The 55,371-nt window shown below is 72.2% G+C and carries 54 protein-coding genes; 19 read left to right on the forward strand and 35 right to left on the reverse strand.

Features of this window, described 5'->3' with window-relative positions; all coding sequences use genetic code 11:
* From ACWEN0_RS42800 to ACWEN0_RS42810, 3 genes are all read right to left on the reverse strand, one after another.
* Positions 1–649: GNAT family N-acetyltransferase (locus ACWEN0_RS42800; RefSeq protein WP_451986566.1), on the reverse strand; the 649-nt coding region annotated here is incomplete at its 3' end.
* Between the two features lie 40 nt (positions 650–689).
* Positions 690–947: a hypothetical protein gene (locus ACWEN0_RS42805; protein ID WP_451986568.1), complete on the reverse strand. Its 258-nt coding sequence runs from the start codon at positions 945–947 to the stop codon at positions 690–692.
* Positions 948–1,084: 137 nt separating this feature from the next.
* Entirely contained in the window at positions 1,085–1,540 is a 456-nt protein-coding gene (locus ACWEN0_RS42810; protein WP_451986736.1) for an Lrp/AsnC family transcriptional regulator, read from the reverse strand.
* 80 nt (positions 1,541–1,620) lie between these two features.
* Here ACWEN0_RS42810 and ACWEN0_RS42815 point away from each other — a divergent pair, with 80 nt between their 5' ends.
* A complete protein-coding gene (locus tag ACWEN0_RS42815) occupies positions 1,621–2,655 on the forward strand; it encodes a Glu/Leu/Phe/Val dehydrogenase dimerization domain-containing protein (protein WP_451986570.1) in 1,035 nt (344 codons plus the stop codon).
* Here ACWEN0_RS42815 and ACWEN0_RS42820 read toward each other — a convergent pair.
* From ACWEN0_RS42820 to ACWEN0_RS42855, 8 genes are all read right to left on the reverse strand, one after another.
* Entirely contained in the window at positions 2,624–3,874 is a 1,251-nt protein-coding gene (locus tag ACWEN0_RS42820; protein WP_451986572.1) for an ABC transporter substrate-binding protein, read from the reverse strand. The genes ACWEN0_RS42815 and ACWEN0_RS42820 overlap by 32 nt on opposite strands.
* Positions 3,871–4,956, reverse strand: a complete 1,086-nt coding sequence (locus tag ACWEN0_RS42825; protein WP_451986738.1) for a branched-chain amino acid ABC transporter permease — start codon at positions 4,954–4,956, stop codon at positions 3,871–3,873. The genes ACWEN0_RS42820 and ACWEN0_RS42825 overlap by 4 nt, the downstream gene beginning before the upstream one ends.
* Before the next feature lie 64 nt (positions 4,957–5,020).
* A complete protein-coding gene (locus ACWEN0_RS42830; protein ID WP_451986574.1) occupies positions 5,021–5,899 on the reverse strand; it encodes a branched-chain amino acid ABC transporter permease in 879 nt (292 codons plus the stop codon).
* Entirely contained in the window at positions 5,896–6,669 is a 774-nt protein-coding gene (locus ACWEN0_RS42835; RefSeq protein WP_451986576.1) for an ABC transporter ATP-binding protein, read from the reverse strand. The genes ACWEN0_RS42830 and ACWEN0_RS42835 overlap by 4 nt, the downstream gene beginning before the upstream one ends.
* Positions 6,666–7,475, reverse strand: coding sequence for an ABC transporter ATP-binding protein (locus ACWEN0_RS42840; RefSeq protein WP_451986578.1), 810 nt, complete (start codon positions 7,473–7,475; stop codon positions 6,666–6,668). The genes ACWEN0_RS42835 and ACWEN0_RS42840 overlap by 4 nt, the downstream gene beginning before the upstream one ends.
* 118 nt (positions 7,476–7,593) lie before the next feature.
* Positions 7,594–8,409, reverse strand: a complete 816-nt coding sequence (locus tag ACWEN0_RS42845; RefSeq protein ID WP_451986580.1) for a PHP domain-containing protein — start codon at positions 8,407–8,409, stop codon at positions 7,594–7,596.
* A 13-nt stretch (positions 8,410–8,422) separates the two neighbouring features.
* The gene (locus ACWEN0_RS42850) at positions 8,423–9,046 is read right to left on the reverse strand and encodes a response regulator (RefSeq protein ID WP_451986582.1); all 624 of its coding nucleotides are present in this window, start codon (positions 9,044–9,046) and stop codon (positions 8,423–8,425) included.
* Entirely contained in the window at positions 9,043–10,182 is a 1,140-nt protein-coding gene (locus ACWEN0_RS42855) for a GAF domain-containing protein (protein WP_451986584.1), read from the reverse strand. Before ACWEN0_RS42855 ends, ACWEN0_RS42850 begins: the two co-directional genes overlap by 4 nt.
* An 84-nt stretch (positions 10,183–10,266) precedes the next feature.
* Between ACWEN0_RS42855 and ACWEN0_RS42860 the strand changes: the two genes are divergently transcribed.
* Positions 10,267–13,002, forward strand: a complete 2,736-nt coding sequence (locus ACWEN0_RS42860) for an FAD-binding and (Fe-S)-binding domain-containing protein (RefSeq protein ID WP_451986586.1) — start codon at positions 10,267–10,269, stop codon at positions 13,000–13,002.
* Here ACWEN0_RS42860 and ACWEN0_RS42865 read toward each other — a convergent pair.
* From ACWEN0_RS42865 to ACWEN0_RS42885, 5 genes are read right to left on the reverse strand one after another with little or no spacing between them, the layout of a single operon-like run.
* Entirely contained in the window at positions 12,979–13,881 is a 903-nt protein-coding gene (locus tag ACWEN0_RS42865; protein ID WP_451986588.1) for a phosphotransferase family protein, read from the reverse strand. The two genes, ACWEN0_RS42860 and ACWEN0_RS42865, sit on opposite strands and share 24 nt — an antisense overlap.
* A 29-nt stretch (positions 13,882–13,910) precedes the next feature.
* A complete protein-coding gene (locus tag ACWEN0_RS42870) occupies positions 13,911–14,477 on the reverse strand; it encodes a TetR/AcrR family transcriptional regulator (protein ID WP_451986590.1) in 567 nt (188 codons plus the stop codon).
* Positions 14,478–14,517: 40 nt separating this feature from the next.
* Positions 14,518–14,715, reverse strand: coding sequence for a ferredoxin (locus ACWEN0_RS42875; protein ID WP_451986592.1), 198 nt, complete (start codon positions 14,713–14,715; stop codon positions 14,518–14,520).
* 5 nt (positions 14,716–14,720) lie between these two features.
* The gene (locus ACWEN0_RS42880; RefSeq protein WP_451986594.1) at positions 14,721–15,935 is read right to left on the reverse strand and encodes a cytochrome P450; all 1,215 of its coding nucleotides are present in this window, start codon (positions 15,933–15,935) and stop codon (positions 14,721–14,723) included.
* Positions 15,932–16,441, reverse strand: coding sequence for a PadR family transcriptional regulator (locus tag ACWEN0_RS42885; RefSeq protein WP_451986596.1), 510 nt, complete (start codon positions 16,439–16,441; stop codon positions 15,932–15,934). Before ACWEN0_RS42885 ends, ACWEN0_RS42880 begins: the two co-directional genes overlap by 4 nt.
* A 114-nt stretch (positions 16,442–16,555) precedes the next feature.
* On the opposite strand from ACWEN0_RS42885, the gene ACWEN0_RS42890 reads away from it, so the two are divergent.
* Both ACWEN0_RS42890 and ACWEN0_RS42895 read left to right on the forward strand, forming a co-directional pair.
* Entirely contained in the window at positions 16,556–17,746 is a 1,191-nt protein-coding gene (locus tag ACWEN0_RS42890; RefSeq protein WP_451986598.1) for a cytochrome P450, read from the forward strand.
* 2 nt (positions 17,747–17,748) lie between these two features.
* The gene (locus ACWEN0_RS42895; RefSeq protein WP_451986600.1) at positions 17,749–17,964 is read left to right on the forward strand and encodes a ferredoxin; all 216 of its coding nucleotides are present in this window, start codon (positions 17,749–17,751) and stop codon (positions 17,962–17,964) included.
* On the opposite strand, the gene mtnA is transcribed toward ACWEN0_RS42895, so the two are convergent.
* Positions 17,961–18,926: an S-methyl-5-thioribose-1-phosphate isomerase gene (gene mtnA / locus ACWEN0_RS42900; protein WP_451986602.1), complete on the reverse strand. Its 966-nt coding sequence runs from the start codon at positions 18,924–18,926 to the stop codon at positions 17,961–17,963. The two genes, ACWEN0_RS42895 and mtnA, sit on opposite strands and share 4 nt — an antisense overlap.
* Before the next feature lie 31 nt (positions 18,927–18,957).
* Here mtnA and ACWEN0_RS42905 point away from each other — a divergent pair, with 31 nt between their 5' ends.
* Positions 18,958–19,392 (forward strand): RidA family protein, encoded by a 435-nt coding sequence (locus ACWEN0_RS42905; RefSeq protein ID WP_451986604.1) that lies wholly within the window; start codon positions 18,958–18,960, stop codon positions 19,390–19,392.
* Here ACWEN0_RS42905 and ACWEN0_RS42910 read toward each other — a convergent pair.
* The 4 genes from ACWEN0_RS42910 to ACWEN0_RS42925 all read right to left on the reverse strand — a co-directional run bounded on the left by ACWEN0_RS42910 (position 19,361) and on the right by ACWEN0_RS42925 (position 22,805).
* The gene (locus ACWEN0_RS42910; protein ID WP_451986606.1) at positions 19,361–20,155 is read right to left on the reverse strand and encodes a PIG-L family deacetylase; all 795 of its coding nucleotides are present in this window, start codon (positions 20,153–20,155) and stop codon (positions 19,361–19,363) included. The genes ACWEN0_RS42905 and ACWEN0_RS42910 overlap by 32 nt on opposite strands.
* 75 nt (positions 20,156–20,230) lie before the next feature.
* Complete coding sequence (locus ACWEN0_RS42915) at positions 20,231–21,028, reverse strand: Fpg/Nei family DNA glycosylase (protein ID WP_451986608.1); 798 nt, start codon at positions 21,026–21,028, stop codon at positions 20,231–20,233.
* Positions 21,029–21,064: 36 nt separating this feature from the next.
* Entirely contained in the window at positions 21,065–21,691 is a 627-nt protein-coding gene (locus ACWEN0_RS42920) for a glyoxalase (protein ID WP_451986610.1), read from the reverse strand.
* A 175-nt stretch (positions 21,692–21,866) separates the two neighbouring features.
* Complete coding sequence (locus ACWEN0_RS42925; RefSeq protein WP_451986612.1) at positions 21,867–22,805, reverse strand: AraC family transcriptional regulator; 939 nt, start codon at positions 22,803–22,805, stop codon at positions 21,867–21,869.
* A 104-nt stretch (positions 22,806–22,909) separates the two neighbouring features.
* Here ACWEN0_RS42925 and ACWEN0_RS42930 point away from each other — a divergent pair, with 104 nt between their 5' ends.
* The gene (locus ACWEN0_RS42930; RefSeq protein WP_451986614.1) at positions 22,910–23,830 is read left to right on the forward strand and encodes an NADP-dependent oxidoreductase; all 921 of its coding nucleotides are present in this window, start codon (positions 22,910–22,912) and stop codon (positions 23,828–23,830) included.
* A 1-nt stretch (position 23,831) separates the two neighbouring features.
* On the opposite strand, the gene ACWEN0_RS42935 is transcribed toward ACWEN0_RS42930, so the two are convergent.
* Genes ACWEN0_RS42935 through ACWEN0_RS42945 form a run of 3 tightly spaced genes read right to left on the reverse strand, consistent with a single transcriptional unit; the run spans position 23,832 to position 26,256 of the window.
* Positions 23,832–24,293, reverse strand: coding sequence for a phage tail protein (locus tag ACWEN0_RS42935; protein WP_451986616.1), 462 nt, complete (start codon positions 24,291–24,293; stop codon positions 23,832–23,834).
* Between the two features lie 56 nt (positions 24,294–24,349).
* The gene (locus tag ACWEN0_RS42940; protein WP_451986618.1) at positions 24,350–25,345 is read right to left on the reverse strand and encodes an aldo/keto reductase; all 996 of its coding nucleotides are present in this window, start codon (positions 25,343–25,345) and stop codon (positions 24,350–24,352) included.
* Positions 25,346–25,356: 11 nt separating this feature from the next.
* The gene (locus ACWEN0_RS42945; RefSeq protein ID WP_451986620.1) at positions 25,357–26,256 is read right to left on the reverse strand and encodes a helix-turn-helix domain-containing protein; all 900 of its coding nucleotides are present in this window, start codon (positions 26,254–26,256) and stop codon (positions 25,357–25,359) included.
* A gap of 137 nt (positions 26,257–26,393) precedes the next feature.
* Here ACWEN0_RS42945 and ACWEN0_RS42950 point away from each other — a divergent pair, with 137 nt between their 5' ends.
* Positions 26,394–29,171 (forward strand): ATP-binding protein, encoded by a 2,778-nt coding sequence (locus ACWEN0_RS42950; protein ID WP_451986622.1) that lies wholly within the window; start codon positions 26,394–26,396, stop codon positions 29,169–29,171.
* Here the strand turns inward: ACWEN0_RS42950 and ACWEN0_RS42955 are convergent.
* Both ACWEN0_RS42955 and ACWEN0_RS42960 read right to left on the reverse strand, forming a co-directional pair.
* The gene (locus tag ACWEN0_RS42955) at positions 29,156–29,842 is read right to left on the reverse strand and encodes a dienelactone hydrolase family protein (RefSeq protein ID WP_451986624.1); all 687 of its coding nucleotides are present in this window, start codon (positions 29,840–29,842) and stop codon (positions 29,156–29,158) included. The two genes, ACWEN0_RS42950 and ACWEN0_RS42955, sit on opposite strands and share 16 nt — an antisense overlap.
* Positions 29,839–30,693, reverse strand: coding sequence for an arginase family protein (locus ACWEN0_RS42960; RefSeq protein WP_451986626.1), 855 nt, complete (start codon positions 30,691–30,693; stop codon positions 29,839–29,841). The genes ACWEN0_RS42955 and ACWEN0_RS42960 overlap by 4 nt, the downstream gene beginning before the upstream one ends.
* A 65-nt stretch (positions 30,694–30,758) precedes the next feature.
* On the opposite strand from ACWEN0_RS42960, the gene ACWEN0_RS42965 reads away from it, so the two are divergent.
* Positions 30,759–32,111, forward strand: a complete 1,353-nt coding sequence (locus ACWEN0_RS42965; protein WP_451986628.1) for a TrpB-like pyridoxal phosphate-dependent enzyme — start codon at positions 30,759–30,761, stop codon at positions 32,109–32,111.
* 19 nt (positions 32,112–32,130) lie between these two features.
* Here the strand turns inward: ACWEN0_RS42965 and ACWEN0_RS42970 are convergent, their stop codons facing one another.
* Entirely contained in the window at positions 32,131–33,405 is a 1,275-nt protein-coding gene (locus ACWEN0_RS42970; protein ID WP_451986630.1) for a diguanylate cyclase, read from the reverse strand.
* A gap of 208 nt (positions 33,406–33,613) precedes the next feature.
* Here ACWEN0_RS42970 and ACWEN0_RS42975 point away from each other — a divergent pair, with 208 nt between their 5' ends.
* Positions 33,614–33,871, forward strand: coding sequence for a hypothetical protein (locus ACWEN0_RS42975; protein WP_451986632.1), 258 nt, complete (start codon positions 33,614–33,616; stop codon positions 33,869–33,871).
* A 116-nt stretch (positions 33,872–33,987) separates the two neighbouring features.
* Here the strand turns inward: ACWEN0_RS42975 and ACWEN0_RS42980 are convergent, their stop codons facing one another.
* From ACWEN0_RS42980 to araD, 3 genes are all read right to left on the reverse strand, one after another.
* A complete protein-coding gene (locus tag ACWEN0_RS42980) occupies positions 33,988–35,187 on the reverse strand; it encodes an MFS transporter (protein WP_451986634.1) in 1,200 nt (399 codons plus the stop codon).
* A gap of 43 nt (positions 35,188–35,230) precedes the next feature.
* Positions 35,231–37,015, reverse strand: a complete 1,785-nt coding sequence (locus ACWEN0_RS42985) for a VanW family protein (RefSeq protein ID WP_451986636.1) — start codon at positions 37,013–37,015, stop codon at positions 35,231–35,233.
* Positions 37,016–37,129: 114 nt separating this feature from the next.
* Positions 37,130–38,842: an L-arabinonate dehydratase gene (araD, locus tag ACWEN0_RS42990; protein WP_451986638.1), complete on the reverse strand. Its 1,713-nt coding sequence runs from the start codon at positions 38,840–38,842 to the stop codon at positions 37,130–37,132.
* Positions 38,843–38,918: 76 nt separating this feature from the next.
* Here araD and ACWEN0_RS42995 point away from each other — a divergent pair, with 76 nt between their 5' ends.
* The 3 genes from ACWEN0_RS42995 to ACWEN0_RS43005 are packed head-to-tail and all read left to right on the forward strand — an operon-like array spanning position 38,919 to position 41,056.
* A complete protein-coding gene (locus ACWEN0_RS42995) occupies positions 38,919–39,572 on the forward strand; it encodes a GntR family transcriptional regulator (protein ID WP_451986640.1) in 654 nt (217 codons plus the stop codon).
* Positions 39,569–40,060 (forward strand): metallophosphoesterase family protein, encoded by a 492-nt coding sequence (locus ACWEN0_RS43000; protein WP_451986642.1) that lies wholly within the window; start codon positions 39,569–39,571, stop codon positions 40,058–40,060. Before ACWEN0_RS42995 ends, ACWEN0_RS43000 begins: the two co-directional genes overlap by 4 nt.
* A 9-nt stretch (positions 40,061–40,069) precedes the next feature.
* Positions 40,070–41,056, forward strand: coding sequence for a PHP domain-containing protein (locus ACWEN0_RS43005; RefSeq protein WP_451986644.1), 987 nt, complete (start codon positions 40,070–40,072; stop codon positions 41,054–41,056).
* On the opposite strand, the gene ACWEN0_RS43010 is transcribed toward ACWEN0_RS43005, so the two are convergent.
* The 3 genes from ACWEN0_RS43010 to ACWEN0_RS43020 all read right to left on the reverse strand — a co-directional run bounded on the left by ACWEN0_RS43010 (position 41,046) and on the right by ACWEN0_RS43020 (position 43,287).
* Positions 41,046–41,681 carry a L,D-transpeptidase family protein gene (locus ACWEN0_RS43010; protein ID WP_451986646.1) on the reverse strand — a complete coding sequence of 212 codons (636 nt, stop codon included), beginning with the start codon at positions 41,679–41,681 and terminating at the stop codon, positions 41,046–41,048. The genes ACWEN0_RS43005 and ACWEN0_RS43010 overlap by 11 nt on opposite strands.
* A 35-nt stretch (positions 41,682–41,716) precedes the next feature.
* Positions 41,717–42,562: a chitosanase gene (locus ACWEN0_RS43015; RefSeq protein ID WP_451986648.1), complete on the reverse strand. Its 846-nt coding sequence runs from the start codon at positions 42,560–42,562 to the stop codon at positions 41,717–41,719.
* Positions 42,563–42,696: 134 nt separating this feature from the next.
* Entirely contained in the window at positions 42,697–43,287 is a 591-nt protein-coding gene (locus ACWEN0_RS43020; protein WP_451986650.1) for a TetR/AcrR family transcriptional regulator, read from the reverse strand.
* A 67-nt stretch (positions 43,288–43,354) separates the two neighbouring features.
* On the opposite strand from ACWEN0_RS43020, the gene ACWEN0_RS43025 reads away from it, so the two are divergent.
* Positions 43,355–44,827, forward strand: coding sequence for a flavin-containing monooxygenase (locus ACWEN0_RS43025; protein WP_451986652.1), 1,473 nt, complete (start codon positions 43,355–43,357; stop codon positions 44,825–44,827).
* Entirely contained in the window at positions 44,814–45,665 is an 852-nt protein-coding gene (locus tag ACWEN0_RS43030) for an SDR family oxidoreductase (protein WP_451986654.1), read from the forward strand. Before ACWEN0_RS43025 ends, ACWEN0_RS43030 begins: the two co-directional genes overlap by 14 nt.
* Here the strand turns inward: ACWEN0_RS43030 and ACWEN0_RS43035 are convergent.
* Positions 45,634–46,794 carry a saccharopine dehydrogenase family protein gene (locus tag ACWEN0_RS43035; protein WP_451986656.1) on the reverse strand — a complete coding sequence of 387 codons (1,161 nt, stop codon included), beginning with the start codon at positions 46,792–46,794 and terminating at the stop codon, positions 45,634–45,636. The genes ACWEN0_RS43030 and ACWEN0_RS43035 overlap by 32 nt on opposite strands.
* Positions 46,795–46,877: 83 nt before the next feature.
* Positions 46,878–47,519, reverse strand: coding sequence for a GOLPH3/VPS74 family protein (locus ACWEN0_RS43040; protein ID WP_451986658.1), 642 nt, complete (start codon positions 47,517–47,519; stop codon positions 46,878–46,880).
* 173 nt (positions 47,520–47,692) lie between these two features.
* Here ACWEN0_RS43040 and ACWEN0_RS43045 point away from each other — a divergent pair, with 173 nt between their 5' ends.
* The 5 genes from ACWEN0_RS43045 to hrpA all read left to right on the forward strand — a co-directional run bounded on the left by ACWEN0_RS43045 (position 47,693) and on the right by hrpA (position 55,368).
* Positions 47,693–49,156, forward strand: coding sequence for an APC family permease (locus tag ACWEN0_RS43045; protein WP_451986660.1), 1,464 nt, complete (start codon positions 47,693–47,695; stop codon positions 49,154–49,156).
* Entirely contained in the window at positions 49,153–49,719 is a 567-nt protein-coding gene (locus ACWEN0_RS43050) for a GNAT family N-acetyltransferase (RefSeq protein ID WP_451986662.1), read from the forward strand. Before ACWEN0_RS43045 ends, ACWEN0_RS43050 begins: the two co-directional genes overlap by 4 nt.
* A gap of 47 nt (positions 49,720–49,766) precedes the next feature.
* Entirely contained in the window at positions 49,767–50,930 is a 1,164-nt protein-coding gene (locus tag ACWEN0_RS43055) for a lactate 2-monooxygenase (RefSeq protein WP_451986664.1), read from the forward strand.
* A 118-nt stretch (positions 50,931–51,048) separates the two neighbouring features.
* Positions 51,049–51,369, forward strand: a complete 321-nt coding sequence (locus tag ACWEN0_RS43060) for a hypothetical protein (RefSeq protein WP_451986666.1) — start codon at positions 51,049–51,051, stop codon at positions 51,367–51,369.
* A gap of 168 nt (positions 51,370–51,537) precedes the next feature.
* Complete coding sequence (gene hrpA / locus ACWEN0_RS43065; RefSeq protein ID WP_451986740.1) at positions 51,538–55,368, forward strand: ATP-dependent RNA helicase HrpA; 3,831 nt, start codon at positions 51,538–51,540, stop codon at positions 55,366–55,368.
* Positions 55,369–55,371 lie beyond the last annotated feature (3 nt).

Here is a 55,371-nt window from a genome sequence, read left to right on the forward strand (position 1 = left end):
CGGCGGGGGCCTTTAGCTTCGTTGGGGTGGGCCCCGGCCCCCCGGGGTGGGTTTGTTGTCGAGGGCGGTGCTCACCGCCCTGACCACTCACGACAAGCCACTGCTCGCGGGTGATCGCGTACTCGACTTCGCCGTGCTCGCTGCCCGGGGCGCGCTCGTGCTCCGGGAACTCCTCGAAGTACGTGCGGACGAACGTCATCCCCAGTTTTTCCATGACGCGCCGGGATCGCTTGTTCACCGTCATGGTGAACGCCGTGACGCGCCGGACCCCCAGTTCGGTGAACCCCTTCGCGAGCAGGGCCGCCGAGCCTTCCGTGCCGTAGCCCTTGCCCCAGGCCGCCTGGTGCAGGCGGTAGCCGAGCTCCGGCTCGTCGGCCGGGTCCTGCGGACGCGGGCGGAAGTGGAACCACCCCAGGAAATCGCCGCTGCTCTTCTCGATCGCCGCCCAGAACCCGTAGCCGGGGAAACGCTCGTAGTAACCGAGGAACGCGGGGAGATCCCGTTCGACGATCTCGGTGCGGTCCGCCGGCCGGCCCCCATTCAGGTACTTCATCACGGCGGGGTCGTCGTAGAGCGCGAAGAGCGCGTCGGCGTCGTTCTCGGTGAACCGGCGGAGGATCAGCCGCTCGGTTTCGAGGAATACGTGCATCGGGTGATGCTGTCAGGGACCCCAGTGTGTGGCAACGCGTTTACGCGGCGAGAGCGAACTCCGCGCCGAGTGCGAGGGTGCCGGCCTCGGTGAGCAGCGCGGGCACCCGGTCCCCGCACTTGCCGGGCCGGGCGGGCGCGATCAGGCCGAGCCGGGCGAGCCGGTGCACGGTGGACTGGTCGCAGCAGCTCAGGCCGTCGATGAACAGGTCGGGCTCGCAGCTGCAGCTGATCTCGGCGTGGCCCCCGGCCACGGCTCTCAATGTGGCCCGCTCACGGTGGTTCAGTTCGGTGATCATGGCGGAGCCTCCTTCCCGTCCTGCTCATTAGACCGCCCACCACCGACAGTTTTCGCCTCTCAGCGTGCGAACAGGGGTATTTCGAGGGTTTCACTTAGGGGTGTGTCGCGTCCTTTCCGGGTGATCCCCGGATACCCCTACGTGAGCGGTTCAAGCATCGTCTTGCGCAGGTGGCGGAAAACGATCGACGTGCGGAAGCCGACGATCTCCCGGCGCAGGGCCAGCCGGTCGGTCAGGAAAGCGTGCAGGGCGTCGATGTCCGGCGTGGTGACTTCGATCAGGAAATCGTCACTGCCCGCGGTCACGTACACCGAGTGCACCTCCGGCAGGTCCGCGATCGAACGCTGGAAGGAATCGATCACGGCCCGGCTCAACGGCCGCACCTGCGCCGTGACGAGCGCCCGGACGCCGCGGTTGAGGCTCGCCAGGTCGATGTCGGCGTGGTAGCCGCGGATGACGCCGCGTTCGCGCAGCAGCCGGATGCGCTCGAGGCACGTCGAGGGCGCGATGCCGACCTTCCGGGCGATGTCCCGGTTGGTCTGCCGCGCGTCCTGCTGCAGTTGCCGCACGATCGCCGAATCAAGTTCGTCCAGCACCCGGACCTCCCTGTCGAATCCGAATTTCGTTCGGAGACTTGTCGGTATCGCCGACAATCACTCTAACTTCACTCCACATGACCGCACATGAGCAACTCGTCGCCCGCCGGGGCCGTCGTTCCGGTGTCACGACGATGGTCGCGATCCATTCGACCGTCCTCGGCCCGGCCACCGGCGGCTGCCGCCTGAAGCCGTACGCCACGCTGACCGACGCCGTCGACGACGTGCTGCGCCTGTCGGCCGCGATGACGGCGAAGTGCGCCGTCGCCGGGCTCGCCTTCGGCGGCGGCAAGAGCGTGATCGCCCTGGAACCCGGGCGCCCGCTGTCGCCGGAGGAGCGCCGAGACGTCCTGCTCGACCACGCCGACCTGGTCGCCGAGTTCGGCGGGACCTACCTGGCCGGCCCGGACGTCGGCACCGGCCCGGCCGACATGCTGGTGCTGCGCGAGGTCTCGGCGTTCGCGCTCTGCGCGCCCGAGTCCGCGGGCGGCACCGGCTCCTCCAGCGGCCCGACGGCCCTCGGCGTGCTCGCCGCGCTGCGGGCCGCGGTCGGCTCGCCGGACCTGACCGGCCGCCGGATCGTCATCAGCGGCTACGGCTCGGTCGGCGCCCACCTGGCGGCGAGCCTGCGGGCGGGCGGCGCGGACGTCGTCGTCTCCGACATCGACCCGGCGAAGCGCGCGGACGCCGAAAGCAGCGGGCTGACCTGGGCCGAGCCCGAGAAGGCGCTCACCCTGACGGCCGACGTCGTCGTCCCGGCGGCCGTCGGCGGGGTGCTGAGCCCCGAGACGGTGGCCCGGCTCGACACGCCGGTGGTCGTCGGCCCGGCCAACAACCAGCTCACCGACGACTCCGTGGCCGACGACCTCGCCGCGCGCGGCGTCCTCTGGGTCCCGGACTACGTGGCGAGCGCGGGCGGGGTCGTCTACACGCTCTCGCGCGAAGCCGAAGGCCTGGACCACGAAGCCGCGCTCGCCCGCGTCGAGACGATCGAGCAGACCGTCACGGACCTCCTGGAGGCCGCCAAGGCCCACGCGACCACCCCGCTGGCGGAGGCGGCCGCGCTGGCCGGGCGGCGGCTCACTTCTGGTGCGGCGCCACGTACTCCTTAGCCTCGGGCGCTTCGAACAGCGGCTTGACGTACCGGACGCCGCCCTCGGCGGTGGCGTCCGGGGTCGCCGCGTACACCTGGCGCGTGGCCGGCGTGCCCGGCTTCGAGAAGTCGAGCGCCGCGACCAGGTTGTCCGTGCTCGCCGACGTCGTCTGCTTCAGCGCCGCGGCGATGCCGTCGCGGGTGAGGTCCTTGTTGTCGCAGGCCTTCTTCAGCACCGCGCCCCAGACTTCGCCGACCGCGTAGCCGTAGGGGACGCCGCCGTTGGGCGTCTCCTTGTACGTGGCCTTGTACTTCGCGGCGACGTCCTTCGCCTTGGGCAGGTCGGCCGAGAACGGCACGCTGCTGGCGACGACCGTGAGCTTGTCGAGCGCGCTCGCCGCCGGGCTCTTCAGCAGCTGCGGGTCGAACGTCGGGTTGTTGCCCAGCACCGGCACGTTCAGCCCGAGCGCCTTGTTCGCCGCGACCGCGGACCCGGTCTGCGCGGGCGTGGTGGTCAGCGCGATCACCTTGACCCCGGCGCCCTTGAGCCCGGTGACGACGTTGGTGAGGTCGCTGTCGGTCGAGGTGATCTTGACTTCCTTGACCGTGAGGTTGTGCTTCTTGGCGTAGAACTGCGAGCCGCGCAGGCCGTTCTTGCCGTACTCGCCGTCGATGTACACGTGCCCGATCGTGTCGCCGTCCTTGAGCAGGCCCTGCTCCTGCAGGTACGAGAGGCCGTCGATCATCTCCAGGTCGTAGGTGGTGCCGACGATCATCACGTACGGGTTGTCCAGCAGCTCGGACGACCACGACGCGGGCGCGGCGACGGCCTTGTCGGTGGCCAGGTTCTGCTTCAGCGCGGCGACCACCGGCGAGCCGAGCAGCTGGACGAACCCGAGCACCTTCGGCTCGATCTGCGGGTACAGCGTCTTCGCCGTGTCGGCCTTGTAGCCGTGGTCGACCTCTTCGAGCTTCACCTGGCGGCCGCAGACGCCGCCGGCGGCGTTGAAGTCCTTGGCCCACAGCTCGTTGCCCTGCGTGACGCCGAGGCCGAGGTTCTTGAAGACGCCGGACTTGTCGGTCATCACGCCGAGGGTGACTTCGGAAGCCGTCACTCCCTTGCCGGTCTTGACGCCGGAGCTGTCCGAGCCCGACGAGCCCGCGTCGTTCGCCTTCGTGCTGCACGCCGAGAGCGCGAGGACGGCCGCCAGCGCCGCCGCCAGGTGTGTGCGTTTCATGGTTCCTCCGGGGGTTGACGGCGGGCACGGGTGAGCCGGCGGCCGATCGCGGCGAGCCCGCCCGGCTCGAACAGCACGACGAGGATGATCGCGGCGCCGTAGACGAACGAGCTGACCAGCACGGGGGTCAGCGCGCCGTCGCCGGTGCCGGAGAACCAGCCCAGGTCGGCCGAATACAGGGCGAGCACCTGCGGCAGGCCGTTGACGATGAGCGCGCCGACCAGCGCGCCGGGGACCGAGCCGAGCCCGCCGATGATGACCATCGCGAGGTAGGCGATGGACACGTTGATGCCGTAGGTGCCGAACTCGCTCTCGTCCGGCTTGAGGATGTCGAACCACAGCACGGTCATCGCACCGGCGAGGCCGCCGTAGGCCGAGGAGACGGCGAACGCGCCCGCCTTGGCGCGCAGCACGCTGACGCCCATCACGGCGGCGGCGGCCTCGTTGTCGCGCACGGCCCGCCACGACCGGCCGACCCGCCCGCGGACCGCGCCGCGCGCGATCACGAACGCCAGCACGGTGAGCAGCAGGAACAGGTACCAGGTGCGTTCGGCCTGCCGGATCGGCACGCCGAAGATCGAGAGCTGCGGCCCGTCGTCGGTGAACGGGAAGCCGAACAGGGAGAACGGCGCCGGGGCGCGTCCGGTGGACGTCCCGCCGGTGAGCTCCTCGGCCGACTGTCCGAAGTAGAGCCCCAGGAACACCAGGGCCAGCGACGCGACGCCGAGGTAGATCCCGCGCAGCCGCCCGGCGACCGGCGCGAAGGCCAGGCCCAGCAGCGCGGAGACGACCACCGCGCCGAGCAGCGACAGGCCGGGGTCGAGGCCGAAGCCGACGACGCGGTCGTCGCCGGTGGGCCCGGACAGCACGGTGTACGCGGTGCCCCCGGCGAGCAGGAAGAACGCGTGGGCCAGGGAAAGCTGCCCGGCCTGCCCGACCACCAGCGTCAGCCCGATCGCGCCGACCCCGCCGATCATCATGTACTGCCCGGCCTTCAGCCAGGCCGCGTCGATGTAGAGCGGCAGGGCGAGCAGGACGACCAGCAGGGCGAGCCAGGCGACGGTGCGCACCAGCTTCGCCAGGCTGCGTCCCGGCCGCGGCGGGGTTTCGCCCGCGGGTGGTGCGTCCACTTCGGACACGGCGCTCTCAGACACGCGTTCGCTCCCTCGTGCCGAACAGCCCCGAGGGCCGCACCACCAGGACCACCAGCATCACCAGGAACACCGCGCTCTTCGAGAAGTCGAACGAGACGTACTGCGCGGAGAGCGCTTCCACGATGCCGACGACCAGGCCGCCGACCACCGCGCCCGCCGTCGAGTCGAGCCCGCCGAGGATCGCCGCGGGGAACGCGGCCAGCGCGATCGAGTGCGTCCCGCGGGAAAGCCCGGCGCCGGAGAAGTCCTGCGTCGCGATGAACAGGACAGCGACCCCGGCCAGCAGCCCCGCGACCAGCCACGCCGTCGCGGTGACGCGGGAGCTGCGGATGCCCATCAGCGCGGCGGCTTCGCGGTTCTCCGCCTGGGCCCGCATCGCGACGCCCCAGTTCGAGTACTTGAAGGCCAGCCAGAACGCCGTGATCAGCACCGCGGCGACGCCGAGCGCGACCAGGTGGGTGCGGAAGAGCGTGATCCCGCCGAGCTGGAACGGCTTCGCGTCCCAGGCGTCGCCGAGGAAGGGCAGCGTGACGCCGAGGCGGCGCACGATCTCCTCGGTGACGATCACGTCGACGCCGATGGTGAGCAGCGCCAGGCTGTTCGCGTCGGCGTGCCGGGAGCGCGACAGCAACAGCCGCTCCACCAGCAGGCCGAGCAGCCCGGCCGCGACGATCCCGACCAGCGACGCGCCCAGCCAGCCCAGCGCGTCCCGCGTCACCACGACGAGGTAGCCGCCGAAGAGCACGAGCGAGCCGTGCGCGAAGTTGACCACTTCGGTGGCCTTGAAGATGATGACGAACCCCAGGGCCAGCAGCGCGAACACCGCGCCCTTGCCGAGGCCGTTCACCGTGAGCTGCAGGAAGGTGTTCACGCCGCCTCCGTGCCGAGGTAGGCCTTGATGACGTCCGGATCGGACTGGACCTGCGCGGGGGTGCCGTCGGCGATGCGGCGGCCGAAGTCGAGCACGGTGACGCGGTCGGCGATGCCCATCACCAGGCCCATGTCGTGCTCGACGAGCAGGATCGAGATGCCCAGCTCGGCGCGGATCCCGCTGATCGTGCCGGCCAGTTCCGCGGTCTCCGCCGCGTTCATCCCGGCCGCGGGCTCGTCGAGCAGGAGCAGCACCGGCTCGACGGCCAGCGCGCGGGCCAGGTCGACGCGCTTGACGACGCCGTAGGGGAGCGCGCCCACGGGGGCGTCGACGACCGCGCCGAGGCCGAGGAACGCGCAGATCTCCCGCGCGCGCCCGGCGTGCCGGCGTTCGGCGCGGACCGTCCACGGCAGGTGCAGGCCGGTCTCGAGGAAGCCGCCGCGGGTCAGCGCGTGCCGGCCGAGCATGACGTTGTCCAGCACGGTCGAGCCCGGGGAGAGCGCGGCGTTCTGGAACGACCGGCCGACGCCGAGGCGGGCGAGCTGGTGCGGCGCGAGCCCGGTCAGCTCGGTGTCCCCGAGCCGCACGCGGCCGGCGTTCGCCCGGTAGAGGCCGCTGATCACGTTGAAGCAGCTGGACTTCCCGGCACCGTTCGGGCCGATCAGCGCGTGCAGCGACCCGGGCGCGACGGTGAAGCTCACGTCGTCGAGGGCGCGGATCCCGCCGAAGCGCAGGGACACGCTCTCGACGCGCAGCTCCGGCGGCGTCATCCGGCCCACCTCGACAGCTTCCGGCCGGCGAGCCGCGCGCGGGCGGTTTCCGCCTCGGCGTCGGCGGTCTCCTGCGATTCCGCGTGCCCGCCGAGGTAGAGCCGCTGGACGTCCTGGCTGGCGGCCAGTTCGGCGGCCGTCCCGGCGAGCGCGACCCGGCCGACTTCGAGCACGACGGCGTGCTGGGCGACGTTGAGCGCCATCACGGCGTTCTGCTCGACCAGCACGACCGCGGTGCCCTGCTCGTGGATCTCGCGGACGGTCCGGGCGATCTGCTCGACGACCTTCGGCGCCAGGCCCAGCGACGGCTCGTCGAGCAACAGCAGCTTCGGCGCGGACATCAGCGCGCGGCCGATCGCCAGCATCTGCTGCTCGCCGCCGGACAACAGCCCGGCGCGCTGCTTCGCGCGTTCCTTGAGCACCGGGAACAGCGCGTCGACCCGCTCGCGGGCGGTGGCGCGTTCGGCGGCGGTCCGGGCGCCGATGCCGCCGGCCCGCAGGTTCTCCTCGACGGTCATCCGCGCGAAGACCTGCCGCCCCTCGGGCACGCCGACGACGCCGAGGCGGACGATCCGCGCCGGGTCGAGCTTGCCCAGCGCGTGGCCGTCGTAGCGGATCTCGCCCGTTTCGATCGAGCCCCGGTGCATGCGCAGGGTGCCGGAGACGGCCCGCAGCAGGGTGGACTTCCCGGCGCCGTTGCTGCCGAGGACGGCCAGCACCCCGTCGGCGGAGACATCGAGGTCGACCCCGTGCAGGGCGGCCGTCGACCGGCCGTACCGCACCCGCAGGCCACGCACGGTCAGCACGTACTCACTCCAGGACGCAAGCCGCCTCCTCCGCTCGTGTGACGTGAGTCACGGTCGGTGGCGGTCATCCTGCGGTCGGCGGCGGCTCCCCGATACCCCCACCTGGAGACCCCGACGGCTACGAAACGGACACGGCGGACTCCCGGAGCGCGGCGAGCACCTCGGGCGACGTCGTGCATTCGCCCAGGTGGACGGGCTTGCGGTCGCCGTGGAAGTCACTCGATCCCGTCACGAGCAACCCGAGGTCGGCGGCCACTTCGCGCAGCGCTGACCGGACCTCCGGCGGCTGCTCGGGGTGGTCGGCCTCGATCCCGGCGAGCCCGGCTTCCGCCAGCCGGGCCAGCTGCGTGCCGGAGACCGAAGCGCGGCGCTTCACCGACCGCGGGTGGGCCAGCACGGCCACGCCGCCGGCCGACCGGACCAGGCCGATGGCGTCCACAGTGGACAGGACGTGCTTCGGCACGTCCGCCCGGCCGCCGTCGGCGATCCAGTCGGCCGTGAAGGCGCCGGTGATGCCGGCGGCGGCCAGCGCCGCGGCGATGTGGGGACGCCCGAGCGGCGCGCCCCCGGCGATCTCCCGGACCTGGGCCAGGGTGATCGGCGCCCCCAGCTCGCGGCACCGCTCGACCATGCGCTCGCCGCGGCGCTCGCGGTCGGTGCGGATCAGCTCGAGTTCCGCACCCAGCGCGGCGTGCCCGGGATCGACGAACAGACCCAGCAGGTGCACCTCGGCGTCGTCGAGGCGGCAGGAGATCTCGACGCCCGGGATCACCTCGATCCCGGCGGCCGCGGTGGCCGCCGGAAGGCCCGCGAAGGTGTCGTGGTCGGTGAGGGCGAACACCGTCAGCCCCGCCTCGGCGGCCAGCCGCGGCAGCTCGCCGGGCGGGGTCGTCCCGTCCGAAGCCGTGCTGTGCGTGTGCAGGTCGATCTTCACCCGTCGGAGGATCTCACAGCAGTCCGGCTTCGCTGGCCTTCCCGATCGCCTCGACGCGGTTGCGCGCGCCCAGCTTGTGCAGCGCCGACTGCAGGTACGTCTTGACCGTGTTGCGGGCCAGGCCCGTCGACTCCGCGATCTCCGGGTTCGTCTGCCCCTGCGCGGCCAGCCGCAGGACCTCGTACTCGCGGCGGGTCAGGCCGCTGCGGGCGAGGGCGTCCGAGCGTTGCCCGTCGTCGGGCAGGATCCGCGGGTCGACGACGCGCTCGCCGCGCAGCACCCGGCGCAGCGCCGCGACCAGGTCCGTGCCCGCGACGTCCTTCAGCAGGCAGCCGTGCGCGCCCGAGTCGAGCGCCGCCAGCACGCCCTGGTGGTCGCCGTGCGCGGTGAACACCACGATCCGTGCCGCCGGGTGGACGTGCCGCAGCTCGGCGATCACCTCCGGGGCCAGCATGTCCGGCAGCCGCAGGTCGAGCAGGATGAGGTCGGGCCGCAGCTGCGCGACCCGCTGGATCGCCGCCCGGCCCGACTCCGCCGAGCCCGCCACCCGCAGGCACGGGTCGGAGCGCAGGAGCAGGCTGACGCCGTCGCGGACCACCGGGTGGTCGTCGACGACGAGGACGGTCGCGGGCGTCACGGCCGCACCAGCGGCACCCAGGCGCGCAGGGTGCAGCCGTCGTCCTCGTCGCGGACGAGGCTGACCCGGCCGCCGAGCCGCAGCGCGCGCCCGCTCAAGGTCCGCAGGCCCATGCCGGTGCCCGGGACGTCGGTCGCGCCGGTCCCGTCGTCGGCGACGACCACCTGGACCCCGTCGTCGCTGGGCATCAGGCTGACGATCACCGTCGAGGCCCGGGCGTGCTTCTCGACGTTCAGCAGGCCCTCGCGGACCGCAGCCACCAGGAGCGCGGTCCGTTCGGCGTCCAGCGGCGGCACCGCCGCGAGCTGCACGAACCGCGCCGGGACACCGCAACGCGCCTGGAACGACCGGCAGTGCTCGGCCAGCTCGACCGGCAGCGCCCGCTCCGGGCTCGACTCCGCCAGCGCCAGCAGCGACTCCCGCAGAGCCCCGGCCGCCGCCGAGACGTCGCCTTCGAGCCGGCTCAGCCGCTCCGCCAGGCCGGGGTTGCCGAGCGCGTCGGCGTGCAGGTCGCGCACCTGGACGCCGATGGAGAACAGCAGCGCGCCGACGGAGTCGTGCAGCGCGCTCTGCATCCGCAGGCGCTCGCCCGCCACCGCGGACGCCCGGTCCGTCTCCGCGACCTTCGCCAGGTGCAGCGCGGTGCCGGCCTGGTGCGCGACCTCCTCCATCCGCCGGACGGCGTCGTCGCCGAAGTCGGCGGGCTCGCGCATGGCCGCGTACGCGATGGCGACCGTTTCGCCGCGGGCGACGATCGGGACGGCGAGCATCGCGGCCAGGCCCTCGCCGCGCACCTGGGCGTCGAAGTGGTGGGTGATCGCGGGCGAGCTGACGTAGTCGGTGACGCGCACCGGCCGTCCCAGCGCCAGCACCCGCCCGCCGATGCCCTGGCCCGTCGGCACCTCGAGGTCCTGCAGGGCGTCGGTGCGGTTGCCGGACATCCAGCGGATCACGGCCAGCCCCGGGCCGGTGAGCTCGCCGACGAACCCGGCCTTCGCGCCGACCGTCTCGCGGATCAGGCGCGCGGTCCCGTGCAGCGCGGCGACGCGGTCGAGCGTGCCGAGCAGCTTCTCCCGCTCGCGCAGCAGCTCGCCGAGTACGGCGCTGTGGTCGGCGACGTGCTCCTTTGCCGTCACGCGCCCACGATCGCACACGCGATGTGGTTTCGGACATACCCGGCTGGAGAGGTACCGGCGCGCTCCGTCCACTTGAATGGGGGTGTGGAGATCCTCACCGACGCCGCCACGCTCGCGCTGTACACGACCGACGCGTCCAACTACCGCCACGTGCCGAGCGGGGTGGTGCTGCCGGAAACGGCCGACGACGTCGTCGCCGCGGTCGCCGCCGCCCGCGCGCGCGACCTGCCGGTGATCGCGCGCGGCGGCGGGACGAGCGTCGCCGGGAACGCCTGCGGGCCGGGCCTGGTGATCGACACTTCGCGGCACGTCGGCGGCGTGCTCTCGCTCGACCCCTCGACGCGGCGCGCCCGGGTGCTGCCCGGCACGGTGCTGGACGACCTGCAGGCGGTGGCGGCGCCGCACGGGCTGCGGTTCGGCCCGGACCCGTCGACGCACAGCCGCTGCACGCTCGGCGGGATGATCGGCAACAACGCGTGCGGCTCGCACTCGGTGGCGTGGGGCCGCACGGTCGACGTCGTCCGTTCGCTGGACGTCCTGCTCTACGACGGCACGCGGCTGCGGGTCGGGCCGGACGAGCCGGCCGAGGGCCGGATCTTCGACGAGCTGCGCGCGCTCGTGCGCGACAACCTGGCGTTGCTGCGCAAGGAACTTTCGACGTGGCCGCGGCGGGTGTCCGGCTACGGGCTCGAACACCTGCTGCCGGAGAACGGGTTCGACGTCGCGAAGGCGCTCGTCGGCTCGGAGGGCACCTGCGTCACGGTGCTCGAAGCCGAGGTCGAGCTGGCCGAGCTGCCCGCTCGTCGCGTGCTCGCCGTGCTGGGCTTCCCCTCGGACATCGCGGCGGCCGACGCGGTGCCCGCGATCCTGCCGTGGTCGCCGCTGACCGTCGAGGGCGTCGACGCCGAGCTCGTCGCGATGCTGCCGGGCCGCGCGGGCGAGCTGCCACCGGGCGGGGCCTGGCTGTTCGTGGAGCTGGCCGGGGACGACCCGGCCGAGCGGGCCCGGGCACTGGCGGCGTCGCTCGAACTGACCGGCTTCGCGATCGTCGACGACCCGGCCGCGCAGCGCGGGCTGTGGCGCATCCGCGAGGAGGGTGCGGGGCTGGCGACCCGGCTGGCGGACGGCTCGGAGGCCTGGCCGGGCTGGGAGGACGCGGCCGTCCCGCCCGAGCGGCTCGGCGCGTACCTGCGCGAGTTCAAGGAGCTGATGCGGGCGCACGGGCGGCGCAGCGTCGTCTACGGGCACTACGGCGAAGGTTGCCTGCACCTGCGGCTGGACTTCGACCTGCTGTCCGCTTCGGGCGTCGCCGGCTTCCGGCGGTTCCTGGAGGAGGCCGCGGACCTCGTCGCCTCGCACGGTGGCTCGCTCTCCGGTGAGCACGGCGACGGCCAGGCGCGGTCCGAGCTGCTGTCGCGGATGTACAGCCCCGAGATGATGGCCGTCTTCGGGCGGTTCAAGGCGATCTTCGACCCGGCCGGCCGGATGAACCCCGGCATCCTGGTGGCGCCGCGCGCGGTCGACGCGGACCTGCGCGTGCGGGCCACTTCGAAGTCCTTCGAGGACAGTGTCTTCCTCGGCTACCCGGACGATCGCGGGAGTTTCGGCCAGGCGATGCGGCGCTGCGTCGGCGTGGGGAAGTGCCGCAACACCAGCGGCGGTGGGGTGATGTGCCCCAGCTACCGGGCGACGCGCGAGGAACAGCACTCGACGCGCGGCCGTGCGCACCTGCTCGCCGAGATGATCAACGGCGAGGTGATCACCGACGGCTGGCGCTCCTCGGAAGTCCACGACGCGCTCGACCTGTGCCTGTCCTGCAAGGGGTGCCTGTCCGACTGCCCGGTCGACGTCGACATGGCGACGTACAAGGCGGAGTTCCTGCACCAGCACTACCGGCGCCGGTTGCGCCCGGCGTCGCACTACTCGATGGGCTGGCTCCCGCTGTGGCTGCGGTTCAGCGCGCGGGTGCCCCGCCTGGCCAACGCCGTCGGCCGGTCTTCGGTGGCGCGCCTGGTGAAGCGGATCGGCGGGATCGCGCCGGAACGCGACCTGCCTGCCTTCCCGCCTTCGCCGTTCACGTCTTCGCGGGCGGACCTGCGGCGCCGGGCGTCGGGGGAGCGTCGCGTCGTGCTGTGGCCGGATTCGTTCAACAACTACCTGACGCCGTCGGTGCTCGACGCGGCCCACGAGGTCCTGACCGCCGCGGGCTACGACGTCGTGCTGCCGGACCGCGGAGTCTGTTGTGGACTGACGTGGGTGTCGACGGGCCAGCTCGGCGTCGCCCGCCGCGTCCTGGACCGGACGCTCGCGGTGCTCGCGCCGTACCTCGAAGACGGCTACGAGGTGGCCGGCCTGGAACCGAGCTGCACGGCGCTGTTCCGCGGCGACCTGCCGGCGCTCATGCCGGGCGACGCGCGGGCGTCCCTGCTGGCGTCCCGGACGTTCACGTTCGCGGAACTCCTCGAGCGCGCCCCGGTCCCGTTCGCGAACCTGGACGTCGACGCGATCACCCAGGTGCACTGCCACCAGCACGCGGTCCTGGGCTTCGGCCCCGACGAGTCCGCCCTGGCGGCGGCCGGCGTCCGGAACACGACCCTGGATTCGGGCTGCTGCGGCCTGGCGGGCAACTTCGGCTTCGAGCGCGGCCACTACGAGGTCTCGAAGGCGGTGGCGGAAGACCGCATGCTCCCGGCGATCCGCGAGGCGTCTCCGGACACGCTCGTGGTGTCCGACGGGTTCAGCTGCCGGACCCAGATCGCCCAGGAATCCGGCCGGACGCCGGTGCACCTGGCGGAGCTACTGCGCCGCGCGCTGCCCTGAGCCCCACCAAGCCGTCGCCAGCGCGTCCAGCGTCGGCTCCGGGGGTTCCGGCATGACCTCGAAGTACCAGCTGAAGTTGCTGTACACGTGCAGCAACGCGTACGCGAGGCAGCGGCGCGGGTCGATCTCCCGCCCGTAACCGTCGAGAAGGCGGGCCAGCAGATCACCGTCGCCGCTCGAGATGAACAGGCCTGCCGCCACGAAGTCGTACTCCGCCGCGCCGCGCATCGCCGGTTCCCAGTCGAACAGGCCCGTGATGCGGCCGTCCGGGCCGAGCATCACGTGGTCGCGCATGAACTCCGTGTGCAGCGGCACGACCGGCGGCGTGCCGAGGTCGACCGAGTCGAGGAACGCCGGGATCCGCGCCACCCACGCCTCGTCCAGCTTCGTGCGCCGGTGGTGCTCGACGACCTTCGCGCGTTGCGCCGCCGTGAACTCGGTCCAGCTCGCGGGGCCGAGGTGCGCCAGTCGCGGGTCGTCGACCGCGTGCAGCGTCGCCAGGAGCTCGCCGAGCTCGGGCATCAGGCGACGGCGATCCTCTGTGGACAGTGACGGCCAGGCTTCCTTGAGCGTCCGGCCGGGCAGGCGGCGCATCAGCAGCCAGCCCCAGCCGTCGTGCTCGCCGGCCTTCTCCAGCTCCGGCGCCGGGAGGACGCCGGGCAGCACCTCGAGCATCGTGCGCTCGGTGGCGAGCTCGTCGCGGTGGAGCGGCGGGTACAGCTTGAGGACGAGGTCCTCGCCCACGGCGTACACCGGCAGCGAGCCCTCGGCGAACGGGACGACGTCGCCGCGGCCCAGCAGGTTCGTGACCGCCGGGAGCAGGCTTTCGCGGGTGAGCGCGGCGAACTCGGCCTCGGTCGCCGCGGGCGGGAACGTCATGATCCGACCGTAGAGCCGCTGTCCAACGGTTACTCGGTGCGCTCCAGCAGCGTCCGGGTCGCCGACAGCACGAGCCGGCAGATGTGCTCCGGGTCGGCGCTCGCGAGCGGTTCCTTGCCGGTGATCTCGCGGACCAGCCCGATGCCCAGCAGCCAGGCGAGCGCGAGGTCGGCGCGCAGTTCGGCGTCGGGGGCGTCGGTCAGCGTGGCGAGGGTCCGGGCGTATTCCCGGCCGAGCTCCTGCCGGATCGCGGCGGCGGCGCTGTCGTTGCCCGACGACCGCAGGTACGTCTGCAGGCTGCGGTTGCGGTCCGACACCTCGGGATCGAGCATGCTGCGCAGCGAGGTGCTGAAGAGCTGCTCGGGCGGGGTGGTCGCGATCTGCTCGCGCCCGGACCGGGCGATGACCTCCTCGAACAGGGCGTCCTTGGTGCCGAAGTAGCGGAAGAGCAGCGACTGGTTGACCCCGGCCAGCCCGGCGATGTCCCGCACGGTGGTCCGGTCGAAACCCCGCTCGGCGAACAGCGTCGCGGCGGCGTCGAGCAACGCCCGCCGCGTCGCGGCCGCGTCCCGCTTCCGGCCGGGCTGTTCCGTCATCGGAGCAGGTTAACCCGGCAAACGGGACGCGGCCGGACGGCTAGGCCCCGGCGAGGCGGATCGCGGCGGCCGGGCAGGTCAGCTCGGCCTGCCGGACGGCGTCCTCTTCGCCCGCCGCGGGCTCGTCGGCGAGCAGGACGACCGTGCCGAGGTCCTCGTCCTGGTCGAACGTGCCCGGCGCGAGCAGCACACACTGCCCGGACGCCACGCAGGCGCCGGTGTCGGCGGTGATCTTCACGGGGCTCACCACGTCACCGGGACGGCGTCGACCCCGCCGGCGACGCGGTTGACGCGCACCGGGATCTCGTCGATCGCGGCCGCCAGCCGCAGGCCGGGGAAGCGGCGGAACAGCTTCGGGAACACCGTCCGCAGCTCGGTGCGGGCGAGGTTGGCGCCGATGCAGACGTGCGCGCCGGTGCCGAAGGCGAGGTGGACGTTCGGCGTGCGGCCCGGGTCGAACTCGTCGGGGTCCGCGAACACCGACGCGTCCCGGTTGGCCGCGTCGCTGGAGACGAGCACCGCGTCGCCGCGCATGATCCGCGTACCGCCGATTTCGACGTCTTCGTGGGCGTAGCGCAGCAGGCCGGTGCCGCTGGTCGCGGTCAGCCGCAGGATCTCCTCGACGGTCGCCTGCACCTCGCCCTCGGGGTCGGCGGCGAAGCGGTCGCGACGTGCGGTGTCGGTGAGCAGGAACAGCGTGCCCATGGCGATGCGCGTCGACGTCGTCTCGTGGCCGGCGAACAGCAGGCCGGTCGCCATCCGCGCGAGGTCGTCGTCGGTGAAGGTCGGATCCCCGGCCTGGTAGGCGACCAGGTCGGAGATGACGTCCTCCTGCGGCTCCGCGCGCTTCGCGTCGGCGAGCTTCGCCATGTAGGCCTTGAACTCGGTCATCGCGGCCTGCGCGTCTTCGCCGCCGTCCATCATCGCGATCCGCTCGGACAGGCCGCGGAAGTGCTCGCGGTCGGCGTACGGCACGCCGAGCAGCTCGCAGATCACCAGCACCGGCAAGGGGAACGCGAGGAAGTCGGTCAGGTCGACCGGCTCACCCGGGTCGGCGTCGTGCGCGGCCTCCAGGTCGTCGAGGCAGCGGTCGGTCAGCTCGGCGATGTGGTCGCCGAGGGCGCGCATGCGGGGCGCGGAGAACGCGGGCGCGAGCATCCGCCGCATGCGCTTGTGCTCCGCTTCTTCGGTCTCGAAGTCGCCGCTCGGACCGTCCTGGATCGCGGCGTTGGAGATCCGCGAAGCCTGCTCCGGCGCCGGGTGCGAACGGCCGAACCGCTTGTCGCGGAAGACTTCCTTGGCCTCTTCGTACGACGTCACCAGCCACGCCGGGTCGCCGGCCGGGGTGAGCACCCGGCTGACCGGGGCCCGGCGGCGCAGGGTTTCGTAGTCGGGCGCGATCGCGAGCGCGTTCGCCCGGGCGAAGGGGAGGCGAGGCGTCTCTTCGGTGGTGGTCATGCGTCTCTCCTCAGTTCGGTTTCGAGGTCGGCGAGCCAGCGCAGTTCGGCGTCGAACTTGCCGAGGACGTGCCGCAGCGCGGCGCGGCCCCACGGATCGGCCTGGCCGGTGGCGAGCCCGGTGAGCCGGGCGTGCTCGGCGGTCAGCGCCTGTTTTCGCACGTCGAGCACGCGCGCGCGTTCGTCCGGGCGCAGCCGGCTGAAGCTGCCGACGCGCGCCAGGAACTCCTCCTGGCTCAGGGCCAGTTCGGCCGGGAAGTCGGCGAGCATGTCGTGCAGCAGCTCCCGCCCGACGTCGGTGATCGTGTAGACGTGCCGCGGCGGTTTGGCCTCCTGTTCCTCCGCGCTGCGGCTCACCGCACCGGCGTCGACGAAGCGCCGCAGGGTCGGGTAGAGCGAGTTGTTGGACAAGGTGTGCCCGGTCGAGGCTTCGACGGCCTTGCGCAGCTCGTAGCCGTGCATCGGCTCGCGGTCCAGCCTCGACAGCAAGAGGATCTCGATCCACACCTAGGTCACCGTAACCTAGTGTTCGGTGACTGGGCAATGGCGGATCGTGACAGGTGGGAAGAAACTGTGTAGCGTTGTAAGCAGCTGCTTACAACCGAGCACGGGGGTTCTCGCATGACCGTCACCCACACCGAGCCGCTCTCGTACCCCTTCAACGAGGAGGCGGGGCTCGACCTCAACGAGGCCTACGCGGCCGCCCGCGAGGGAGCGGGCATGGTCCGGGTCAAGATGACCTACGGGGAGCCGGCGTGGCTGGCCACCCGCTACGCGGACGCCCGGCTGGTGCTCGGCGACCGCCGGTTTTCGCGGGCGATGGAGAAGGAGAAGGACGCGCCGCGGCGGTCGCCCGTGCAGCGGGAGGGCGGGATCCTGCAGATGGACCCGCCGGACCACACGCGGCTGCGGACGCTGGTCGCGAAGGCGTTCACCATGCGCCGCGTCGAACTGCTGCGCCCGCGCGTCGCCTCGCTGGCGTCGGAGCTGATCGCGGACCTGAAGGCCGCCGGCCCGCCCGCGGACCTCGTCGACCGCTACGCGCTGCCCATCCCGGTCGCTGTGATCTGCGAGCTGCTCGGCGTCCCGGTCGGCGACCGGCCGAAGTTCCGCGTCTGGAGCGACGCGGCGCTGTCCACCAGCGGCCTGACGCCCGAGGAGTTCGAGCGCAACCGCGAAGAACTGCGCGACTACATGCGCGGCCTGATCGCGGAACACCGCGATCAGCCCCAGGACGACTTGATGACGGCGCTGATCGAGGCCCGCGACACCCGCGACCGGCTGACCGAGCGGGAGCTGGTCGACCTGTGCGTCGGCATCCTCGTCGCCGGGCACGAGACCACCGCGAGCCAGATCCCCAACTTCGTCTACGCGCTGCTGGACCAGCCCGGGCAGTGGCAGCGGCTCGTCGCCGACCCGGACCTGATCCCGGCCGCGGTCGAGGAGCTGCTGCGGTTCGTGCCGCTGGGCGCGGGCGCCGGCTTCGCGCGCTACGCCACCGAAGACGTCGAAGTCGGTGACGTGCTCGTGCGGGCCGGTGAGCCGGTGCTGGTCGCGGTCGGCGCGGCCAACCGCGACCGGCTGCAGTTCGACGACGCCGACCAGTTGCGGTTCGACCGCGAGGACAACCACCACCTCGGCTTCGGCCACGGCGTCCACCACTGCCTGGGCGCACCGCTGGCCCGGCTCGAACTGCAGGAGGCGTTGCGCGCGCTCGTCACCGAGATGCCGGGGATCCACCTGGCCGGCGATATCGTGTGGAAGACGCAGATGCTCGTCCGCGGACCGCGGTCGATGCCGATCGGATGGTGACCATGAGCTGGCACGTGGAAGTCGACGAACACACCTGCATCGGCTCGGGGATGTGCGCCGCGCTGATGCCCGAGGTGTTCGTGCTCGAGGGCGCGGTCGCGCAGACGGCGGTCTCCGACCTCGACGCCGACGAGACCGTGCTCGACGCGGCCGACTCCTGCCCGGCGATGGCGATCACGGTGACCGACGGCGGCCGCGAGATCGGCCCGCGTCCCTAGGGCTCGAACCGGCCGCGTTCGGTGACCACGGCCGTGACGAGCTCGAACGGCGTGACGTCGAAGGCGGGGTTGAAGACCTTCGCGCCCGGCGGCGTGATCGGCACCCCGGCGTACTCGGTGAGCTCGCGGGCGTCGCGTTCCTCGATGGCGATCCCCGCGCCGTCCGCGAGCCTCCGGTCCACTGTGGACGACGGGGCGACGACCACGAACGGCACACCGTGGTGCCGGGCCGCGATGGCCAGGCCGTAGGTGCCGATCTTGTTGGCGACGTCGCCGTTCGCGGCGATCCGGTCGGCGCCGACGAGCACGCAGTCGACCAGCCCGCGCGCCATCGCGGCGGCGGCCGCGCCGTCCGGCTGGACCCGGTAGGGGACGTCGGCCTCGGCCAGCTCCCAGGCCGTCAGCCGGGCGCCCTGCAGCAGCGGCCGGGTCTCGTCGACGAGGACTTCTTCGACGAGCCCCCGCTCGTGCAGGTGCCAGACGACGCCGAGCGCGCTGCCCCAGCCGACGGTGGCGAGGCGCCCGGCGTTGCAGTGGCTCAGCAGCCGGAGCGGCCGGCGCGGGCACTCGGCGAGCACGATCTCCGCCGCGTGGCCCGAGGCGGTCTTGTTGAGCTCTTCGTCCTCGGCGAGCAGCTCCAGGGCTTCGGCGAGCACGGCGTCCGGACCCTGGTCCAGCTTCTTCAGCGCACGCTCGACACCCCACGCGAGGTTGACGGCGGTGGGGCGCGCGTTCGCGATGCGTTCGGCGTCGGCGTGCACGTCCGTGCCGTCGTAGGCGGCGAGCACGACCCCGAGCGCGCCGGCGGCGCCGAGCGCGGGCGCCCCGCGCACGGCCAGCCGCTGGACGGCGCCGACCAGCTCGTCCACCGTCCGCAGCGCGAGCAGCCGGACCTCGCCCGGCAGCGCGGTCTGGTCGATGATGACGACGGCGCCGCCGCTCCAGTCGATGGTCCTGCGCACGTGCCCTCCCGGGTCCGGCCATGATGCGGTGGTGACCATTGAACGGCAGAACCCGCCCGGGTTGCACACCCCGCCGGGCTACCACCACGTGACGGTGGCCTCTTCGCCCCGCACGGTCTACCTCGCGGGCCAGTGCCCGCTCGGCTCCGACGGCGTCGTCGTGGCCGGCGACGTGCTCGCGCAGACCGACCGGGTGGTGGCCAACACCGCCGCGGCGCTGGCCTTCGCGGGCGCCTCGCCGTCCGATGTGGTGCGGACGGTGATCTACGTGGTGACGGACTCCCGCGAGACGCTCTCGGCGGTCTGGGACCGGCTGACGACGTCGGCGATCGGGGCGGCGTTCACCTCGGCGAGCACGCTGCTGGGCGTCGCCCGGCTCGGCTACCCGGGCCAGCTGGTGGAGCTGGACGTGACCGCCGCGCCGGACGGGCCCGCTACAACCCCGCCATCAGATCCGTCTCCGTGATCCCCGGGCCCTGCCCCGCGCGGATGAACCACTCGGTGCCGAACGCGAACGCGAAGGCGTCGTCCGGCATCGCGAGCATGAACATGTCCTCGCTGATCTGACTGGGGTGGGCGCGCATCGCCGCACGCTTCAGCCCGACGTACTTCGACACGTCGACCGCCGCCGTGATCTCCGCCTCCGGCTTGCCGAACTCCACGTTCTCCGGCGGCTTCGGCGCGGCCTCCGGCGGCATCAGGCCCTGCTCCACCGCCGATTCGAAGCCGCGTTGCATGAACTCGCGGTTGAACGTGGCCTGGAAGACGCGCGCGGTGCCGGCCAGCTCGGCCGCGCGGACGCCGACGCGGTGGACCTGGATGTGGTCCGGGTGGCCGTAGTCGCCGTTGTCGTCGTAGACGGTGAGCACGTCCGCCGCCTCTTCGCGCAGGATCTCCGCCAGCTGCCCGGCCGCCTTCTCGACGTCGGCCTGCCAGAAGGCGGTGGGTTCGTCGTTCGTCGGCTCGCCCATCATCCCGGAGTCGCGGTAGCCCAGGAACTCGACGCGCGCGACGCCGAGGATCTCCGCGGCCGCGTGCGACTCCCGCACGCGCCGCTCCCACAGTTGTTCGCCCTCGGCGAGGAAGCCCTCGGGGACCTCGCCGACTTCGCCCTTGGTGGCGACGACGAGCACGACGCGGTGCCCCTCGGCGACGGCCTTGGCCATCACCCCGGCGGTGCGCAGGCATTCGTCGTCCGGGTGGGCGTGGAAGGTGACCAGTGTTGCCATGTCCGCCAAGCTACCGAACGGCACCGACAAAAACCGCCCGCCAGGATGCGCAGCGGCGTGGTCGGGCGCCCCCGGCTAGGCCTGCTCCTTCGGGCACCACCAGGTCGACCGGCCGCCGACGGTGCCGTGGGTCATTCCGGTGCCGCAGCGGGGGCAGTGGTCGCCGGCCCGGCGGTGGCCGATGATCTCCCCGGTGTGCACGCCGCCGCGGCGGATCGCGGCGCGCAACGCCTTCCGGAGTGCCTTGTGGAGGTTCGTGAGGTCGTCTTCGCCCAGCTCGTTCACCGGCCGGGCCGGGTGCACCGCCGCCTGCCAGAGCGTTTCGTCCGCCAGCAGGTTCCCGATCCCGGCCAGCACGGACTGGTCGAGCAGCCGCGCCTTGACCGGTGCCCGGCCGCGGCCGACGCGCTCGCGGAACTCCCCGCGCGACACCTCGCCGGCGTCCGGGCCGAGCGCGTCGAGATCGGGGTCGAGCCGCACCCGGCCGAGCCGGCGGGTGTCGAACAGCCACAGCTGTTCGCCGTCGGCGAAAGTGATCCCGAACCGGAACCACTCGGGCTTCTCTTCGCGGCCGCGAAACCGCTTCGGCCCGGGTGGCCCGCTCTCGCCGCCGAACCGCAGCTGCCCGGCCATCCCGAGGTGGATGCCGAGGTTCGGCCCGGGCCGCCCGCCGCGGCTTTCCGTTTCGCACCAAAGGGTCTTGCCTCGCCGGTGCGCCGCGGTGAGCCGCCCGCCCGCCAGCGCGGCGGCGATGTCCCCGGGCGCGTGCGGCCGGCACACCCAGTCGTCGTGGTCGTCGACGTCCCGGATCTTCCGGCCGAGCGCACCGGCGAGGACTTGGCGGGCGAGTTCCACTTCGGGCAGTTCGGGCACCCGGCCAGTCTGCCCGGGTGCCGCGCACGCCGCCGGTCAGGCGCCGAGGGACTGGGCCGTGGTGACTTCCCAGGCGAACCCGTCCGGGTCGGTGAACGCCGCGGCCGCGTGGTTGACGGCGATCCGGTGCGCGCCGGTGCCTTCGGGGGCGACGCCGGCGTCCTTGGCGAGCGCCTTGCGGCGGTAGAGCGCGAGCTTCACCGGGCCGTCGGCGGCGAACTCGACGTACATGCGGCCGAAGCTCTTGCCGACGGTGAAGCCGTGGTCGACGTAGAACTTCTTGCTGGCGGCCACGTCGTCGACGCCGAGCAGGAGGACCACGGCGTCGAACTCGCGGGTGGCCGGGCCGGTGTTCTTCTTCGCGGAGGTGGCGACCTTCCAGATGGCGCCGTCGGGCGCCCGGACGACGCCGCCGTAGCCCCACAGGGACTTGGTGGCGGGCTTGAGCACCGTGGCCCCGGCTTCGACGGCGGTGCCGAGCAGGGAATCGACGTCGGCGGGCTGCGCGACGGTGAGGGAGAGGGTGTAGCCGCGGAACCCGCCGGACGGCGCCTCGGCGGCCCGGAAGCGCAGCTGCGAGGTGATCCCGAAGGCGGCGGAGTAGAAGCGCTCGGCGGCCGCGGTGTCGGTGACTTCGAGGGTGATGGTGTCGATGTTCGTCATGCCGGTAACGCTAGGTGCGGCCCGGTGACCAGCGCTTCTCGATTCCTGATCGGTCTGCGGCGGCGTGGCCACGGTGGGTAAAGAGCGATACACGCGACAGGCGACGACGTTCTCCTCCGACACAGGACCCGAGACCCGCTCGACGGGGTGATTTCCCTACTCTGTCAGGGAAGTCTCAACCATCCACAGTGGATGGCGTGCCGGCGGCGGTGCGCCACCGGCCCGGTGGTACGCCGTGGTGGCGCTTGAACGCCGCGGCGAACGAGAACTCCGACGCGTACCCCAGTGAGCGGGCCACCGCGGCCAGGGCGGCGTCGCCGTCTCGCAGCTGCTCGCGGGCCAGGGCCATCCGCCAGTCGGCGACGTACGTCAGCGGGGCCACGCCCAGCAGCTGGGTGAACCTGCGGGCGAACGTCGCCCGGGACAGGGAGGCTTCCCCGGCCAGGTCGGCGACCGTCCAGGTGCGGGCGGGTTCGGCGTGCACCGCGCGCAGGGCCGCGCCGACCGACGCGTCGTCCATCGCGCGGAACCACGCCGGCGCGGTCTCGCCGTCCGTGGCGAGCTGCTCCCGCAGCACCTGCACCAGGACGACGTCGAGCAGGCTGTCCAGCAGCGCCTGCTGCCCCGGCGCGTCGCGGAGGATCTCGGCCGCGAACACGTCGAGCGTCGCGCGCAGGCTCGAGCCCGCGCACGGGCGGACCACCGTCAGGTCCGGCAGCCCGGCGAGCAGGCCCGCGCAAAGTTCGCCTTCGAAGGTGTACGCGCCGCAGAAGAACGTCGTGGGGTCGCCCGCTTCGGCGCCGAACTCCAGGCGGCGCGCGCCGCGGGCCGGGCCGGTCGCGCGCGGGTAGGCGAACGGCACGACGCCGGCGCCCGGCGTGTGGGCCATGAACTGCTCGACCGGCCCGCGGACCAGGACGACGTCACCGGGCAGCACCTGGCGGGCGCGGCCGGGGTCGTCGGTCCACGCGAACGCCTCGCCGCCGAGGATGCCGTGGATCGCGAGCTTGGCGCCGGTCGGGAACCGGATGCCCCACGCGCCGCGCGCCGTCGAGTGCGAGAACGCGGCGCCGCGGGCCCGCGAGCGCTGCAGCAGATCTGTCAACACGTCCACGGCATGAGACGATCGCATATTTTTTCGCGTGAATCCAGCATGGATCATGCCGCCCGGCTCCGGTTTGCTGGACCGCAGGACCAAGGATCCGGAAGGAGGGCGAGATGCCCCAGGCAGTGCGGTTCGACGAGTACGGCGACATCGACGTGCTGGAGGTGCGGGACGTGCCCCGGCCGGTGCCCGCGGCGGACGAGGTGCTGGTGCGCGTGCGGGCGGCCGGCGTCAACCCGGGGGAGAACACGATCCGGTCCGGCGCGCTGCACGAGCGCTGGCCCGCGACGTTCCCGTCCGGTGAGGGCAGCGACCTCGCCGGTGTCGTGGCGGAGGTCGGCCCGGCGGTGCGCACCTGGTCCGCCGGCGACGAGGTGATCGGCTGGGTGGACACCCGCGCCAGCCACGCCGAGCTGGTCGCGGTGCCGGCGGCCCAGCTCGTGGCACGCGATCCCGCGGTGCCGTGGGAGGCCGGCGGCGCGCTCTTCGTCGCCGGGACCACCGCGCACGCGAACGTCCGCGCGGTCGGGGCCGGGCCGGGGGACACGGTCGTCGTCGCGGGCGCCGCCGGCGGTGTCGGCTCGCTGACGGTGCAGCTGCTGCGCCACGCCGGCGCGACGGTGATCGGGCTCGCGGGCGAGGCCAACCACGCCTGGCTGCGCGGGCACGGCGTGCTGCCGGTGACCTACGGCGACGGCGTGCTCGACCGGATCCGCGAAGCCGCGCCCGACGGCGTCGACGCGTTCATCGACAACTTCGGCGACGGCTACGTCGACCTGGCCCTGGAACTCGGTGTCGCGAAGGACCGGATCAACACGATCATCGACTTCGCCGGCGTCGCGCGCACCGGCGTGAAGGGCGAGGGCATGACGGGGTCCGCGAACGCCGAGGTGCTGGCCGAGCTCGTCAAGCTCGTCGCGGTCGGCGACCTCGAGGTCCCGATCGCCGCCACCTACCCGCTCGCCCGGGTCCGCGACGCCTACCGCGACCTGATGCGCCGCCACGCGCGCGGCAAGATCGTGCTCGTGCCGTAGGTCAGTACGCGTTCTTGATGACGAAGTAGGAGCCGCGGATGGTGCCGGCCAGCTTCGACTTCTGCCGGGCGAACTTGAACGAGGAGAGCTCGTCGGGGATCTCCATGCCGTCGGAGAGCTTGAACCCGACGGCGCGCTTCCCGGAGTCTTCGAGCGTGTACATGACGTTGATCGACAGGCCGCTCTCGTAGAAGACGTACGCCATGCGGATGCCCTCGACCTCGAACTCGGTCACCTCGAGCGGGCGTGACGCGATGACGATGCCGCGCTCCTCCTCGAGGATCCGGTTCACCCAGTCGAGGGTCTTCGCGGCGTCGCTCGCCGGCTCGACCGTGAAGACGTGGTCGTACTTGTTCTTGAAGTACCGGGCCTCGTTCGCTCGCAGGCCGGCGAGCGCGGGCGCGACCGGCGACGACTCCAGTCCGGTGGTCGACACAGTGGCGAAGTCCACGGCGTAGGACATGGTGAGCTCCTTTCAGCGGGTGCGCTCGTGACGAAGGTAGACGACTCCCGCCGTGGTCACAGCTCCATCAGGGCGAGGCTCGCCGCCGTGTTCCGGTCGCCGACGACGTCGCCCGGCCGGATCGCCTCGTCGAGCTCCCGCACCTGAGCGGGCGAAAGCACGATGTCGACCGCCGCGGCGTTCTCCTCGACGTGCCGGTAGCTGGTCGTGCTGGGGATCGGCACGATCCCGTCGTCCTTCGCGAGCAGCCAGGCCAGCGCGAGCTGGGCGGTGGTGCAGCCGACCTCCTCCGCGACCGCGTGCACCCGCTCGACGAGCGCGAGGTTGCGGCCGAGGTTGCCGTCCTGGAAGCGCGGCTGCAGGCGGCGCAGGTCGGTGGGCTCCAGGCCGTCCAGTGTGGTCAGTTCACCGGTGAGCAGGCCGCGCCCGACCGGCGCGTAGGCGACGACGCTGACGCCGAGCTCTTGCGCCGTGGGCAGGATCTTGTCCTCGATGTGCCTGCTGAGCAGCGAGTACTCGCTCTGCAGGGCCGTGATCGGGTGGATCGCGCAGGCCTGGCGCAACGTCTCGGCGTTGACCTCGGACAGGCCGAGGTGGCGCACCTTGCCGGCCTGGACCAGGTCCTTCATCGTCAGGATGACCTCTTCGACCGGCACGTGCGGGTTCCGCCGGTGGAGGTAGTACAGGTCGATGTGGTCGGTCCCGAGCCGGGCGAGGGACTCGTCGACCGAGCGCCGGATGTAGCCGGGCGAGTTGTCCACGACGCGGTCGTCCCCGCTGCGGACGAACCCGAACTTCGTGGCCAGCACGACGGCGTCCCGCCGGCCGCGCAGGGCCCGGCCGACGAGCCGTTCGTTGGCGGACTCGCCGTAGGGCCGCGCGCCGAAGGAAGGCGCCGTGTCGATGAGGGTGATCCCGTGGTCGATCGCCCGGCGGATGGTGTCGACACCGGCCGCCTCGTCGGCCCGGCCGTAGAACTCCGACATGCCCATGCAGCCGAGTCCGATGGCGGACACCTTGAGGCCCGACTCGCCGAGTTCGCGTCTGTGCACCGGTCGTCTCCTCAGCGGTTCGCCGCGCGCTCGATGTAAGCGCGCGAATCGTCCGGGTCCAGCGCCATCGAGCTGAGCAGTTCGAACTCCTGCACGTACTGGTGCACTTCGTTCTCCGTGTCGATGAAGAAGAACCTGGTCTTGTTCTCCAGGTAGACGACGTCCGGCCGGTGGGTGGCCATCGACTCCAGCACCGAGAAGGAGCCGGACGTCACCGGCGGGATCCCGGACTTGAAGAGCAGGACCTGAATGGTGACATCCGGTCGCGCGGAAAGCTCGGCCAGGTGCCGGAACTGCGCGCGGGTGACGGTGGTGTCGATGCGCCCGTCCGGGGTCCGGATGGGCCGCCGGAACGCGGCTTCGTCGATCACGGCGGCCAGCCGCATGGGCGGGTTTTCCCGCCGCAGCACCGCTTGCCGGCGGCGCGCGATGTCGACGCGCCGGTCGATCTCGGCCGGCGAGGGCACCTGCAGGGTCGACTGGATGACGTGCCGCGAGTACTCCGGCGTCTGCAGCAGCGCGTGGGGGACGAGGGCGCAGTAGCACCGGAGGCCGACCGAACCCGACTCCAGCTTGATCAGGCTGGAGTACCCGGACGACAGGTTGTTCGCGTAGGCGTCCCACCAGCCCTGCGCCCGGGCCGACGCGGCCAGCCCGCGCAGGTGTTCGGCCTTCTCGTCGAGGACTTCGTACAGGACGAACAGCGCCTCGAGGTCGTCCTGGCCGATCCCGATCCGGCCCGTCTCGATCCGGGACACCTTGGACGTCGACCAGCCGAGCCGGTCCGCGGCGTCCTTGCCGGTGAGGCCGACGGTCGAGCGCAGCTGCCGGAGTTCGCGGGCCAGCTGGCGCTCGCGCGCGGACGGTGCGTCCTGCGTCATGAGGCGGATGACCCCCTCGGGGTAGTGCATGCCGGATTTCGCGGTAGTCCTCGGGGGATCATACGGCACATCTTGCCTGGTCGTTCCCGTGCAATATTGCAATCACACTATCCGCGCGTCGCCGCGCTGACTCATCCTGGGAGTGCCCCTCGGGAGGAGGACCGCTCATGTTCGAGGGTTATCCGGAGATCGTCGGGACCACGGCCCGCGCGGCCGGGTCGGAGGTCGAGACCGGCCGGGTGCCGGATCCGCGGCGGGGAGCCGGCTTCGGCGGCCCTTCGCCGGTCCACGCCGTCCGGTCGGCGGGCCGGCGGCAGGCGGTGCACCGGACGATCCTCGTCGTGGACGTCGAGGGCTTCGGGAACCCGCAGCGGACGAACCGGGACCAGGTCGCGGTGCGCGGCGGGGTGTACCGGGCGCTGGCGGTGGCGTTCGAAGCGGCCGGGATCCCTTGGGACAGCTGCGATGTCGAGGACCGCGGCGACGGCGTGTTCGTCCTGGCCGGGGCGGAGGTGCCCAAAGCCGCCTTCGTCGAGTCGCTGCCGAGGGCCCTGGCCACCGCGCTGCGCCGGCACAACCGCACGCACCAGGACCCGGAACGGATCCGGCTGCGGATGGCGCTGCACGCCGGCGAGATCACCTACGACGACTTCGGGGTCACCGCGAAGTCGATCAACCTGGCGTTCCGGCTCCTCGACGCGCCGCCGTTGAAAGCCGCCTTGGCGGATTCGCCGGGGGTACTGGCGCTCATCGTCTCGTCCTGGTTCTTCAACGAGGTGGTCCGGCACAGCCCGATCGAGGACGCGACCACCTACCGGCAGGCCGACGTCACGGTCAAGGAAACGGCCGTCCGGGCCTGGATCTCCCTGCCCGACCGCCCCTACGCGCCCGACGACGCGCCTCGGCCGCCGCGGAACGTGCCGCGGCTGCCCGCCCGGCCGCGGTCGTTCACCGGGCGGACCCGGGAGCTGGCCGAGCTCACGCGGTCGGTGCCCGCGGCCGACGACGCCGCCCCGATCGTCGCGATCGTCGGCATGGGCGGCATCGGGAAAACCTGGCTCGCGCTGCAGTGGGCCCACGACAACGCCCACCGGTTCCCCGACGGGCAGCTGTACGTGAACCTGCGTGGCTTCGACCCGTCGGGCGCCCCGGTGGAACCGGTCGAGGCGATCCGCGGGTTCCTCGACGCGCTGCGGCTGCCTTCGGGTTCGATCCCGCTCGACCCCGAAGGCCAGGCGGCGCTGTTCCGGGACACGGTGGCGGACCGGCGGATGCTGATCGTGCTGGACAACGCCAGGGACAGCCGCCAGGTGGCGGCGCTGCTGCCCGACAGCCCGGGCTGCACCGTGGTGATCACCAGCCGCAACCAGCTGACCGGCCTCCTGACCACGCACGACGTCCGGTCGCTGACCCTGGACGTGCTGGACGCCCCGGAAGCCCGGGAACTGCTCGCGAAGCGCCTCGGCGGCCGGGCCGAAACCGACCGGGCCGCGGTGGACGAGCTGGTGATCTACTGCGCCGGCCTGCCGCTCGCGCTGGGGATCGTGGCGGCGTACGCGGCGACCTGCTCGGACCTCCCGCTCACGCTGCTGGCCGCCGAGCTCGGGGAGACGTCGGCCCGGCTGGACGCGCTCGACGGCGGCGAGCTCACGTCGAACCTGCGTGCCGCCCTGTCCTGGTCCCACGACGCGCTCGAGTCCGAGGCCGCGCACGTGTTCCGGCTGCTCGGGGTGGCCCCGGGCCCGGACATCGGGCTGCCCGCGATCGCGGTCCTCACCGGGTTGCCCGCCGGCCGGGTCACCACGTTGGTGCGGCAGCTCGAGAACGCGCACCTGGTGCAGCGCCACGGGGCGTCCCGCTACCGGATGCACGACCTCGTCCGGCTCTACGCGAGCGAGCGGGCCGCCGAACCGCGCTCGGGCGGGGTGCAGGCGTTGCGCCGGCTCGTCGGCTTCTACCTGCACGCCGGCTACGCCGGCGAACGGCTCCTGTACCCGCACCGCAAGCCGATCGACATCGGCGACCGGCCGGTCCCGTTCGTCATCCCGGACTTCGCCGACGACGCCGCGGTCCTCGCCTGGTTCGACGCCGAACACGCGGGTCTGCTCGCCGCCCAGCAGGCCGCCGCCCGGCAGGAGTGGCCGGAGCTCGTCTGGCAGCTCGCCTGGACGCTGCACGGATATCTGTTGCGGCGCGGGCACTTGCACGAGCAGCTGGCGACGTGGGGTGCCGCGCTCACCGCCGCGGAGGAGCTGGACGACCCCGAGCTGGAAGGGCACGCGCACCGCCTGCTCGGCCAGGCGTACGCGCGGGCGGGCCTGCGCGCCGAGGCGTCGAGCCACCTGCACCGCGCACTCGTCCTGGCCCGGGAAACCGGTGACACCCACGGGGAAGCGCGCACCTACCACGACCTCACGGGGGTCTGGCGGCAGCTGGACGACCGGCTGGCCCTGGACTACGCCGACCTGGCGCTGCGCCTGTTCCGGACGCTGGACAACCCGGTGTGGGAAGGCGAAGCGCTCAGCATGGTGGGCTGGTACCAGGCCCTGCTGGGCGACTTCCGGCAGGCGCGGGCGACCTGCCGGCAGGCGCTGGCGTTGTTCGTCCGGCACGGCAACCGGCAGGGCGAAGCCGTCACCTTGGACTGCCTCGGCTACATCGAGCACCACTGCGGGCGCCACGACCGGGCGCTGGCCTGCTTCCGGGAGTCCCTCGAGCTGTGCCGGAGCCTCGGCGCCACCTACTACGAGGCGGACACCCTGGACCACCTGGCCCGGACCCACGCCGCACTCGGCCAGCACGCCGAGGCGCGCGAGGCGTGGGTGCGCGCCTTGGCGTTGAGCCGCGCCCAGCACCGGATCGCCGACGTGAACCGCATCGCGCGCCAGCTGGCCGACATCGACGACGCCGAGGCGTGGAGCCTGACGGCTCAGCCGTCGGCGTGAGCCGGCAAGGTCCGGCGCAGGAAGTCCGTGGTCAGCTCCCAGGCCCGGGCCGCCGCTTCGGGGTTGTGGAACATCGGGGCCACGTTGTTGTGGAAGGCGTGGCCCGCGCTCTCCTGGACGTGGATCTCCGCACCGGGGTGCGCGGCCACCGCGGACTCCACGACCGCCACGTCCGACCGCGGGATGTACGGGTCCTGGCCGCCGAAGTGGAACTGGACCGGGCACGTGATCCGCGTCAGGTCGGCGATCCGCGCGGCCACCGTCGAGCCGTAGAACGACACGGCCGCGTCCGGGTCACCCGCGGCCGCCGCCGCGAAGGCCAGTGAGCCGCCCAGGCAGAAGCCCAGTACGCCCACGCCGCCCGTCACCGATTCTTGCGCGCGGAGGTGCGCCACCGTGGCCAGGACGTCCGCCAGTCCCAGTTCCGGGTCGAAAGACGCCGCCACGGCCATCGACGCCGCCACGCCCGCTTCGTCGTGCGTCGACGTCCAGCCCGGCGCCGTCCGCCAGAACAGCTCCGGGACCGCCACCACGTACCCCGCCGCCGCGAGGTCCGCCGCGACCGAGCGCAGGTAGTCGTCCAGGCCGAAGATCTCCTGGACCAGCACCAGGCCCGGGCCGCGGCCGGACGGCGGCCGCCACACCGGGAGGTCCGTCAGCACGTTCTTCACCGCAAGGACCTCTCGATGACGTCGGCGACCAGGGCGGCCTGCGAGCCGTCCGGGTCGAGGTCGGGGTCGAACACGGTCAGCTCGAAGCCCGCCGCGCCCGGGAGCGCGACCAGGCGGCGCAGTACCGAAACCAGCGTGTCCGGGTCGAGGCCGCCCGGATCGGGACTGTCCACTGCGGACACATGAGTCGGGTCGAGGACGTCGATGTCCACGTGGATCCAGAAGCCGGCCGGCTCCGGCAACGCCGGCACCGGTTCGCCGGCCATCAGGGCCTCCGAAGTGACGTAGCGGATCCCGGCGGCGTGGAGCCGGGCCGACTCCGCGGCCCGCACGCCCAGCACCAGCACGTCCTCGTCCCGGACGTACGGCCGCAGCCCGTCGATGTCGGCCAGGTCGTCGGCACCGCGGCCGGTCATGATCGCCAGGTCCTCGCCCGCCGCCGCGCCGACGTGGCCGGCGACGCCCAGGTGGCGGAAGTCGTCGTGGCCGTCCAGGTAGACGATGCCGTACCGGCCGGCGCGGCGCAGCGCCAGCATCGCGCCCAGGGAGATCGAGCAGTCGCCGCCCAGCACCACCGGGAACCCGCCCGCGTCGCGGACCGAAGCCACCCGCGAAGCGAGCGCTCGCGTGTAGGACGCGATGGCCGCCGAGTTGCGGACGCCGTCGCCCGGCTGCCACGTCCCGAGGTAGCGGCCCGGCGTCACGACACCGCCGTCCGCCGCCTTCAGCCGGTCGAGGATGCCGAGGTCGCGCAGCACGCCGGGCGTCTTGTAACAGCCGGGCGCCGCGCCTTCGACCGGCGGCCGCAGGCCCAGGTTGGACGGCGCGTCGATCAGGACGAACTTCTTCACCCGGTCACCGTACTGGCTCCGCCGCTGATCGGGCCCTAAGTTGGGGTGCCGACCAAGGAGGCGCGATGGCCGAACGCACCAAGTACATCCTGGACGAAGCCGATCTCCCGACCCAGTGGTACAACGTCATCCCCGACCTGCCCGAGCCGCCGCCACCGCCGCTGCACCCCGGCACCCGCGAGCCGGTCGGCCCGGACGACCTGGCCCCGCTGTTCCCGCAGGCCCTCATCGCCCAGGAGGTGACGACTGATCGTTATGTCGACATCCCCGAGGAGGTCCGGGAGGTCTACCGGCTCTGGCGGCCGTCGCCGCTGTTCCGCGCGCGGCGGCTGGAAAAGGCGCTCGGCACGCCGGCGCGGATCTACTACAAGTACGAGGGCGTCAGCCCGGTCGGCTCGCACAAGCCGAACACCGCGGTGCCGCAGGCGTTCTACAACGCACAAGAAGGCGTCACGCGGCTGACGACCGAAACCGGCGCCGGCCAGTGGGGGAGCGCGCTCGCGTTCGCCTGCGCGCAGTACGGGCTGGAGTGCGAGGTCTGGCAGGTGCGGGCGTCCTACGACCAGAAGCCCTACCGCAAGCTGATGATGGAGACGTTCGGCGCGACCGTCCACCCGAGCCCGTCCGAGCTGACCGAGTCCGGCCGCGCGATCCTCAAGGACCACCCGGACTCCACGGGCAGCCTCGGCATCGCGATCAGTGAGGCCGTCGAGCAGGCGGCGCAGGACCCCGATGCGCGGTACGCGCTGGGCAGCGTCCTCAACCACGTGCTGCTGCACCAGACGATCATCGGCGAAGAGGCGCTCAAGCAGTTCGAGCTGGCCGGAGACACCCCCGACGTGCTCGTCGGCTGCACCGGCGGCGGCTCCAACTTCGGCGGGCTCGCCTTCCCGTTCCTGCGCGAGAAGCTGGCCGGCCGGATGGACCCGGTGATCCGAGCGGTCGAGCCGGCCGCGTGCCCGTCGCTGACGCGCGGCAAGTACGCCTACGACTTCGGCGACACCGCCGGGCTCACGCCGTTGCTGAAGATGCACACGCTCGGCCACGAGTTCATCCCGGACCCGATCCACGCGGGCGGCCTGCGCTACCACGGGATGTCGCCGCTGATCTCGCACATCTACGAGCTGGGCCTGATCGAAGCGATCGCGATCGGCCAGCAGGAGTGCTTCGCCGCGGGCGTCCGGTTCGCGCGGTCCGAGGGCATCATCCCGGCACCGGAGCCGACCCACGCACTGGCGGCGTGCATCCAGGAAGCGTTGCGGTGCAAGGAAACCGGCGAGGAGAAGGTGATCCTCACGGCCCTGTGCGGCCACGCTCACCTGGACCTGCCGGCCTACGGCGCCTACCTCGCCGGGGACATGGTGGACAACGAGCTCTCCGCGGCCACCCTCGAAGAGTCCCTCGCCACCCTGCCGTAGCGCCCGGCTCGCCCGGAGGTCAGCGCAGGTCGGGGATCTCCGGGCGGGTCAGCTCGGTGCGGGCGTCCGCGAGGACGACGCGGTCGCGGCCCGCGGCCTTCGCGGCGAACACCGCGTCGTCCGCGGCCTGCAGCAGGATCGTGTAGTCCGTGGCCGTTTCCGGGTAGACCGCCGCGCCGATCGAGGCCGTCAAGCCGTCGATCACCTCCGGCTTGCCCGGGCGGACCACCGGGACCGGGACTTCGGTGCGGGCGATCGCCGCGCGGATGCGGTTCGCGATCGAGACGATCTCCGCGCTCGTCGCGCCCGGGAGCAGGACCACGAACTCGTCGCCGCCGAAGCGGCCCACGTAGTCGCCGCCGCGGACCGAGCCCTGGATCGCCGCCGCGATCGCGCGCAGGACCTCGTCACCCGCCAGGTGGCCGTTGCCGTCGTCGATGGCCTTGAAGTGGTCCAGGTCGATCATCAGCACGCCCGCGGTCGACGACAGCTCGGCGGCGCGCGCCAGCTCGTTGCGGGCCAGCTGGACCCAGAACTCCGGCGCCAGCAACGCCGTCTTCGAGTCCGTGCGCGCCGCGGCCTGGAACTGCGGCAGCAGCAGGCCGATGTGCAACGCCACCGGCGTCACCATCAGCACCGGCAGCAGCCACGGCCGCACCGTCATCACCAGCGCGATGCCGCAGCCGACGCCGACCGCGGCCAGCACGATCAGCACGTCCGACGGGTTGCCGAACGCCTGCCGCGGCGGCTTCCCGGGGTTGCTCATCAGGATCGCGAGGATCACCAGCACGTAGTTGAGTCCGAAGTAGACGATCCCGGACAGCAGCAGGGCCGTCATGCCGCCGAAGCCGTCGAGGTAGGGCACGTATGGCGCCGCGTGCCCGGTGCCCGCGGACAGCACGAAGCCCGCGGCGGTGCACGCCAGGATGACGGTCGCCGCGGAGAACACTTTCCGGTGAACCACGCCGCGTCGTTTGTAGACCCGCACCCACGAGTGGCCGTAGCTGACCGCGATGACCACCGTGGCCAGCGGCGGGGGCAGCAGCAGGAGCCCCGCGAAGATCCAGATCGACTGCAGGTGCATGTGCGGCCGGCCGTCGGCGGCGAGCTCGCGGATGCGCTCGATGCGTTGTGCCGCTTCGAGGTGCACGACCTCGCCGGCCAGGATCAGGCCGCACCAGACCAAGGACTGGGTGGTGACGGGCACCAGCGCGGCCGTCGCGAGGATCGCGACCACCGCCAGCACGTCGACGACGAGGACGTAGCCGAACACCGGAGTGGCCAGCTTCCACATCGCCCACGTACGGATACCCGATCGTGGACGTTCTGAGCTGGGCTTTCGCCCTTGGGACCCGGACAATCCCACGAAACGCCCCTCTTCTCAGGACGGAACTCTTCGCGGAAATCGTCACTGTAATCGAACGAACGCGGTGTGTCACTAGGCCGGTCAGGCTACCGTTCGGTCACGCACCGTGCAAGATCCCTTACGAACAGGAGAAACCATGTCCCACTTCCTGCCCAACGCGAACATCGTCCCGTCCCGGCGCCGCGCGCAGCGGCCGACCGACTGGACGCGCCAGCTGCCCACCGACTGGACCCGCGCGATCCCGACGGACTGGACCCCGCGGCAGCTGCCGACCGACTGGACCGCCCGCGAGCTGCCGACGGACTGGACCGTCCGCCGGTTGCCGACCGACTGGGCCCGCCCCGGCGTCTCGCCAGCACTGCCCGAGTGCCCGACCGACTGGACGCTGCGCTGACCACCCTCCGGTGACCGGCCCGCGCCGGTCACCGGGGCCCCGGTTGCGCCCGCCGCCACAGGGAGGCCGCGCCGATTGCGGCTGCCACGCCGAGGACCGCGAGACCTGCAAGCCGGTCACCGGGGCTCCGGTTGCGCCCGCCGCCATAGCGAGGCCGCGCCGATTGCGGCTGCCACGCCGATCGCGCCCGCGCCGGCGACCACGGCGTGCGGTGCGGCGCGCTCGGCCGCGAGCCCGGCCAGTACCACGCCGAGGCCTTGCGACACCCGCAGCGCCGTCAAGGCGAAGCCGAAGGCCTGCGCGCGCTGGGCGTCCGGCGTCAGCTGGACGAACGTCGTGTTGGCGATGAGGTTGTACGAGCTGGCCACGCCGGACAGCGTCAGCAACGCCAGCGTGGCCTCCAGGTCCGGCCGCAGCGCACAGCCCAGCAGGGCCGCGCACGCGAGCACGGCCAGCGGGCCCAGCAAGCGGCTCCGCCGTGCCGGCGGGATCCGTGACAGCGCCGCCATTCCGAGCACGTTCCCCAGCGCGTACGCCCCCAGCAGCAGCCCGACCACGACCGCGCCGCCGCCCAGTTCCGCCGCGTACGGTGCCGCGATCGCCTCGCCCGCGATGTAGATCCCCGACACGCACCCCAACGCCACCAGGGCGAGCCGCCGGCGGTCGCCGACCACCACCGTCCAGCCCGCTCGCACGTGCCGCCACCACCGGACGCCGGACGACTCGCGCGGTGGCCGTGTCCGGACGCCCGTGACCAGGACCAGTGCGGACACCGCGAAGCTCGCCGCGTCCGCCAGCAGGGCGCCGCCCGTGCCGATGGCCGCCACCAACAGCCCGCCCAGTGCGAAGCCGGCGACCTGGCCCGCCTGGACGAGCATCATCAGCAGGCCCATCCCCGGCACGAACGTCTCGCCCGGCAGCACCTGCGGCAGCAGCGCCGCCCGCGCGGAGTTCCACACCGGGTTGAACAGCTGGACGCCGACCAGCAGCGCGGCCACCGCGGGCAGCGGCAAGCCGGGCCACGCCATCACCGCCACGGCCACCGCGCGCACGACGTCGCACGACACCATCACCAGCCGCGGCGGGTACCGGTCGGCCAGCCCCGACAGCAGCGGCCCGCCCACGAGGTCCGGCAGGAACGTCAGCGCGTACGTCAGCGCCGCCCAGCCCGGCGAGTTCGTGCGGTCGTAGACCAGGATCGACAGCGCGACGCGCGCCAGCTGGTCACCGGTGACCGAGACCAGCTGCGCCGAGAACAACGCCCGGAACTCGGCCACCGCGAGGACGTCCCGGAAGCCGACCGCGCGCGCCGCCATGGGCACTCACGGTACCTCCGCGAGCGCTCAGCGTGAACGGCCGTTAGGAGGGGCCGCAGGTGATTTTCGGCTGCGGGTTGTAGCGGACGGTCCGGGTCGAGCGGCTCACCTCGCGGCCGGACGCGGCGTCCTTCATCACGCGGGTGTCGGTCGTGGTGAACCCGGGCGCGCCGTTGGACGCGTGGCAGTTCTCCGCCGGGCCCGGCTTGGTCGGCGGATCGGTCGGGTTGGAGCGCTCGCCGGGGATCGACTCGACGGTGTACCGCTTGGTGCCCCACAGCTTCACGGTGATCGACGACGGCGTCCAGATCGTCTGGATCGCGATGCCGGTCGGCGAGTCGTTGGTGAACTTGATGTCGATCACGCTGGCGCCGTTGGGGTTCTGGAACACCGTCGCCTCGCGCGCGGCGGGGTAGCGGCTGATGTAGTAGCTGTGCTCCTTGTGCCCCGCGTCCTTCATGCCCGCAAAGTACGACGCGTTGTACAGCGTGGTCGCGAACTGCGAGATGCCGCCGCCGACCTCGCGCGCCGGGGCGCCGTTCTCGATGACGCCGGCCTCGACGTACCCCTGCGGCTTGCCGCGCGGGCCGGTGAACCCGTTGAGGCTGAAGGTTTCCCCGGGCTTGACGATGGCGCCGTTGACCTTCTGCGCGACGACGCGGATGTTCGTGCCGGAGTCGGGTGCGAAGCCGCCGGTGGTGAACTCGCCGACGACCTCCTTGACGCCCAGCTGGTTCGCCTGGTCCGTGGTCACCTTCGCCGGGGTGTTCTTGTAGATGGCCGGGACCTCGCGGCCGCCGGTCTTCTTGAGCACGTCCGGCAGCGGCTTGAGGCTCGGGTCCCAGTCGATGGTCCGGCCGTCGACCGACGGGTCCACCGCGGGCTTGCCGCCGTCGAAGACGACGGTGGCGTCCTTGCCCTCCTTCTCGGTGGACTTCAGCTGCGGTCCGGCGGCCTCGGCGATCTTCGCGTTGTCGATCTTCGGCGTCAGCCCGCCCCCGTCGGCCGGCTCGAAGGTGAGCGCCGCGGCGATCGCCTCGGGCTGCACCGTGGCGTCCTTGCCGTCGCCCTTGACGACCAGCGGGCCCGACACGGCCGGCTTCGCGAACTGGTCCAGCGCGGCCTGGACGCCCTCGGGGGTGGTCCGGACCGGCGTGCTCGTCACCGGCAGCGCCAGGGTCTCGCCGCTCGCCCACTTCTCGACGACCGCGGCCGTCGCGGCCGGGACGTCGAGCTTCTGCCCGGGCTTCGGCGGCACGGCGACCGGGTTCGCGCCCTCGAACTTCACGGTGCCTTCGACCGGGTCGCGGTCGACCTGGCCGCGCAGCTGCTCCAGCGCGGTGGTGAGCTTCGCGTCCTCGGCGTGGCTGACCACGCCGACCTCGCGGCGCGAGAAGAGCGACGCGAGCCGCGTGAACGGGTTCAGCGGCTGTTCGCCGGCCTGGTCGAGGGTCTGGGCCCAGTCGAGGCTCAGCCCGGCGAGCGTCGGCGACAGCGTGCCCTGGACGTCTCCGGCCGTCACGGCCATCGGACGGGTGAGCCGCGGCTCGATCTTGCCGCGCAGTTCCTGCTCGGCGGCGTCGCGGTCCATGCCGCCGACGTCGACACCCGCGACGGTCACGCCGCGCGGGACGCTGCCCTGGCTGACGAGCAGGTCGACGCCGTAGAGGACGACGAGGAAGCCGAACACCCCGCCCGCGATCCAGCCGGCCTTGCGCGCGTTGAAACGCTTGGCGGGCGCGGGGCCGGGTTCCGGTTCGGGCCGGACGACCGGCAGGACGTCCGTCTGCTCACCGTGTGACTCGGGCCAACGCGGTTCGTACGGCAACTCTCCACCCCTTCAACGCGGCGCCGGGTCGCCCCGGTGTCGGGGTCAGCGTACGGGGCACCCGGACAAGCCGTACGACTCGCCCTAACGGGGGAGGAACCGGTCACGGGACGGTCAACGGGCGTCGGGTTCCGGGTTGTGGCCCGCCCGGGCGAGGAAGTCGAAGTCGCAGCCTTCGTCCGCCTGCGTGATGTGCTCGCTGTAGAGCGCACCGTAACCCCGCTCGAAGCGCGGTGCAGGCTCGGTCCACTCGGCACGCCGCCGCTCCAGCTCCGCATCGGACACTTCGAGACGCAGGGTGCGCGCGGGAACGTCGAGGGTGATCAGGTCGCCGTCGCGGACCAAGGCAAGGGGGCCGCCCACGTGCGACTCGGGTGCGACGTGCAGGACGCACGCGCCGTAGCTGGTGCCGCTCATCCGCGCGTCGGAAATCCGGACCATGTCCCGGACGCCCTGCTCCAGCAGGTGCGACGGGATCGGCAGCATCCCGTACTCCGGCATGCCGGGGCCGCCGAGCGGCCCGGACCCGCGCAGCACGAGCACGGAGTCCGCGGTGATTTCGGGATTTTCGATGCGCTTCTTCAGGTCCGGGTAGTTTTCGAACACCACGGCCGGACCGGTGTGCGTCAGCAGGTGCGGCTCGGCGGCGATGTGCTTGATCACCGCGCCCGACGGCGCCAGGTTGCCGTGCAGCACCGCGACCCCGCCTTCCGCGGCGACCGGGTTGTCCCGCGTGCGGATGACGTCGTCGTTGTGCACCCGCGCCGGCGCGAGGTTCTCGCCGAGGGTGCGGCCGGTGACGGTGGGCCGCTCGGGGTGCAGCAGGTCGGTCAGCCGCGACAGCAGCCCGGGCAGGCCGCCGGCGTAGTAGAAGTCCTCCATCAGCCAGTCGCCGCCGGGGCGGATGTTCGCGAGCACCGGCACGCGCCGCGCGAGCGCGTCGAAGTCGGCCAGGCTCACCGGGATGCCGCTGCGCCCGGCCATCGCGATCAGGTGGATCACGGCGTTGGTCGACCCGCCCAGCGCGAGCACGGTCGTGATCGCGTCTTCGTACGCGCGCTTGTCGAGGACCTGCGTGATCGTCAGGTCCTCCCAGACCATGCCGACGATCCGGGCGCCGCTCGCCGCGGCCATCCGGTGGTGCGCCGAGTCGACGGCCGGGATCGACGCCGCGCCCGGCAGCGTCACGCCGAGCACTTCGGCGGCCGACGTCATCGTGGACGCCGTCCCCATCGTCATGCAGTGCCCGGGGGAACGGGCCAGGCCCCGTTCCAGTTCGGACATCTCGGCGTCGCCTATCAGTCCGGCGCGCTTGTCATCCCAGTACTTCCACATGTCGGTGCCGCTGCCGAGCACCTCGGTGCGCCAGTGCCCGCGCAGCATCGGGCCGGCCGGGACGAAGATCGCGGGCAGCCCGGCGCTCGCCGCGCCCATCAGCAACGCCGGCGTCGTCTTGTCGCAGCCGCCCATCAGGACCGCGCCGTCGATCGGGTAGGACCGCAGGATCTCCTCGGTCTCCATCGCCAGGAGGTTGCGGTAGAGCATCGGTGTCGGCTTCTGGTAGGTCTCCGACAGCGTCGCGACCGGGAACTCCAGCGGGAAGCCGCCGGCCTGCCAGACGCCGCGTTTGACCTGCTCCGCGCGTTCGCGCAGGTGCATGTGGCAGGGGTTGACGTCCGACCACGTGTTCAGGATGCCGATGACGGGTTTGCCGAGGTGCTCTTCCGGGTTGTAGCCCAGCTGGCGGCTGCGGGCGCGGTGGCTGAAGGTGCGCAGTTCGTCGCCGCCGAACCACCGGTGGCTGCGGAGCTCCTCGGGTGCTTTCATGGGATTCAGTATGGCATCTGATATACGATCTCGGAGGCCTGGTTGAATGGTTCCGAAGAGAGTGAGGGAGCGCATCATGACCGGGACGTTCAGCCTGCCCGCATCCCGGACCGAAGTGGTCCTGGAGGAGATCCGCCGCGGCATCCTCACCCGCGAGCTGGTCCCCGGCCAGCCGCTCGTCGAAGCGGAGCTGGCCGCGAAGCTCGGCGTGTCGAAGACGCCGGTGCGCGAGGCGCTCAAGGTCCTCTCCAACTCCGGTCTGGTGACGTTCAGCCCGTACAAGGGAGCCTCGGTCGTCAAGGTCGACGCCGAGCTCGCGAAGTCCGTCTACGACGTGCGGATGGTCCTCGAACCCGAGGCCGTCCGCCGGACCGTGGAGCAGCACGACAGCGCGTTGCTCGACGACGCGGCCGAAGCGCTGAAGGAGGCGTCGGCGGCCATCGCCGACAAGGACCAGGCCGCGCTCAGCCTGCTCAACCGCCGGTTCCACCGCGCCCTCTACCTCGGCTGCGGCAACCCGCTGCTGGTCTCCATCCTGGACGACCTCAAGGACCGCGCGGCGCTGATCAGCGTCGTCGGCTGGGAGGCCAACCCCAGCTGGAAGAAGGAGTGGACCGAGCACAAGGCGGTCCTCGCCGCGGCCAAGAAGGGCGACGCCGAAGGGGCCGCGTCGCTCCTGAAGGACCACATCGGCGGGTTCCTCGACCGGGTCCTCAAGGCGATCGAATGAAGCTGCTGCTCATCTCGGACACCCACGCCCGCCCGCTGCCGGACCGGGTGTGGGCCGAGGTGGCGGCCGCGGACGTCGTCGTGCACGCCGGCGACTGGGTCGAGGTCTCGCTGCTGGACGAGCTGGAGCGGCGCGGCAAGCGCCTGATCGGGGTCTACGGCAACAACGACGGCGCCGACCTGCGCGCCCGGCTGCCCGAGATCGCCCGCGCGGACCTCGGCGGCCTGCGCCTGGCCGTGATCCACGAGACGGGCGCGAAGCAGGGCCGTGAACAGCGGTGCGACGCGCGGTTCCCGGACACCGACGTGCTGGTCTTCGGGCACAGCCACATCCCGTGGGACACGACCACCCCGGCGGGCCTGCGGCTGCTCAACCCCGGCTCGCCGACCGACCGCCGTCGCCAGCCCTTCTGCACCTACCAGACGGCGACCGTCGAAGACGGCGTGCTGAAGGACGTCGAGCTGCACGAACTGCCCAAGAGGGGGTAGACAGGTCCCATGGATCCGGCATGGGCCTTGCGGGAGATCGCGTTCCAGCTCGAACGCGCGGGGGAGCCGACGTACCGCGTGCGCGCGTTCCGGAACGCGGCCGCGACCGTCGACAAGACCGATGCCGCGCAGCTGGCTTCGATGGCCGAGAACGGCACGCTCACGTCGTTGCCCGGGATCGGCAAGGCCACCGCGGGCGTCATCGAGGACGCGCTGGCCGGCCGCGACCCGGAGTACCGGTCGAAGATCGTCGAGAAGAAGCTGCCGGACGGCGAGCCGCTGCGCTCGGCGCTCCGCGGGGACTGCCACACGCATTCGGACTGGTCGGACGGCGGCAGCTCGATCGGCGAGATGGCCGTCGCGGGCCGGGAAATCGGGCACGAGTGGATGGTGCTGACCGACCACTCGCCGCGGCTGACCGTCGCGAACGGGCTCTCGCCGGACCGGCTGCGGACGCAGATGCAGCTCGTCGCCAAGGCCAACGAGCTGATGGCGCCGTTCCGGCTGCTGCAGGGCATCGAGGTCGACATCCTCGACGACGGGTCCCTCGACCAGGAAGAGGACCTGCTGGGAGAGCTGGACTTCGTGGTCGCGAGCGTGCATTCGAAACTGCGGATGCCGGCCCGCGACATGACGCGGCGGATGCTCGCCGCGGTCCGGAACCCGCACGTCCGCGTCCTGGGGCACTGCACCGGCCGGCTGGTCGTCGGGCGGGGCCGGCCGGAGTCGGAGTTCGACGCCGAAAAGGTGTTCACCGCGTGCCGCGAAAACGGCGTGGCCGTCGAAATCAACTCGCGCCCGGAACGGCTCGACCCGCCGATGAAGCTGCTGCGCCTGGCCGCGGAGATCGGCTGCGAATTCGCCATCGACAGCGACGCGCACGCGCCGGGCCAGCTCGACTGGCAGCCCTACGGGTGCGAGCGCGCGGTCAAGGCGGGCATCGGGCCGGAGCGGATCATCAACACCCGCACGGCCGACGAGCTGCTCAGCCGCTGATCTCGATCACCGGGTGCTGGGCCGGGTCGAGCCAGCGCAGGAGCGCCTCGAGGTCGGCGGCGGGGATCGCGACGCAGCCCGCGGTGGGTTTTCCGGTGGTGACGTGCAGGAAGAACGCCGACCCGGCACCCGGTACGACGGGCGAGCGGTTGTAGTCGATGACGACGGCGTGGGCGTAGGCCGGGCCCGCCTCGCCGAGGTTCTCGCCCGCGGCCTCGTCGAACGGGCAGGTGCCGGGCGCGCACGAGACATGCGTGTTGTAGTAACGGGATTCCGGGTCCGAAACCCACCAGTCCGACGTCGTCACGACGCGGTAGGGCAGCGCGGTCCGCGCGGCCTCGGTGCCGAACGCCTCGGTCAGCGGCCAGACGCCGGCCGGGGTGCGCGAAGTCGCTTCGCTCGCCTGGCCGATGCCGTCCTTGCCGACCTGGGCCGTGATCGGGCCGTACGCCTTCGTCCACCCGTCTCCGGTGCGCTGCCACGCCGTGAGGACGGCCGTGGTCGCGCTCGCCGGGTCCGCGGCCACCGTGACCCGCTGCTGCGGACCCGGTGACACCGGCGTGGCGGCGCCGGTGCCGAGCACGGCGGCCGCGGCCAGCGTGACGCCGAGCGATCTCCTGCGCATGCAGGCGAGTTTACCGGCGTCACGCGGGCCCGGCGTCAGTTGATCGTGTACGGATCGCCGTAGACCGACCACTTCAGTGGCGTGTGCAGGTCGAAGTTGCCTTCGTTGAGGAACTTCGCCTGCTCGGTGTCGACGCGGGAGGTGTCGGCGTGCGCCTCCTCCTGCTTCATGATGACCTTGCGGGCGGCGAAGAACGCCTTGAGGTACGCCGTTTCGTCACCGCCCTGCGCCGGCGTCTTCGCCTTCTTCATCGCGGCGCTGCGGATCCCGCCGAAGCTGTCGGAGCTGTCGCCGGGGCCGTGCATCACGATGGCGTCGTAGTAGGCGAACTGGCCGAGGTTGCTCAGGCCGTCGGACTTGCCCTGGCTGACCGCGGGGTCGAAGTAGACGCGGTCGCGCTCGTTGTTCTGCGCGGTCTGGAACGCCGAGGTGGCCGCGGCCTGCTTCCACGCGCTTTCGAACGCCGAGCCGAGGCCGGCGTGCGAATCGGTGCCGTTCACCTTGCGCAGCGCGGGAAGGTACTTCGCCAGCGGGTTGTCCGGCACGGAGTTCGTGTACGCCTCGACGAGCTCGAGCATGTCGCCGGTGCCGGAACAGAACCCGATGATGCCCGCGGTGTAGCCGCGGCCGTCACCGATGTCCTCGATGTACTTGTACTGCGCTTTCCAGTCCAGGGAGGAGTTTTCCGCGCTGGAGACCAGCTTCATCGCGATCTCCTTCTTCGCCGGCGCGGAGAGGTCGCCGACGGCGCGGGCCGTCGCGCTGCTCGCGGCCAGCGGAGCGGGAGCCGCGGTGGAGAGCGCGGGGGTGGTGATCACGAGGGCGGCCACGGAGGCGGCGCCGAGCGCGCCGACGAAGACCGGCCGCAACTTCTTGCTCATTTCGAGGAGACCCTTTCCGCGGGGACGTTTCCGGACGTTTCGGGTGAAGCTGCGGCGTAGCGTCACGGTAGCGAAGGGTGAGGATCACCACAAGGGGCGGAAATAGGTAAAAGGAGAACGGAAAACAGACGATTTCAGCGAGCGCCGGCGAACAGGCGGATCACGTCCGGCAGCACGTTCACCGGGATCGTCGGGTCGATCGCGCGCTGGACGCCGAGGCCGATGCCGAGGGACAGCAGGGCCGTCGCGGCGTCGGCGGCCGACATCGGGAGCGTGATGCCGAACCGCTCGGCGTAGCCGGTGAGCAGGCCGGCGATCGACTCGCGGATGGCCTTGTCCCGCGCGGCCAGCTCCGCGCGCACGTGCGGGTTGCGCCGGGCGTTCGTGGCGAACTCGACCTCCAGCGCGGTCCACGCCTCGTCGCCGATGCTGCGCTCGGCCCACGCCTGCAGCGCGGCCAGCAGCCCTTCCATCCCTTCGGCGCCGACCAGCGCCCCGGCGACCAGCGCGACCTGCTCGTCGTGGATCCGGTCGAGCACCGCGAGGCAGAGCTCGTCCTTGTTGCGGAAGTTCGAGTACACCGCGCCCTTCGAGTACCCGGCCTCGTCGGCGACCTTCTCCAGCGACGTCACGGAGTAGCCGTCACGCAGGAAGAGCTGCCGAGCGGTCTCGATCAGCTGCTCGCGCGTGCGCGCCTGGCTTTCCGCGCGGGTGAGTCGGGCCATGGGGCCCACTCTAGCGAGGTCCGGAATCGGGGTACCGCTGGTATTGAGATACTGCTAGTCTCCGAAAATGGAACAACGCCACTTCGCGGTCCTCGTCGTCGGTGCCGGGGCCTCCGGGCTGGGCGCGGCCATCCGCCTGGGCCAGGCCGGGGTCGACGACCTCGCCGTGCTCGAGAAAGCCGACGCGCTCGGCGGCACCTGGCGCGACAACACGTACCCGGGCTGCGCCTGCGACGTCCCGTCCGCGCTGTACTCGTACTCGTTCGCGCCGAACCCCGGGTGGACGCGCGCGTTCGCCGGCCAGGCCGAAATCCGCGACTACCTGCGGGCCACCGCCGAGCGGTACGGCGTCACGCCGAAGATCCGCTACGGCGTCGAGGTGACGCGCGCGCAGTGGAACCCCGCCGGGTCCCGCTGGGAGCTGGAGACGTCCCGGGGCCCGTACACCGCCCGGATCCTGGTCGCCGGCACCGGGCCGTGGCACGAACCGAACATCCCCGGCCTGCCCGGGCTCGCGGGCTTCCCCGGCGAGGTCTTCCACTCCGCGCGCTGGAACCACGGCTACGACCTGGCGGGCAAGCGGGTCGCGGTGGTCGGCACCGGCGCGTCGGCGGTCCAGTTCGTCCCGCGGATCGTGCCGCAGGTGGCGCGGCTGCACCTGTTCCAGCGCACCGCGCAGTGGGTGCTGCCGAAGCCGGACCACCCCGTGCCGGGCCTGGAACGGTTCCTCCTGCGGCGGTTCCCGGCCCTGCAGCGCGCGTTGCGCAGCGCGGAGTACGGCGCGATGGAGGCGCTCGGCTTCGGGTTCCGGCACCCGTGGCTGCTGCGGCAGGTGCAGAAGATCGGCCTGGCCCACCTGCGGCTGAGCGTGCGGGATCCGGCGCTGCGCGCGGCGTTGACCCCGGACTACACCCTCGGCTGCAAGCGCCTGCTGATGTCCAACACGTACTACCGGTCGCTGACCGAGTCCCATGTGGACGTGCACGCGACCGCCGTCCGCGCCGTCGAAGGCCGCACGGTCCTCGGCGCCGACGGCTCGGCGGCGGAGGTCGACGCCATCATCTTCGGCACCGGCTTCCACATCCTCGACATGCCGGTCTCCTCCCGCGTGTTCGACGGCGACGGCCGCAGCCTCGACGACCACTGGAAGGGCAGCCCGCAGGCGTACCAGGGCACGACGGTGGCCGGGTTCCCCAACCTGTTCCTGCTGCTGGGCCCGAGTCTCGGCACGGGGCACTCGTCGGCGTTCATGATCCTCGAAGCCCAGCTGCGGCACACGGTCGCGGCGGTGACGCGCGCCCTCCGGCCGGACCGCGGGCCGATCGAAGTCCGGCCGGAGGCGCAGGCGGCGTTCAACGCGGACGTGCAGGCGGCCCTGCCGGGCACGGTCTACCAGTCCGGCGGCTGCTCCAGCTATTACACGGATGTCAACGGCCGCAACAGTTTCAGCTGGCCGTTCTCGACGGGCCGCCTGCGGTCGCAGGTCGGCTCGTTCGACGAGAAGGACTACGAATTCGGGAGGATCGATGCGGTTCGCTGAAATCAGTCCGCGGGGTGCGGTGGTCGCGATCACCGGCGGCGCACGGGGCATCGGCCGCGCCACCGCCGCCGAGTTCGCCGCCCGCGGGGCGACCGTCTGCGTCGGCGACCTCGACACCGCGCTCGCCGAGCGGGTCCCCGACGCTCACGGCTTTCCGCTGGACGTCACCGTCCGCGCGTCCTTCGACGCCTTCACCGCCGCGGTGACCGAGCGCTTCGGCCGGATCGACGTGCTGGTCAACAACGCCGGGGTCATGCCGCTCGGCGACTTCCTCGAGGAACCGGACGAGGTCGGCCGCACCACGCTGGACGTCAACGTCCAGGGACTGGTGCACGGCCTGCGGTCGGTGCTGCCGGGGATGGTCGCCCGCGGGCGCGGGCACGTCGTCAACGTCGCGTCGATGGCGGGGAAGATCCCGTTGCCCGGCATGGCCGTGTACAACGCCAGCAAGTTCGCGGCCGTCGGCCTCACCGCCGCGGTCCGGCGCGAGTACGCCGCGACCGGTGTCAGCGTCAGCGCGGTGCTGCCCGGTGCGGTCCGCACCGAACTGGCGTCGGGCGTCCGGCTCGGCGGGGCACTGCCCACAGTGGACCCCGAGGACGTCGCGAAGGCGATCGCCGGCACGCTGCGCAGCCGCCGCGCGGAGACGGCCGTGCCGCGGTGGCTCGCCGGCTGGGACCTGCTCGCCGCGCTCACCCCGGAGCCGCTCATGACCTTCGCGCGCGGCTTGATCGGCGACGACCGCGCGTTGAAGGAACTCGACCCGGCGGGCCGCGCGGCCTACGTCCGGCGGGTCTCGGCGCAGGTCACAGCGTCTCGAACCGCAGACCGGCCTTGACGAGCCGGTCGATCAGCGCGTCGCCCATCGCGGTCGCGGTGGTCACCTGGCCGGCCGTCTCCGGGAGCGTGTCCGTGGCCAGGCACAAGGCCGACTCCGCGAGCATCTTCGCCGTCTCGTCGTAGCCCGGGTCACCGCCGGACACCTCCGTCACGACCCGGGAGCCGCCGCCTTCGCCGATGAACCGCACCGAAAACCACGACCGCGCACGGCGTTCGGGGCTCGGGCCGTTCCCGGGAGCCAGCACCCGGGACAGCCCGCGCCGCGCGGGCGGGACCTGCGCCGCCGCCAGCAGCGCGCCCGCGCCGAGCACGCCGCCCGCGAGCACCGGGAGGTGCCTGACCGCCGCGAAGTGCCGGTAGGTGAACTCCGGCCCGTACCGCTCGGACGCCGTCGCCGACCGGCGGACGACCTCGGGGTCGATCGTCGGCAGCGGCACCGCCCACCAGCCGGCGTCGCGCACCCGGTGCGGCCGGCCGAGCGGCGCGCGGGCGAACCGGCCGGCCGGCCGCGGTTCGGCGGCCGCGCGTTCGCGGGCGACGCGGGCGCCGGCCGGGAGCCGGGACATGATGGTCAGCGCGCTGAGGAACGTGCCACCCGAAGGCATCCCGCTCGCCCGGACGTAGCCGTCGACCTTCAGCGGCACGCCTTCGGGCAGCTGCCGCACGGTGAACCACGCGCCGAGGTCGTGCGGGATCGAGTCGAACCCGCACGAGTGCACCAGCCGCGCGCCGGTCTCCTGCGCGCGGCGGTCGTGCTTCAGGTACATGAGGTCGACGAACTCGGGTTCGCCGGTCAGGTCGACGTAGTCGGTGCCCGCCTCGGCGCACGCCGCCACCAGCGGCTCGCCCTGCGTCAGGTACGGGCCGACGGTCGTGATCACCACTTTCGCCGATTCGGCCACGGCGCGCAGGGAGGCCGGGTCGGCGGAGTCGGCGACCAGCAGGTCGAGCGACGCGAACCGGTCGTCGATCTCCGCGAGCCGCGCCCGGACGGCTTCGAGCTTGCCGCGGTTGCGCCCGGCGAGCGCCCAGCGCAGGTCCGCGGGCGCGTGGCGGGCCAGGTACTCGGCGGTGAGGCCGCCGGTGAAGCCGGTGGCGCCGAACAGGACCACGTCGTGCGCGCGCATGTCTCCTCCAGGGGGCGTCGACGGCGGACGCGCCCAGGTTACCCGCCGGTCACTATCTCCTCCGGGGCTCCGCCCGGAAGAGATCACTTGCGGTCACCCGTGTACACAACAGCCGCCGCCACGGCCGCGACACCGCTGATCACGTCGGCGATCCGCCGCGGCAGCCCGTGGTGGGTGTCCTCCATCCAGGTCCGCACCTGCGCCCGGCCGAGCTCCGGCTCGCACAGGTCGTCGACGCCCGCGGTCCAGGCCAGCAGCGCCAGGCAGGTCGCGCGCGGGTCGGGCCGCTCGACGCCGAACACCGCGGACCGCGCCTTGTGCCGGGCCGCCGTCGACACGAGCAGGTCCGCCGGCGGGTAGCGGAACCGGCGGCGCAGGAGCACCCGGTCGGGCGTCCGCCGGACGAGGCCCGCGGCGACGAGGTGCTCGGCGACCGCCTCGGGCAGGTCGTCGCGGAGGTGGTCGACCCACTCGCGGACACTGTGCGCCCGCTTTTCCGAAACAATTTCGGAAAACACGCTGTCGGCCGCCGCGATTCCGGGCGGCCGCTGCGCGATCGGGCGGATCCTGCGGTTCTCGACGGTGATCCTTTCGGTGAAGAGCAGATCGCACAAAACCGCGCCCGCCAAGCCGATACCCAGCGAAGTCCGGCTCAAGACGGGACGGCCGCTGAACTCGTCGTGCCCGAGGAAGAAGAACGAATCGACCATGGTGAGCCGGCGCATGACGGAAAAAGGCCCCCTGGGCGGTCGCGGTGAGGCTGTCGAAGATAGCGGTACGGCTTCACCCGGCTCTCGGAGAGATCACGTTTTACCCCGAACGGACGTACCGCCGCGCAGGCCGACCCCCTACTCTGGGTCGCCGCCGCCAAGATCACCCACGGCGCGGGGGAAGGTTCATGGGTACCCACTCACCGGGGCACGGCCTCGGCAGCAAGCGGCTCGGTGCCGCGCAGATCGTCTTCTTCGTCGTCGCGGCCGCCGGTCCGCTGTACGCGATCGCCGGCGGGGTCTCGGCGACGTACGCGGTGACCGGCAGCATCGGCGTCCCGTTGTCCTTCGTGTTGCTGGCCCCGGTGCTCGCGCTGTTCGCCGTCGGGTACGCGGCGATGGGCCGGTACATCACGAACGCCGGCGCGTTCTACCCCTATGTGGCGCACGGGATCGGGCGGTCCGCGGGCACCGCCGTCTCCTACGTGACAGTGCTGGCATACAGCTCGATCCAGGTCGGCGTGTTCGGCCTCTTCGGGTTGTCCGTCTCCACGTGGCTGGACACGATGTTCGGGCTGACCGTCCCGTGGTGGCTGCCCGCCCTGCTGATGGTGCTCGTCGTCGGCGCCGGCGGCGTGCTGCGGATCGACCTCAACGCGAAGGTGCTCGGCGTCGCGCTCGGCCTCGAGGTCGCGGTGCTGGTCGTCTTGAACGTCGGCATGTTCGGCCATCCGGCCGGGGGCTCGGTTTCACTGGTGCCGCTTTCGCCGTCGAGTCTGTTCACCGCGGGCGTCGGCGCCGTTTTCGCGTTTTCCATCGCGGTTTTCACCGGGTTCGAGGGCGCCGCCACCTACTGCGAAGAATGCCGTGACCCGCGCCGGACGGTGGGCCGCGCGACGTTCATCGCCATCGGCCTGACCGCGGTGCTGTACATCGCTTCTTCGCTCGGGATGGCCGTCGCGACCGGTCCGGACCACATCGTCGAGCGCGCGACGGCGGAAGGACCCGGCCTGCTGTTCGGCCTCGGCGGGCAGTTCGTCGGCACGACGTTCGCCGACGTCGCGTACGTGCTCTTCCTGACCAGTCAGTGCGCCGCCCTGCTGAGCTTCCACAACGCCGTCGCGCGGTACTTCTTCGCGCTGGGCCGGGAAGGGCTGCTGCCGGAGGGCTTCAGCCGGACGAGCAAGCGCACCGGCGCGCCGATCGGCGGCTCACTGGTCCAGACCACGATCGCGTTCGTCGTCGTCTCGGTGTTCGCGCTCGCCGGCCGCGACCCGTTCACGGACCTGTTCACGTGGACCGGCGTCACCGCCTCGACCGGCGTCACGATCATCATGATCGCGGTTTCCCTGTCGGTCATCGGGTTCTTCCGCGGCCGCCCGGGCCGGGAGACGTGGTGGCGGCGCCTGGGTGCGCCCGCGCTCGCGGCGGTGACGCTGACCGCGGTGCTGGTGCTGATCATCGTCAACTTCGACGTCCTGCTCGGCCCGGCGGGCTCGATCCCGGTGCTGCGCTGGGGTTTGCCGGGCCTGCTGGTGCTCGCCGGCCTGGCCGGGTTCCTGCGGGCCGAGTCGCTGCGCACGCGCCGGCCCGACGTCTACGCGGGGATCGGCGGCCCGCTGCGCGAGGACGAACTGGTCGAGTCCCCGTGAGCGACGTCCGCGCGGCCGATCCGGCCGAACGCGACACCGTGCTGGAGATCCTCGTCGCCGCGTTCCAGGACGACCCGATGAGCGGCTGGGTGTTCCCGGACGCCGGGCGCCGCCGCGACGTTTCGCACCCCGCGTTCTTCGGCGCGCTCCTCGACGCCGGCTTCGCGGCCGGGCACGTCGACGTGACCGCCGACCACACCGCGGCGGTGATCTGGCTGCCTCCCGGCGAGGACGACGACGGCCCGATCGCCGGGCTCGACGCGGCCGAGCTCGACCGGCTCGGCGTGCTCCTCGGCCTGATGGCCGAGCGCGAGCCGCCCGGCCCGCTCTGGCACGCGCAGTTCATCGGCGTCCGGCCGGGCCTGCAGGGCCAGGGCATCGGCGGCCGGCTGCTGCGCCACGGCCTCGACCGGGCCGACGCCGAGGGCGTCCCCACCTACCTGGAGGCCAGCTCGCCGGCCAGCACGCGCCTCTACCGGCGGCTCGGGTTCGCCGACCACGGACCCGCGTTCCGCCCGCCCGGCGGGCCGCCGATGCAGCCGATGAGCCGCCCCACGTCCTGAGCCGTTACCGGCGAGTACAGTGCGCCTTCGAACGCGAGGAGGCAGACGTGACCGAACGCTTCGGCAGCTACCAAAACGAGCTCTACCTGCAGGGACTCGGGGGTCAGCTGCCGCCGTGCTCGACCGACGCGACCAAGCTCGAGGCGTCGGCCCGTGAGGTCATGGCGCCCGGTCCGTTCTCCTACGTCGCGGGCGCGGCCGGCTCCGGCGCGACGGCCCGCGCCAACCGCGAGGCGTTCGACCGCTGGCGCGTCGTGCCGCGGATGCTGACCGGCGCCACCGACCGCGACCTGGCCACCACGGTGCTCGGCACCCGGCTGCCCGCGCCGGTCGCCGTCGCGCCCGTCGGCGTCCAGTCGATCGTCCACCCGGACGCCGAGTCCGCGACCGCCCGCGCCGCCGCCTCGGTGGGCCTGCCGTTCATCCTCTCCTCGGCGTCGTCGACCGGCATCGAGGACGTCGCCGCGGCCAACGGCGACGGCCCGCGCTGGTTCCAGCTGTACTGGCCCGGCGATCCGGACGTCTGCGCGAGCCTGCTGGCCCGCGCGAAGGCGGCCGGCTACACGGCGCTGGTCGTCACGCTCGACACGTGGACGCTGGCCTGGCGACCGTCCGATCTGGACCAGTCGTACCTGCCGTTCCTGCAGGGCGAAGGGCTCGCCGTCCCGTTCACGGACCCGGTGTTCCGCTCCCGCCTGGAGAAGACGCCCGAGGAGGACCGCGGCACGGCGATCCTCACCTGGCTGGGCATGATCACCGGCACCGACCGGACGTGGGACCAGCTGCCGTTCCTGCGCGAGCACTGGGACGGCCCGATCGTCCTCAAGGGCATCCAGCACGTCGCCGACGCGCGCCGCGCGGCCGAGGCCGGCATGGACGGCATCGTCGTGTCGAACCACGGCGGCCGCCAGGTCGACGGCGCGATCGGGGCCCTGGAGGCGCTGCCCGGGATCGTCGCGGCGGTCGGCGACCGCATGGAGGTGCTGTTCGACTCGGGCGTCCGCACCGGCGCGGACGTGCTGAAGGCGATCGCGCTGGGCGCGCGGGCGGTCCTGGTCGGCCGGCCGTGGGTGTACGGCCTGGCGCACGCGGGCGAGGACGGCGTCCGGCACGTCCTGCGGAGCCTGCTGGCGGACTTCGACCTGACCATGGGGCTTTCCGGCCACCACACCCTCGCCGACCTGGGCCCGGACTCGCTCCGGCGGACGTGAGGTAACGAAACGGGAAAGCGGGGGACAACCGGGAACCCGGCGGCTACTGTTCGAGTCCCATCGCGGGTCGTCGGGGGCGGCCTGCTTCCCGGTTTTCCTTTCCCGTTGGGGGTTTTCCATGTCTTCGATCATGATGCGCATCGGCATCCTGTTCGCCGTGCTCGGCTTCGGATCGCTGATCCTCGAGCAGTTCGACTACGAGTTCCGGCTCATCGCCTGGGCGTCGGACATGCAGCCCGGCTTCGGCATCGTGCTCGGCCTGGTCGGCCTCGCGCTGGTCGGCGGTTCGGTGGCGATCAGCCGCGCGAAGGCGCCCAAGCCGCAGCAGCAGTTCGCCCAGCCCGCGCCCGGTGGCCAGTTCCCCGGCCAGCCGCAGCCCTACGCCGGCCAGCCGCAGGCACAGCAGCAGTACCCGCAGCAGCCCGGCCAGCCCGGCTGAGTCCCGTTCCGGACGGCCCCGCACCCACCCGGTGCGGGGCCGTTCGCGTGCGCCCGGTCACGCGGCGGGGATATTCGGAGGCCGGGTCGGTCACGCACGGCTATCCTGGGTGCAAGTATGTCCACGCCATCCCCTTTCGCAGCGCTGCGTGCGCGCCTGCCCGAGCTGATGCCGCGCGACGAGCAGCGGTTGCGCCGGCGGCTCGACGGTGCCCGCAAGGCCCGCGACCGCGACGCCGTCCTGGCGCGGATCGCCGCCGACGTCGACGCGGCCGAGCTGCGCGTCCAGGCACGCCGCGAAAGCGTGCCCAAGATCGAATACCCCGAAGAGCTGCCGGTCAGCAGGCTCAAGGACGAGATCGCCGCGGCCATCGGCGAGCACCAGGTCGTGATCGTCGCGGGGGAGACCGGCTCGGGCAAGACCACCCAGCTGCCGAAGATCTGCCTCGAGCTCGGCCGCGGCATCCGCGGCCAGATCGGGCACACCCAGCCGCGGCGGCTGGCCGCCCGCACGGTCGCCGACCGGATCGCGAGCGAGCTGAAGACCGAGCTCGGCGACACCGTCGGCTACAAGGTGCGGTTCACCGACCAGTCGGGGCAGGACACGCTGGTCAAGCTGATGACCGACGGCATCCTGCTCGCCGAGATCCAGACCGACCGCTCGCTGCGCCAGTACGACACCCTCATCATCGACGAGGCCCACGAGCGCAGCCTCAACATCGACTTCATCCTCGGCTACCTCAAGCAGCTGCTGCCGCGCCGCCCCGACCTCAAGGTCATCATCACCTCGGCGACCATCGACCCCGAGCGGTTCTCGAAGCACTTCGACGACGCGCCGATCGTCGAGGTCTCCGGCCGGACCTACCCGGTCGAGACGCGCTACCGGCCGCTCGTCGACCCCGACCGGCCCGAGGACGACGAGCGCGACCAGACCCAGGGCATCCTCGACGCCGTCGAGGAGCTGTGCGCCGAGGGCCCCGGCGACATCCTGGTGTTCCTCTCCGGCGAGCGCGAGATCCGCGACACCGCGGACGTCCTCACCCGGGCGAACCTGCGGAACACCGAAGTGCTGCCGCTGTACGCGCGGCTGTCGTCGGCCGAGCAGCAGCGCATCTTCCAGTCCCACACCGGGCGGCGCGTGGTGCTCGCGACGAACGTCGCCGAGACGTCGCTGACCGTGCCGGGCATCAAGTACGTCGTCGACCCGGGCACCGCGCGGATCTCGCGCTACAGCCACCGCACCAAGGTCCAGCGGCTGCCGATCGAGCCGGTGTCGCAGGCGTCGGCGAACCAGCGCAAGGGCCGCTGCGGCCGGACGTCCGACGGCATCTGCATCCGGCTCTATTCCGAAGCGGACTTCGAGAGCCGTCCCGAGTTCACCGACCCGGAGATCCTGCGGACCAACCTCGCGTCGGTCATCCTGCAGATGACGTCGCTGGGGCTGGGCGACATCGCGGCGTTCCCGTTCGTCGAGCCGCCGGACCGCCGCCAGGTCACCGACGGCATCGGCCTGCTGCAGGAACTCGGCGCCTTTTCGAGCACCGGTTCCGACCGCAGCCTCACCGACATCGGCCGCAAGCTCGCGCAGCTGCCCGTCGACCCGCGGATGGGCCGGATGGTCCTGGAGGCGGCGAAGAACGGCTGTGTCCGCGAGGTCATGATCATCGCCGCCGCACTGTCCATCCAGGACCCGCGCGAGCGGCCGGCGGAGAAGCAGCAGGCCGCGGACGCCCAGCACGCGCGGTTCGCCGACCCGACGTCGGACTTCCTCGCGTACCTGAACCTCTGGGAGTACGTCGCCGAGCAGCAGAAGGCGTTGTCCGGCAACCAGTTCCGGCGGATGTGCCGCACCGAGTACCTGAACTACCTGCGCCTGCGCGAGTGGCAGGACATCTTCAGCCAGCTGCGTCAGCTGGCCAAGCCGCTGGGCATCTCCCTGAACACCAACACGACCCCGGTCGACCCGCAGCGCGTGCACACGTCGCTGATCGCCGGGCTGCTCTCGCACATCGGACTCAAGGACCCGGCCAAGGGCGACTACCTCGGCGCGCGCGGCGCCCGGTTCGGCGTTTTTCCCGGCTCGGCGCTGTTCAAGAAGCAGCCGCGGTGGGTGATGTCAGCCGAACTGGTCGAGACGTCGCGGCTCTGGGCGCGGGTCAACGCCCGCATCGAGCCGGAGTGGGTCGAGCCGCTGGCGCAGCACGTCGTCAAGCGGAACTACTCCGAACCGCACTGGGAACGCAAGCAGGGCGCGGTGATGGCGACCGAGCGCGTGACGCTGTACGGCGTCCCGCTGGTCGCCGACCGCCGCGTCAACTACGGGCGGATCGACCCGGAGATGTCGCGCGCGCTGTTCATCCGGCACGCGCTGGTCGAGGGCGACTGGCAGACCCGCCACCACTTCTTCGCCGAGAACCGGGCGCTGCTGGAGGAGGTCGAGGACCTCGAGAACCGCGCGCGGCGGCGCGACATCCTGGTCGACGACCAGACGCTGTACGAGTTCTACGACGCCCGCGTCCCGGCGGACGTCGTCTCGGTGCGTCACTTCGACACCTGGTGGAAGAAGGCGCGCCACGAGCAGCCGGACCTGCTCTCGTTCGAGAAGTCCATGCTCATCAACGAGACCGCGGGCGGCGTGCGCGAGTCGGACTACCCGGACTCGTGGACGCAGGGTACGCAGGTTTTCAAGCTGACCTACCAGTTCGAGCCGGGCGCGGACGCCGACGGCGTCACCGTGCACGTCCCGCTGCCGGTCCTGAACCAGGTGACGCCCGACGGCTTCGACTGGCAGGTGCCGGGGCTGCGCCAGGAGCTGGTCACCCAGCTGATCAAGTCGCTGCCGAAGGCGCTGCGGCGGAACTTCGTCCCGGCGCCGGACACGGCTCGCGACGTCCTCGCGCGAGTGTCCCCTTCGGACGGACCGCTGCTGGAGGTGCTCGGGCGCGAGCTGCGGGCGCTGCGCGGCATCACGGTGCCCTACGCGGATTGGGACCTCGCGTCGGTGCCGGACCACTTGAAGATGACGTTCCGGGTGGTCGACGAGCGCGGCAAGAAGGTGGCCGAAGGCAAGGACGTCGAGGAGCTGCAGCGGCGGCTGGCCCCGAAGGTCCGCGCGACGATCTCCAAGGCAGCCAACACCCTCGAAAAGGCCGGGCTGACGAAGCCCGCGTTCGGCTCGCTGCCGAAGGTGTTCGAGTCGACGCAGCGCGGCCACGACGTCAAGGCGTACCCGGCACTGGTCGACGAAGGCGCGTCGGTCGCGGTGCGCCTGCTGGACACGCCGGGCCAGCAGGAACACGCGATGTGGGCGGGCACGCGGCGGATGCTGCGGCTCAACCTGAACTCGCCGATGAAGTTCATCACGAGGTCGCTGTCGAACTCGTCCAAGCTCGTGCTCAACCGCAACCCGCACGGCAGCGTCGCGGCCCTGCTCGAGGACTGCGTCGACTGCGCGGTGGACGCCCTGATGGCGGCCGGCGGCGGCCCGGTGTGGGACGAGACCGGCTTCAAGGTGCTGCTGGAGAAGGTCCGGGCCGGCCTGCAGCCGGCGGTGCTGGACGTGCTGACCGAGGTCGAGAAGATCCTCCGTGCGGCGAACGACGTCGAGGTGCAGCTGCCGGCCACGCGCGGCCCGGCGGAGTCGCTGGCCGACGTCCGCACCCAGCTTTCGGCCCTGGTGTACCCGGGTTTCGTGACGGCGACCGGTGCTCCGCGGCTGCGCAACGTCGTGCGCTACCTGCAAGGGATTTCCCGCCGGCTGGACAAGCTCCCGACCGAGCCGACCCGCGACCTCCAGCGGACGGCGGACATCGCGTGGATCACCGCGGAGTACCAGGACGCGCTGGGTTCCCTGCCACCGGGCACGTCGTCGCCCGCGCTGGACGAAGTCCGCTGGATGATCGAGGAACTGCGGGTCTCGTTCTTCGCCCAGACGCTGGGGACGGCGCACCCGGTGTCGCTGAAGCGGATCACCAAGGCCATCGACGACGCGCTGGCTTAGAGG

The organism is Amycolatopsis sp. NPDC004378 (genome assembly GCF_053602455.1).

Bases quoted from the DNA above. Each gene is read 5' to 3' on its own strand.
- ACWEN0_RS42965 (WP_451986628.1), top strand. From the start codon at position 30,759: ATGGCCGAACGCACCAAGTACATCCTGGACGAAGCCGATCTCCCGACC.
- ACWEN0_RS42895 (WP_451986600.1), top strand. From the start codon at position 17,749: ATGAGCTGGCACGTGGAAGTCGACGAACACACCTGCATCGGCTCGGGG.
- ACWEN0_RS43005 (WP_451986644.1), top strand. From the start codon at position 40,070: ATGGATCCGGCATGGGCCTTGCGGGAGATCGCGTTCCAGCTCGAACGC.
- ACWEN0_RS42865 (WP_451986588.1), bottom strand. From the start codon at position 13,881: ATGACGTTCCCGCCCGCGGCGACCGAGGCCGAGTTCGCCGCGCTCACC.
- ACWEN0_RS43010 (WP_451986646.1), bottom strand. From the start codon at position 41,681: ATGCGCAGGAGATCGCTCGGCGTCACGCTGGCCGCGGCCGCCGTGCTC.
- ACWEN0_RS42980 (WP_451986634.1), bottom strand. From the start codon at position 35,187: ATGGCGGCGCGCGCGGTCGGCTTCCGGGACGTCCTCGCGGTGGCCGAG.
- ACWEN0_RS43060 (WP_451986666.1), top strand. From the start codon at position 51,049: ATGTCTTCGATCATGATGCGCATCGGCATCCTGTTCGCCGTGCTCGGC.
- ACWEN0_RS42820 (WP_451986572.1), bottom strand. From the start codon at position 3,874: ATGAAACGCACACACCTGGCGGCGGCGCTGGCGGCCGTCCTCGCGCTC.
- ACWEN0_RS42970 (WP_451986630.1), bottom strand. From the start codon at position 33,405: ATGTGGAAGCTGGCCACTCCGGTGTTCGGCTACGTCCTCGTCGTCGAC.
- ACWEN0_RS43045 (WP_451986660.1), top strand. From the start codon at position 47,693: ATGGGTACCCACTCACCGGGGCACGGCCTCGGCAGCAAGCGGCTCGGT.
- ACWEN0_RS43040 (WP_451986658.1), bottom strand. From the start codon at position 47,519: ATGCGCCGGCTCACCATGGTCGATTCGTTCTTCTTCCTCGGGCACGAC.
- ACWEN0_RS43025 (WP_451986652.1), top strand. From the start codon at position 43,355: ATGGAACAACGCCACTTCGCGGTCCTCGTCGTCGGTGCCGGGGCCTCC.
- ACWEN0_RS42995 (WP_451986640.1), top strand. From the start codon at position 38,919: ATGACCGGGACGTTCAGCCTGCCCGCATCCCGGACCGAAGTGGTCCTG.
- ACWEN0_RS42975 (WP_451986632.1), top strand. From the start codon at position 33,614: ATGTCCCACTTCCTGCCCAACGCGAACATCGTCCCGTCCCGGCGCCGC.
- ACWEN0_RS42920 (WP_451986610.1), bottom strand. From the start codon at position 21,691: ATGACGAACATCGACACCATCACCCTCGAAGTCACCGACACCGCGGCC.
- ACWEN0_RS42815 (WP_451986570.1), top strand. From the start codon at position 1,621: ATGACCGCACATGAGCAACTCGTCGCCCGCCGGGGCCGTCGTTCCGGT.
- ACWEN0_RS42805 (WP_451986568.1), bottom strand. From the start codon at position 947: ATGATCACCGAACTGAACCACCGTGAGCGGGCCACATTGAGAGCCGTG.
- araD (WP_451986638.1), bottom strand. From the start codon at position 38,842: ATGAAAGCACCCGAGGAGCTCCGCAGCCACCGGTGGTTCGGCGGCGAC.
- ACWEN0_RS42945 (WP_451986620.1), bottom strand. From the start codon at position 26,256: ATGCACTACCCCGAGGGGGTCATCCGCCTCATGACGCAGGACGCACCG.
- ACWEN0_RS42835 (WP_451986576.1), bottom strand. From the start codon at position 6,669: ATGACGCCGCCGGAGCTGCGCGTCGAGAGCGTGTCCCTGCGCTTCGGC.
- ACWEN0_RS42890 (WP_451986598.1), top strand. From the start codon at position 16,556: ATGACCGTCACCCACACCGAGCCGCTCTCGTACCCCTTCAACGAGGAG.
- ACWEN0_RS42870 (WP_451986590.1), bottom strand. From the start codon at position 14,477: ATGACGGAACAGCCCGGCCGGAAGCGGGACGCGGCCGCGACGCGGCGG.
- ACWEN0_RS43030 (WP_451986654.1), top strand. From the start codon at position 44,814: ATGCGGTTCGCTGAAATCAGTCCGCGGGGTGCGGTGGTCGCGATCACC.
- ACWEN0_RS42930 (WP_451986614.1), top strand. From the start codon at position 22,910: ATGCCCCAGGCAGTGCGGTTCGACGAGTACGGCGACATCGACGTGCTG.
- ACWEN0_RS42950 (WP_451986622.1), top strand. From the start codon at position 26,394: ATGTTCGAGGGTTATCCGGAGATCGTCGGGACCACGGCCCGCGCGGCC.
- ACWEN0_RS42910 (WP_451986606.1), bottom strand. From the start codon at position 20,155: ATGGCAACACTGGTCACCTTCCACGCCCACCCGGACGACGAATGCCTG.
- ACWEN0_RS43020 (WP_451986650.1), bottom strand. From the start codon at position 43,287: ATGGCCCGACTCACCCGCGCGGAAAGCCAGGCGCGCACGCGCGAGCAG.
- ACWEN0_RS43035 (WP_451986656.1), bottom strand. From the start codon at position 46,794: ATGCGCGCGCACGACGTGGTCCTGTTCGGCGCCACCGGCTTCACCGGC.
- ACWEN0_RS42935 (WP_451986616.1), bottom strand. From the start codon at position 24,293: ATGTCCTACGCCGTGGACTTCGCCACTGTGTCGACCACCGGACTGGAG.
- hrpA (WP_451986740.1), top strand. From the start codon at position 51,538: ATGCCGCGCGACGAGCAGCGGTTGCGCCGGCGGCTCGACGGTGCCCGC.
- ACWEN0_RS42880 (WP_451986594.1), bottom strand. From the start codon at position 15,935: ATGACCACCACCGAAGAGACGCCTCGCCTCCCCTTCGCCCGGGCGAAC.
- ACWEN0_RS43015 (WP_451986648.1), bottom strand. From the start codon at position 42,562: ATGAGCAAGAAGTTGCGGCCGGTCTTCGTCGGCGCGCTCGGCGCCGCC.
- ACWEN0_RS43000 (WP_451986642.1), top strand. From the start codon at position 39,569: ATGAAGCTGCTGCTCATCTCGGACACCCACGCCCGCCCGCTGCCGGAC.